The organism is Candidatus Chloroploca asiatica, assembly GCF_002532075.1.
In the GTDB taxonomy this organism is placed as follows: domain Bacteria; phylum Chloroflexota; class Chloroflexia; order Chloroflexales; family Chloroflexaceae; genus Chloroploca; species Chloroploca asiatica.
The window spans coordinates 1-57,671 of the sequence record NZ_LYXE01000059.1 but is presented as its reverse complement, the minus strand read 5'-3'; the positions used below and the strand labels follow the sequence as shown (position 1 = coordinate 57,671).

The following is a 57,671-nucleotide window of genomic DNA, read 5'->3' as shown; positions in this document are numbered from 1 at the left end:
ACGATGCAGCATCCCGATGTGCCCAAAGAATTGCGCGGTACTTACGCTGGCCTGGCGAGCAAACCGGCTATTGCGTATCTCAAAGATCTTGGGGTGACGGCAGTGGAGTTGCTGCCGATCCATCATTTCCTTAATGATCAGTTTCTCGTTGAGCGTGAACTGACCAATTACTGGGGCTATCAGAGCCTCGGTTTTTTTGCGCCTGATCCCCGGTATGCCCGCAAGAGTGGCCGTGGTGAACAGGTCGCCGAGTTCAAGCAGATGGTCAAGCAACTGCACGCTGCCGGGATCGAGGTGATCCTCGATGTGGTCTATAACCATACCGGTGAGGGCAATCAGCTTGGCCCAACGATTGCCTTCCGTGGGCTTGACAACGCCTCGTACTATCGCCTGGTGCCTGATGGTCCCCGGTACTATATGGATTACACCGGTACCGGCAATAGTCTCAATACAACCCATCCTCGTGTCTTGCAGCTCGTGATTGATAGCCTCCGCTATTGGGTCACAGAGATGCATGTCGATGGCTTTCGCTTTGATTTGGCGCGTACCCTCGTGCGTGGTGAGGGTGATCGGCCAAGTGCTTTTTTTGATGTAATCAAGCTCGATCCGGTGCTTTCACGGGTCAAATTGATTGCCGAGCCGTGGGACGTTGGTCCCGATGGGTACTGGGTCGGGCGCTTCCCCTCACCCTGGGCCGAGTGGAATGGCAAGTATCGCGATAATGTGCGCAAGTTCTGGAAAGGTGACGGCGCTCAGGCCGCCGAGTTTGCGTCGCGCATTATGGGTTCGATGGATCTCTACCGGCATAATGGGCGTCGCCCGTACCATAGCATCAATTTTGTGACTGCCCACGATGGCTTCACCCTCCGCGATCTCGTTAGCTATAACGAGAAACATAATAGCGCCAATGGCGAAGAGAACCGCGATGGCGATAACCACAATAACTCCTGGAATTGTGGGGTTGAGGGGCCAACCGAAGAGCCGGTCATTCGCGAGATGCGTTTGCGCCAGATGCGCAATTTCCTCGCGACACTCTTCCTGTCGCAGGGCACGCCGATGCTTGTCGCTGGTGATGAGCGCGGTCGTACCCAGGGTGGCAATAATAATGCCTATTGTCAGGATAATCCGATCTCGTGGCTCGATTGGACCCCCGATCCCGAAGCCGATCTTTTGCTGGCCTTTACGCGCCGTTTGATTGCGCTGCGCCGTAAGCATCCGTTGCTTCGCCGCCGGAATTTTTTCCAGGGGCCGTTGTATCCCGGTGGTGCCGAGTATGATGTTGAATGGCTCAGCCCCGATGGTCAAGAAATTGGCCCCGGGCTCTGGAATAATAGCGAGTTGCGCTGTATCGGTCTGTTGCTCAACGGGCGCGTGATGAAAGAGGTGGATGAGCAGGGTCAGCCGGTGCATGACGATGTCCTTTTGATCCTCTTCAATGCGGGACATGATCCGATTCCGTTCATTTTGCCCGATTGGCCTGATGATCCGTCGTGGGAAGTGCTGGTTGATACGGCACCCTCCGATGCCGATGGCACCGTCCAACCTACCAGCGAAGTCTATGTCGTTCAGCCTCGTTCCCTGGTGGTGCTGGCTGAACGGACACGCTTTCCTGAGTTGTCCGCTGCGTTGAAGGATGATGCCTGATGCGTGTGATCTTTATGGGTAGCCCTACGGTTGCCGTGCATCCCCTCGAAGCCCTGGTTGCCGCCGGGTACGAGGTGGTTGCGGTTGTCACTCAGCCCGACCGTCCCGCAGGCCGTGGCGGCAAGTTGACGCCCCCTCCGGTCAAGACGGCGGCGCTCGCCCTTGGTCTGCCGGTGTTGCAACCTGCAACCCTGCGTGATCCCGAGGTCGTGGCAACCATCGCGGCCTGTGCGCCTGATCTTGGCGTGGTGGCTGCCTATGGCGAGATCCTGCGCCGCAATGTGCTTGCCATCCCGCCGCTTGGCTTTCTCAACATCCATCCCTCGTTGCTGCCGCTCTACCGTGGGCCGACGCCGGTTACCGGCGCAATCCTCGCCGGTGACGAGTTCACCGGGGTGACCATTATCCGGCTTGACCCGGGAATGGATAGTGGCCCAATCTTGGCCCAGGCGGTGGTGCCGCTTCCTTCCGCAGTTCGGGCGGCTGCGCTTACCGATGAACTCTTTCGGCTTGGCGCACGCCTGCTGGTTGAAGCCATTCCGCCCTATGCCGCCGGCAGCCTTGTGCCGCGCCCCCAGGATCATACGCTCGCCACGGTGACCTCGATGCTCACGAAAGCCGATGGACACGTTGACTGGAGTAAACCGGCCCTGGTGATCGAGCGGATGATCCGTGCCTATGATCCCTGGCCTGGTACAGTGACCACCTGGCGAGGCCAGGATCTGCGTTTACGCAATGCGGTTGTCCATCCCGATGTGCGCGCTGAGGAACCCCCTGGCACCTTGCTTGGCCGTGCTGAGTCGGGGGCACCTCTGATCCTGACTGGCTCAGGTGCCCTTGAAGTGACTGAACTGCATCCCGCCGGACGCCGTCCGCTGACGGGAACAGCATGGCTCAATGGGTTGCGTGAACTGATTGGAAAAATGGGAACATAAAGACGCTTGCAGATCGGACAAAGTATGCTACAATTCTTCCGTAAGCCAACATCATACACTGTGCGATCACTGCATTTTCACTCTGATTCCACGGTGAGCCTTCGTCGCTCGAAGCATGTTGTTGTGTTCGCCGGAGCGAGCGTGCCAGGTACTCTCCAGGCCACCGGCTGTTCGAGTTCGATCGGTTCACTGTAGCGGAGGCAGCGCTGCTGTCGCCATCCCTGAATCCTGCGTACCTGCGCAGAGGAGTGTTGGAATGCAAGTCAAGTTGTTTGTTGGTAATTTGCCGTGGAGTGTTGGCGACGCCGAGCTGAACCAGATTTTTGGTGCCCACGGTGAGGTTCAGAGTGCTCGTGTCATCACCGACCGTGATACTGGCCGGTCGCGTGGCTTTGGTTTTGTTGAGATGGAAGCCGCCGATATCGGTGAGTTGATCCGGGCCACTGATGGTCACGAGGTTGATGGTCGCAATCTGCGCGTCAATCAGGCTGAAGATAAGCCCGCGCGTGGCCGTAGCTCAGGTGGCGGCGGCGGCGGTAGCCGGGGTGGGTATGGTGGCGGTAGTGGTGGTGGTGGTCGACGCGATCGCTACTAGCTGATCACTCGTCAGGCGCAAGTAGCCCGGAAGTGCAATGCACCTCCGGGCTTTCGCATATGAGGAGTCTATGCATGACCGAGCAACATGATCAAGCTTCCTGGCACCTCGAGACGAGCCTGGTGCATGCCGGCGACCGCACCGCTCCCCCGGTGGCGACGCCAACAGTGACGCCGATCTATACCTCAACGACCTATCTTTATCCGACGCTGGACGAGTTAGATGCCGCCTTTGTCTCCGGTGAGGGGTACTTCTATACGCGCTATGGCAATCCGACGGTGGCTGCGTTCGAGCAGGCCCTGGCCCAGGCCGAGGCGGCGCGTGGTGCGGTGGCTTATAGCTCGGGTATGGCGGCATTGCATGCGGCGCTGCTGGCAGCCTCGACGCCCCGAGGTGAGACGGCACCTCGCCCGACGTCAATCCTGGCCGCCCGCGATCTCTATGGCTCGACGACTGTCTTGCTCGAAGAGTTGTTTGCGGCGCGGGGTGCCCAGGTGAACTATGTTGATCTTTGTGATGCCGAGGCGACTGCGGCGGCGCTGCAAGCCTATGCCCCGGTGGTTGTCCTCGCCGAGTCGATCTCTAACCCGCTTTTGCATGTGCTTGACCTGGCGAAATTGGTAGAGCAGTGCCGGTCGTATGGTGCCCGTCTGGTGATTGATGCGACGCTGGCGACCCCAGTGTTGCAACGTCCACTGACCCTCGGGGTTGATCTGGTCGTGCATAGCGCAACCAAGTATCTTGGGGGGCACGGCGATGCTGCCGGCGGCATTGTTGCGGCCCGTACTGGCCTGCTCCACGTAACCTTGGTGCAGCAGTCACGGTTGTTGGGGGCGACCCTTGGCCCATACGAGGCCCAGCAACTGCAGCGCGGGATGAAGACGCTGGCCCTGCGGATGGAACGCCAGTGTGCCAATGCGGCCCAGGTCGCCGCCTATCTCACCACGCATCCAGCCGTGGCGCACGTCTATTACCCGGGGCTTGCCGAGCATCCCGGCCACACGTTGGCGGCGGCGGCTTTTGGCGGGCGCTTTGGTGGCCTCGTGAGTTTTGAACTTGCCGCTAGTACGGCGCTTCCTCGTTTTGTCGACGCGCTCCGACTCTTTTTGCCCGCGACAACCCTTGGTGATCTCTATAGCCTGGTGAGCGTGCCGGCGCTTGCTTCCCATCGCGAACTGACCCCGGAACAACGCGCTGAGCGTGGCATTAGCGCTGGCCTGGTGCGGCTCTCGCTGGGCATTGAGGCCATTGATGATCTCCTGGCCGATCTTCAGCAAGCCCTCGCTTGCTTAGAGGCTGCCTGAAAAGCGTGTCAGCATCGTACTCCACCACTTTTCATTCAGCCTCTTACAACAGGCCCAGCGATTCGATCCAGAAGCGAAAGGACGCCATCGTGCCCAGGATCAGCAAGGTTGGTACCAGCGCGATGGTTGCCGGTCGGGCCAACTGGGCAAGGTGGGTAACACGCCCTTCGTAGCCAAGTACCAGGCTGGTCAGCAACAGACTGACGAGATAGAGCACGCCCGTTAGCCCAAAAAAAGCGATAAAGGCGAGCGGCCAGAACAGCAAGCTCAGGTTGCTATAGATGCCAACCAGGGCAACAAAATTGACCCCGATAATGCCGACAAGCTCGAACCAGTTGGTCAGAATCGGCTGATTGCTGTCTACATCTTTGCGTAACGAATTGTTGAGAATCAGGTGCATCATCACCGCAATCGAGATGCCCATGCCCATGCCGGTGATCGTGCGCAGACGATTGTCAGGCGTGTAGAGGTTGGTACGACCGAGATCGAGCCAGAACGAGTTGAAGCCGTCGGCTGCCATGACGAGTACAAAGGCAACGAGCGTCAGGCTGATCAATAGCGGCGGCACGCCACCAGCACGCCCGCGCCCGATCGCATAGAGATAGCCCAGGGTGAGCAGAAAACTACTATAGATCCCGGCATTCCGCGCACAGATTGGGAATTGCAGATGGTCAAAAAAAATGTTGTGCTGCTGGGCACAAACCCCGTGGACCACGGCATACATCTTCCACTCAAGCGGTGCGGTGGGCCAGAAAAAGAGCGCGATCATCAGCGCTCCAAAAAAAGCCCCGAACAGCCAGACCCACGGACGTTCCGTGCGCAGTTCACCTGGCAGAGGTATGGCCGTGAGCGGATCATTCAGGTGATCAGGCGGAGAGTTCTTCATTCCAATGCCTGGATACGCTCGGCCAGCATGGTTTCAGAGAGCGCACCAATATGACGGGCGCGAATCGTCCCATCGCGATTAATAAAATAGGTCACGGGTAGGCTCGTGATGCTGTAGCGCTCACCAATCGTCCCGGTGACATCGGCAATCAGCGGGAAGCTCACCTCAACGGTGTTGGCAAAGCGCGCAATGGCTGCGGGCAGTTCGTTGCGGTTGACCGCCAGGACGACGAGATCGCCCTCGGCGGCCTGGTAGACCTGCTCGATGGCTGGCATTTCCTCGATGCACGGCAGGCACCACGAGGCCCAGAAATTGAGCACGACTGGGCGTCCTTGCAGATCGCTGAGGCGTTGCGTTGTTCCATCAGGTAGCGTAAAACTAAAATCAGGCGCACGATCCCCCTCAACGAGTTTGCCACTGCCCCGCTCAAGCAAGCGGCTCTCGACGGCAATAATCGCCGTACTCCCCTCAAGTAGATCAGCGGGCACCGCAGTGGTCTCGGCTCGCCCGCACCCCACCAGAAGAAGCGTAAAGATCAGCAAAAGCACGTAGTGTTTCATGTTTTCATTATACGCCATGCAAACGATGTTATACTACTTTTGTTGGCTTTTTTGCCAGCAAGGCGAAGATAATGCGGGGTGACACCCTGAGTAGATTAAAGGAAAAAAGACATATGGCACGTGCAATCTGGAATGGAGTTGTCATTGCAGAGAGTGAGGCAACCCGTACGGTTGAGGGCAATCACTACTTTCCGCCCGAGGCGGTGAAGCAAGAGTATCTGAGCGCGAGTTCACATCAAACGGTGTGTAGTTGGAAGGGTACGGCCAGTTATTATGATGTTGTCGTTGATGGGACGGCCAACAAAAATGCTGCCTGGTATTATCCGCAACCCAAAGATGCCGCCAAAGAGATCGCTGGGTACGTCGCCTTCTGGCGTGGGGTGCGTGTCGAAGCGTAAGACTAGACCTTGCTTGTCATCGCAACAAAGGCGTACGGCCAGCAGACGCTGGCCGTACGCTTTGCAATCATCATTCGCCCTGGCCTGTTGGCGTCCCGGCGGTCGCTTTGGCGGGTGGGGCTTTGCGCTCACGTGAACGGAGCCGCCCCCATCCCCAGCGCACGATCAGCAGCAGCGGCAACCAGAGCGGGCTCCAGACGAGCAGCACAATGCCAAAGTTCAGCAGGCCCTGGCCAAAGATGACGAGGTCGCGGAGGGCCGTCTGGGCGACGCGCAACGGTTGCCACTGGCCCGCTTCGACAATCGTTGGTGGCGGCGGAACAGGCCGCAGATCAACAAAGAGCGTTGACATCGCCGCACTCTGCTGCAGATACTTCATGCGGCCCATAATCTGCTCGATCTCGCTCTGAATATCGCGCAGGGCGTAGTTGACCTGCAGGGCTGCCTCGACATCTTCGGCGCGGGTGAGCAACTCGAGCAGACGCTCCTGAGTCGCTTCAAGGGTGCGTAAACGCGACTCGAGGTCAACAAACTCTTCGGTGACATCATCGCCACTGACACTACGCGAAAAGATTTTCAGGGCCAACCCCTCGATGGCCGTCAGCGTCTCATCAAAGCGATTTTCGGGAACCCGCAGGGTAATCGAAGACGCGAGATTTTCCTCACTTCCGCTTGTCGAAATACTCACGATATACCCACCCTGCTGTTCGGCAAGGGCGCGAATCTGTGCCTCGGTCGCCGAGACCTCTTCAACCTGGAGTGACAGCGACCCGTTCTTGATCACCAGACGCTCGCCAGAAGGAAGCGGCGCACCGACTTCCTGGGCCGTAGCTTCATCAGCCCAGCTACCTTCAGGGGCCGAGGGAGGCATCCCCATTGGAGCACTGCTATTTGGGCTACTTCCGGCAAGCCCTCGATCGATGGACTCAAACTCAGACGAAACAGTTTGCCCGCCACAACCAGCGAGGGCAAACATGATGATCAACATGGTGATGAACATGGACGGTCGCATAGTGATACTCCCCTGCTGAACTGAAACGTGCTGGTAGGCACGACGCCTCTTTATAGATCAGACGTGGAGAGAAGGGATCTAGTTCCAAGACCTTGCAAAGAAGGCCTTTTTTGACGCAAAGACGCAAAGGCGCAAAGTTTGTATGGTTTATTTCTACATGTGAGTCAACAGCATAATCAACAACGCCATGCGTTCGAGTGCCCCCGAGATACTGATCTGCTCGTGCTCGGCGTGAGCACCTTCGCCCGGGGCACCCAGTCCATCGAGCGTAGGAATGCCTAGGGCTGCGGTGAAGTTGCCATCGCTACCGCCGCCCGTTGCCCCTTCGCCGAGGTTCAAGCCCAGGTCGGCCCCCAGACGGCGTGCTTCGGCAAAGAGTTGGCGTGAGGCAGGGGTGCGTTCCATCGGTGGTCGGCTGAAACTCCCTGTGGCTTCGACTTGCACCCCAGGGGTCACAGGACGCAAATTCTGGAAGGCCTCCTCCAGACGACGTGCCTCAGCGCTTGTCCAGGCGCGGGCATCCACTTCCATACGGGCCTCGGCGGGCACCACATTGCGCCGTGTCCCGCCCTGTACAATGCCGACATTGGTTGTCGTTCCTGCAGCGTGATCAGCGAGCGCGTGGATCGCGAGAATCTGGTAGGCAAGTTCGCTGATCGCACTCGCCCCCTTTTCTGGCTCAACACCCGCATGCGCTGCCCGTCCCGTGATGGTCACATTGAACATCCCGATGCCCTTGCGGGCCGTCTTGAGCGCACCGTCAGGCTCGACGGGTGGCTCAAGCACCAGGACATGATTGCCCTCACGGGCCGTTGTCTCAATCAAGGCCCGCGAGGTCGGACTGCCAATCTCTTCGTCGGAGGTCAGCAGCAGGACGACCGGACGTGCCAGGGGCCACGCATGCTCTTTGATGCTATGCAGGGCAAGCTCCGCCATTGCGAGACTGACTTTCATATCATAGAGACCCGGCCCAAAGGCGCGGTCGCCTTCAACATACATCGGGCGTTGGGCAACGGTTCCGGCTGACCAGACGGTATCGTAGTGGCAGAGGATCAAGACCGGTTTCACCTCGTTGGTGACGCCAGGCGCGGCAACGCGGATGCGCAGGTGGTCGCCGCCCTGGGGGTTGTTCATGCGCTCAACGGTTCCCAGAGGGGCATACCTGGCGGCCAGTTCATCGGCCAGCGCATCACAACGCACTTTGTCATCACTCGGAGTATCATAGGTAACCAGCGTCTCGGCCAAGGTCAAGAGTTCATCACGACGCTTGAGTGCAGCCTCAAGTGCGTCAGAGGGCAGGATCGACATCACATCTCCGTCCTATTCACGATAGAATAGGGTGAGTATAGCATATGACTTCAGCGAGGTAGATCAATGCAGCGTTCTTCACTCCGCGACGGGATCCGCAGTGCTTTCAGTACGTGGTCAATCCTCAGCGCCTTTAGCGCCTGGTCAATTATCAGTGCGTTTAGTTCGTGGTCAATTTTGAGTGCTTTCAGCACTGGTTCGATCTTGAGCATCGGCAGTGCTGGTTCGATTTTGAGCATTGGCAGTGCTGGCTCGATTTTGAGCATCGGCAGTGCCGGTTCGATCCTCAGTGTCGGTGGTTCAGGCAAGATTCTCGGACGCCGCTGGCGGAGCAGTGAAGCATAATGCGCACCACCTGGCACTTGGTTGAGCCTGAGGCCACCACCTGGTCAACCCTGATCAACACACTCTATGCCGAGGCCGATCCATCTGCTGTTCAGTTGCCCCCCGACTATTTTGTCAAAACGACCTTTGCCAGGATGGGGGGCCGCTTGCTTCTCAACCGGGCGAACGATGCGTTTGCCCTGCTCTTCCCGCGAGGCCTGCACGAGGGTCAGCGTTTGTACACAGCACGGATGCCCGATCCGGGTGCGCTTGTGCGGGGGGAGATCGAGGCGCTGCTTGCCCCTGATCGTCTCATCTGGCATGATCCCACCCGCCCCCCACCTGGGGTGCCTTCGCACCATCTTGATGGCCCCTTTGATCTCGGCGCACCAGAACCTCACGAACTCGCCGCGATCCGCGGGTTGCACGAAGCAATCTGGGGTGGCTCAGCGGCAGCGCGTTACCCGGATGATCTGCACAGTGCCTCGTTTCAGCCCGCCACCTCGCTGGTGGCACGCTATCATGACCAGGTGGTTGGCTTCCTGCTTGGCTTTTACCGCTTTGGCCTGGCTGCCCTGAACGAGATTACTCTGCCATACCGTCACGATCTCGCGGTCGAATCACAAGTGATGGGCATTGCGCCCGAGGCACGGCGAATGGGCCTTGCCGTCATGCTCAAGCGGTACCAGGCCCGGCAGGTGCTGGCCCAGGGGCTGGATCTGATCCACTGGACCGTCGATCCCCTGCAATTTGGCAATGCCAGGCTCAACTTTGGACGCCTGCGAGCGGTAGCTGGGGCCTGTTATCCAGACTACTACCCCTTTCGGAACAGCTTAAATCGCGTACCCGCCTCGCGGCTCGGCCTCGTCTGGTTACCCCGCTCGGCCCATGGGCAAGGCGGCCTGGTTGAGCCCCCAGCGCGTTCAGCCGTCGCCGCGCTGACCGACTTCCCCGACCTTGCCATCCTCAACGATGGCTTCACCCCCATCGCCACCCCTGGCAATGCTGCGGCTATTGCCATCGAAATCCCCGCCGACTGGACAACCATGCAACACACCGATCTTGCCCTCGCCTTGCGCTGGCGCACCGTCACCGACACCATCTTGACGGAGCAGCTCGGCTTTACCGAGGGGCGCTACCTGCTCACCGACGTTGCCAGGGCAGGCGAGCGGTGTTATGTGATCGGGCGGCGTGCTGGTGGGGTTCTGGTGATTTGACGTAAAGGCGCGAAGGGTGTTTAGGTTACCTCTCCCCTTCATCCCCCCTCGGTGCCTTATGTTATACTGCATGCGGGTAGCGTGAGTAGCCCTGTATGCTTGTACAGCATCTACGATCGTCACAGACACGATCGGTAAGCAATGGAATAAGGAGGTAACAAGTGACCATCCTCGGGAAAGATGTAACGATTACCTGGGTCGGCCACGGTACATTTCACCTAAAGACGCCTGAAGGCAAAGGTATTTTGATTGACCCCTGGGTTGCCGCGAATCCGGTCTGCCCTGAAGTTACCAAGGCTCGGGTGACCGAGAATCTGGGTGCCATCCTGGTGACCCACGGCCATTTTGATCATATCGGCGATCTGGTCGAGATTGCGCAGCGTACTGGTGCTCCTATCGCTTGTCAGTATGATCTGCTTGATTATTTTGAGGGTCAGGGTATTACTGGTGAACAACTGATCGGTTTTAATAAGGGGGGCACGATCCGGGTCGCCGATGTGCATGTGACGATGACCAATGCCCACCATTCGAGCAGTGCCTTCGAGAATGGTCAGTTGATCAACCTTGGTACTCCGGCTGGCTTTGTGCTGCGCTTTAGCAATGGCTTCACGGTCTATCATACCGGCGATACAAGTGCCACGATGGATATGCAGATCATCGGCGATCTCTATAAGCCTGATCTGACGATCTTGCCGATTGGTGATCACTTTACGATGGATCCCCGCCAGGCTGGTTATGCCCTCAAGTTGATCCGTTCACCCTACGCCATTCCATGCCATTTTGGTACCTTCCCGATTCTTACCGGTACCCCCGAGGCCCTCGAGGCGGCCTGTGAAGAGTTCGGTGTGTCTACCCGTATCATTGCCCTTAAGCCCGGAGAAGCTGTCTCGTGACCGTTGAGGTTTTGTGCTGATGAAACTTATTCTTCCTGCCCAGATTCGGGATCTGCTCGTTCCTTTGCTTACTGATGATCTTACCGCTGTCTGGGTCAATGGCGATGGTGAATTCGACGGTGATCCCACCGGGGCGGTAGCGTATTTTCGCTGGTGGGGCGAGCAAGAAGCTTTTCTGAAGGTGATCCGGGTGGCGCATGACCTGCGCTGGGTGCATACGCCCAGCGCAGGGGTTGATCACCTGCTCGTTCCAGAGATTTTTGAACGGGATCTCATCCTTACCAATAGCGCTGGTGTCCATGCGATCCCGATGGCCGAGTTTGTCTTTGCGCTGCTGCTCAGTCGCGTCAAGCAGTTGCCTACCTATCAAGCCGCCCAGGCTGAGTCCCGTTGGGCTCGTGGGATCGATCTGCACGAGTTGTATGGCGCAACGATGCTCATCCTTGGGATCGGTGGCATCGGCGACGCTATTGCCCAACGTGCTGTCGCTTTTGGTATGCGGGTCTGGGGGAGCCGACGAACGAACCGCCCGTCACCCTATGCCGAGCGGGTGGTGACGGGCAATGCTTGGCACGCCCTCTTGCCCGAAGCGGATTATGTGGTCGTGGCCGCTCCGTTGACACCCGAGACTCGGGGGATGATCAATGCCGAGACGCTGGCGATGATGCGCCCGTCAGCGTTTCTGGTCAATGTAGCACGTGGCCAGCTTGTTGATGAGCAGGCATTGATCGAAGCGCTGCAACAGGGGCGCATTGCAGGCGCTGCCCTTGATACCTTTGCCCAGGAACCTCTGCCCCCCACAAGCCCGCTCTGGCACCTGCCCAATGTGATGATTACACCTCACGCCACGGCCAATTCACTGCGGATGCACGAACGCCAGGTGGCCCTCTTCCTTGATAATTTGCAGCGGTTTCAACGTGGACAACCATTGCTGAATCTGGTGGATAAGGCGGCTGGATATTAAGCGAGGTGTATGATGCGTCGTGGATTGATGATGCTCGTTCTTGTGGCGGCTCTGCTTGCGCTGTTGCCCGCTGGCAATACTCAGGCTCAGAGCGATGCTCGCTGTTTCCCCGAAACTGGCTTCTGTATCTCTGGGCCGATCCGTCAGTATTGGGAACGCAACGGTGGGTTGATGGTCTTTGGTTTTCCGATTACGCCGGTGCAGACCGAGACGGTTGAAAATTGGACCGGGCCAGTGCAGTGGTTCGAGCGTGATCGCCTCGAGGATCATTCTCGCGAACGTCAGGGTGTGCTCGCTGGTCGCCTCGGGGTTGAGCGTCTTGCTCAACAGGGCCGCCCCTGGCAGTTCCGCCCCCTCGGGCCGCCCCCGCAGCCGGGTTGTCGCGGGTTTGTCGAGACGGGTTACTATATGTGTGGGGGCTTCCTTACCTATTGGCAACGCAATGGTGGCCTCGAGCGCTTTGGCTATCCCGTGACTGATCTCATCGTCGAGAACCTTAATGGCCGCGATTATACGGTGCAGTATTTCGAGCGCCGTCGGATGGAGTACCATCCCGACAACCGCCCGCCCTTCGATATTCTCCTCGGTCTGCTTGGTCGCGAAGTGCGTGATAGTGCCATGGTCATTCCACCACCACCGCCGCCTCCACCACCAGTCAGCCAGCAGATTACGATCAGTGAACCGGCTGATAATGCCGTCATCAGTAGCCCGATTCGGGTGAGTGGTTCCACCACGCGGATGCCCGCAGGCAATACGTTGCGCTATCGCTTCTATGAGCCGAATGGCTTTGAATTGGCGCGAGGGACTATTCCGGTCATTGCCCAACCCAACGGTACGGGTAACTTCAGTACCCGCCTCGCGTATCGCGCCCCGAATGGCGAGCGCGTTTTGCTCGAACTGGCCGAAATTGACCCGAATACCGGTGCGATCATTGCCCGCACCGAGCGTTCGGTTCGCTATGCCCCCACCGGTGCTCAGCAGATCACGATTGATCGCCCGTCCAGTGGCTCGACGATTGGTACGCGGTTGCAGGTCGCCGGTCGTACCGCGATCTTCCCGTCAGAAGGCGATCTCTTCTTGAATGTGATTGATGGCAGTGGTCGTTTGATCGCCAATTTTGCTTTTACCGTTGGCGGCACACCCGATCAGCCCGCCAGTTTCTTTGTTGATGTGACGATCCCTGATCAGCGTGGACGCTTGGTGACGGTTGAGGTCGTTGATATCAATGCCCGTGGTGATGTCCTGGCGCGGGCACAGGTGAATGTCTTTGCGGGTACGCCCGGGCCGTATCCTGTACCCTGAGAAAAGGAGTTGAGCGCAATGCTGGAACATCTTCGCCAGGTCGATCCGGCCGTTGCCGCTGCGATTGAGCACGAGGCTCGCCGTCAGCGTGAAGGGCTTGAGTTGATCGCTAGTGAAAACTATACGAGTCTGGCCGTGATGGAGGCCCAGGGTTCGATTTTGACCAATAAGTATGCCGAGGGTTTGCCTGGCAAACGCTACTATGGTGGCTGTGAGTTTGTTGATCAGATCGAGCAACTGGCAATTGATCGGGCCCTTGAATTGTTTGGGGCCAAGGCCGCCAATGTGCAACCCCATAGTGGCGCTCAGGCTAATATCGCAGTCTTCAATGCGCTCCTGAAGCCCGGTGATACCATCCTCGGGATGCGCCTTGATCACGGCGGCCATCTGACCCACGGCAGCCCCGTCAATTTCTCGGGACGCTGGTACGATGTCCATTTCTATGGCGTTGATCTGGCCAGTGGCCAGATTGATTACGACGATCTGATGCAAAAAGCTCAGACGGTGCGACCCAAGTTGATCACCTCGGGGGCAAGTGCGTATCCTCGCCAGATTGATTTTGCCCGAATGCGCCAGATCGCCGATGAGGTCGGGGCCTTGTTGATGGCCGATATTGCCCATATCGCTGGCCTCGTCGCCGCTGGTGAGCATCCTTCGCCAGTTGGTCACGCTCAGGTGGTGACAACCACGACGCACAAGACGCTGCGTGGTCCGCGGGGTGGGTTGATCTTGATGGAAGAAGATCTGGCGAAGGTGATCAATTCAAGTGTCTTCCCCGGTACGCAGGGTGGCCCGCTTATGCACGTCATCGCTGGCAAAGCGGTTGCCTTTGGCGAGGCGCTGCGCCCTGATTTCAAAGCCTATGCCGCCCAGATCCGCCGCAATGCGCATGCCCTCGCGACGGGCTTGATGGACCATGGCTTGACCCTGATCAGCGGTGGTACCGATAACCACTTGATGCTGCTCGATCTCACGTCGCTTGGCATCACTGGTGCCCAGGCCCAAAAGGCCCTTGACCGTGCCCATATGACGGTCAATAAGAATGCCATCCCCGATGACCCACAGCCACCTGTGCGCACAAGCGGGATTCGGATCGGAACACCTGCTGTCACTACCCGGGGGATGCGTGAGGCCGAAATGACGCAGATCGCCGACTGGATTGCGCAGGTACTCCATCATTCCACCGATGAAGCCTTGATCACGCGCATTGCCGGTGAGGTCGAAAGCCTCTGTACGGGCTTCCCCGTACCTTCCGATAGCGTCCCGGTATAAAAGAGTGGTTCCACACCCCCTCTTCGCCCAGTTATGCTGGGCGAAGAGGGGAAATGATCACCAGATCTCGGCAGGTCGCCGAAAGGCCCAGCCAAGCAGACTCAGCACCACCCCGAAACTTCCGACGATCAGCAAGCCGAATCCGACCAGACGCTGTTGCGTTGCCAGGCTATCACGGAGCCGTTCGGCGTTATTCCGCCGTAGGGTATCACCGAGGGCCGCAAATTCGGCGGCAGCCCGGTCGGCTTGCAGATACGCCTGTGGGTAGTTGAAGCCGCGGGTCAACTCAATCGCCTGAGCCAGCACACTGGTGGCCTCTATTCCGCGTGTCGCTCGTTCAGCGTAGATCGCCAGTACCTCGGCTTGCCGTGCGTCGTTCAACTCGGCGTAGAGGTGTTGGGCATCAGCAACGAGCCGGATGGCACGCTCGTAGTCACCCTGTTGCAGCGCTTGCCGCGCACTCTCGGCCAGTTGTTCGGCCCGCATTCCTTGCGCACTGCGTGCAAGCAAGGCCTCGGCTTCGGCCAGTACCTCGGCTGGTTGGGTGTCGGCATGGTTCTTGAGCCACTCGACCGTTGTGCGCAACTCTTGCTCGGCAGCGGCATAACTGCCCTGGTTGACCAGCGTACGCACAAAACTCAGATCATACACAACCAGTGCGTTGCGCTGGTAGCCCCCCTCGAGATACTCGGGTAACCAGTCGCGCCAGGCTAGTTCCAGTTCACCTGCCGAACGCTGATAGGTTTGCGCCAGTGCCTCGCGATAGCTCGGTGTCCGTCCATTCACAATCAAAAACTCACGCAGACGAGTGAAGCCGTACTGTTCAATGAGAAACGCCACGACCGAGAGACTCTGGGGGTAGCCAATTTCAGGTTGCCCATAGATGCGCTCACGGTCGTCAAACGCACTCCATGGCATCAACAGGCCGCGTTCATAGGTCTGACGGAGTGCTCGGATGCGCTGTTCAAGCTCATCAGCAGGCCGTTCCATATACTGGGCAATGCCCTCGTGGAAGCCCGTATTGAGCTGATTATTGCTTAGATCGGCGGCAATAATATGCGTGAGTTCATGCCGAACATTATTCTTGACCCCCTCTTCACTCTGCGCGGCAGTCCGTTCGACAATCACGACCAGTTCGCGGAGGCGAAAGTCGGCGTGGGCGATCACGCCTGGCACGTTGCGTGCGCTCGGGTTGACCGCAAAGTAGTCGACACTCTCTGGATAGAGCCGCAATGTGAGCGGGGTAGTGGTGCGATAATTGAAGGCCGCAGCCAGGTCGTCATAGATGACATCGACCCATGCCTCATAACGGCGCGCTTCTTCTTCCCCGTCAGCATGGTACAGAATCCGAAAATAGTCGGTTTGTAGCTCGCGCCAGTCAAGACTCTGCTGCGCTTGCGTTGGCGTTGCCATGAACAGCATTGCCAGAAGCACCACGAGGCTGAGCAATCCGGCTCGTACCTTGAGACTCATTCCTGTCCTTTCACAGATGCGCGCCTTAGGCATGTTTCAGAAGGGCCGGATCAGCTTGAACCTCGCCGCAGAGTGCCGACTTCAGTCGGCTTCCGGCTCAGCCGACTGAAGTCGGCACTCCCTGCCGTCATTCTTACCAAGCCGCATCCCATAACCAAACATGCCATGCGAACCGCAGCTAGGCATCGCGGGCGCTACGCAAGCAACACCTACTCACCGAGCATCCATGCTGGAACTTGACTATCAACTGGTTGACCTTCACCAGGAGTTTGCCGTTCATAGGTTCCATTGGCGTGGAGCACATGGGCGCGTGTATTATCATGGAGATAGGTGTCGAGCATGGTCTTGCGCACATAGCGGGCGAGCGTCGGATCTTCCACGGGAAAGAGCTCCTCGACTCGTCGATCAAGGTTGCGTTCCATTAGATCAGCACTGCCCAGGTAGATCTCGGGTTCACCGCCATTGGCAAAATAGTAGATCCGGTGATGCTCAAGAAACGGGCCGATAATGCTGCGCACGCGGATGTTCTCACTCAAGTTTGGCACACCAGGGCGTAGCGCACACATGCCGCGGATAATCAGATCAATCTGGACACCCGCCTGCGAGGCGCGGTAGAGCGCATCGATCATCTGGCGATCAACCAGCGCATTGACTTTAATAATGATCCGCCCGTTGCCCGTGCGCTCCTGGCACTGCATTTCGCGTTCAATCATCTCTCGCAGGCGCCGGCGCATCGTAACCGGGGCAACCAGCAACTTGCGATAGTGCTCACGCCGCCCATAGGCAGTCAGCGAATTGAAGAGCTCGACAACATCAGCGGTAATATCCTCGCGGCAAGTAAAAAGCCCCAGGTCGGTATAGATGCGGGCTGTTGTCGCATTATAATTACCGGTGCCAAGATGGGCATAACAACGCAACCCGTCGGCTTCTTGCCGCACCACCAGCGCGAGCTTGGCATGAACTTTCAAGCCGACCAGACCATAGACCACGTGGACGCCGGCCCGCTCAAGCGCTCTCGCCCAGACAATATTATTCTCTTCATCAAAACGTGCCTTGAGTTCGACCACAGCCGTCACCTGCTTGCCCAGTTCGCGAGCGTGCATCAACGCACGCACAATCGGCGAGTTACTCCCGACGCGATACAGGGTCTGCTTGATCGCGAGGACATGGGGATCTTCGGCGGCGGCGTGAATGAAATCAATCACGGGTGAAAACGAGTGGTAGGGATGATGGAGCAGAATATCGCCGCCACGAATCGTCTCGAAGATATCGGGATTATTTTGCAAAACAAGGGGCACAACCGGCATATAGGGCGGATCCTTGAGGTCTGGCCGATCGAGGCGATAGAGACTGAAGAGATCAGCGAGCCCGAGGGGGCCGCGCACGGTATAAATATCATTGGGCTCGATCTTCAGATTGGTCGACAGGATCGTCGCAATGCGTTCAGGCATCGACGAGTCAATGGTCAGGCGAACCACCTCGCCAAACCGCCGCTGGCGCACCCCTTGCTCGATGGTTTCGAGCAGGTCGTTGGCTTCGTCCTCCTCGATCTCCATATCGGCATTGCGTACCACGCGAAACGGGTAATGCTCAACGATCTCAACCCCGGGAAAGAGCAGATCAAGATGAGCGGCAATCGCCTGCTCGATCCAGATAAAACAGGCCTGACGGCCTAACGGCTGGTCATGCGGCACGTCGCAGAGCTCCTGCGGCAAAGCGATAAGACGTGGCAGCACCTCGGGCACCTTCACGCGGGCAAAGAGTTCGCCCTTGTCGCGATCACGTATGACCACCGCGAGATTGAGACTCAGGTTAGAGATAAAAGGGAAGGGACGGCTACTATCAAAGGCCAGCGGGGTCAGTACCGGAAAGATCTGTTGCTGATAATATGTGCGCAACCAATCTTTTTGCTGAGGATTTAAGTTGTCATAATTATATAAATGGATATGTTGTTCACGGAGACTCGGCAGCAAATCATCGAGCAGCAGATCACGCTCTTGAGCGAGAAGGGGGAGCAAGGCCAGGCGAATATGATGGAGTTGTTCGGTCGGTGTTGCCCCATCGCGTGATAACTTCTGGACACCCGCACTAATTTGCTGCTTGATGCCACTCACGCGAATCATGAAAAACTCATCAAGATTCGAGGCCCAGATCGACAAAAACTTCACCCGTTCAAGCAAGGGATTCCGAACATCGAACGCCTCTTCGATCACGCGGCGGTTAAACTCGATCCAGCTCAATTCGCGATTGAAATAGCGCGAATTAGGATTCGTTAATAGCTCAACGGTCTCTTCGGATGGCAAATCCTGCGTTGTCATGTCATCCTCTGGCTGGATTAAGTGGGGGACACATTGCTCTTGTAGTATAACAAGCCCGTACGTTATCAGCAAGCATACCCTTGCGCTTTGTGCAGTACGGGCGTATAATTCAAACGACTGTTTCTGCTTCCTGTCCCATCTTCGGTAGAGTCTTTCACTGTGTACTCAAGGACGGCGCATGGAAGAATTGAAGGGGAACACTGCCGAGTCTGAGGCACAACCCACACCCGCACACGTTGAGAATGGCAACGACTTCGAGGCCGAGGATCTCGCTCTGATGGAGCAGTTCCTCAATGATCCGGCTCACGACTACCGTAATCTCAAATATGGTGATACGGTCGACGGTCTGATCATGCGTGTCGAACGTGATGAAATCCTCGTTGATATCGGTTCCAAAGCTGAAGGAATCGTTCCGTCACGCGAGATGCAATCGTTGGCGGCAGAAGATCGCGCTGCTTTGCAAGTCGGCGATCCTTTGCTGGTCTTTGTTGTCCAGTCTGAAGACAAAGAGGGGCGGGCAATCCTCTCGATTGATAAGGCGCGTCAGGAGCGGAGTTGGCGTTTGCTTCAGGCTGCCTATGAAAAGGGCGAGGTCATCTCGGCCCGGGTGGTGAATTACAATAAGGGCGGGTTGCTCGTCAATTTAGAGGGCGTCCGTGGTTTTGTTCCGGCTTCGCAGGTTTCGGGCATTAGTCGCGGCCCCGAGACCCAGAAGCAGTCTGATATGGCGCGGATGGTCAATACTGACCTGAGGCTGAAAGTAATTGAACTGAACCGTAATCGCAATCGCCTGATCCTCTCAGAGCGCCAGGCTATGCAAGAATCGCGTGAGAGCAAGAAAGATGAATTGCTTGCATCGCTGCGCGAAGGTGATGTGCGTGAGGGTACGATTAGCTCGGTCTGTGATTTCGGGGCATTTGTTGATATCGGTGGTGCTGATGGCCTTGTCCATATGTCCGAAATTTCGTGGAGCCGGGTGAAACATCCCGGTGAGGTGCTCAATGTTGGCGCTCACTTGCCGGTGATGGTCTTGAGCATTGATCACGAACGTAAACGTATTGCGCTGTCGATTAAACGGACACAGCACGAACCCTGGTCCCGTGTCGGTGAACGTTATCAACTGGGTCAGGTGGTTGAAGGGGTTATTACACAGCTTACGTCATTTGGCGCATTTGCCCGCATTGAAGATGGGGTCGAGGGTTTGATCCATATTTCAGAAATGGGCGATGAGCCGATGCAATCTCCTCGCGAGTTGCTCGCGGAAGGGGCTGTGGTGCAGGCACGCATTATTCGCATCGATCCAACCCGCAAGCGAATGGGCCTGAGCCTGCGTGTGAACCGTGAGTCTGGTGAAGACGATGATGAGATCGGTGAGCAAGGCGAGTGAGTCTCGGCAAGCTCGTGACTTGCCAGCGATAGCTAGTGGAGAATACCATGTCTGACCTCTATAGTAAGTTTACCAAGCGCGCCAAGCAGGTTCTCCAGCTTGCGCACGAAGAGGCCCGCTCGTTTAACCACCCGTATATCGGGACCGAGCATATCCTCCTCGGTTTGATTCGCGAGAGTGAGGGCATCGCCGCACGCGTTCTTGATGATCTGGGGGTCAAACTCGCCCAGGCCCGTAGCGCGGTTGAGTTTATTGTTGGGACAGGTGAGGGTACGCCCGTCACCGATCAGGAGTTGACCGCCCGCGCCCAAAAAGTGATTAAGTATGCGATTGAAGAGGCAGGCCGCCTCTATCATCACTATATTGGCACCGAACATTTGCTCCTTGGCCTCGTGCGCAATGGCGAAGGTGTGGCGACGGGGGTGCTCGATATTATGGGCGTGAGCCTTGAACAGGTGCGCAATCAGGTGATGCGCGTCCTGCGCCACGGTACCACTGGCACTGCGCCTGAGCAGCGCGGAGCCGGCGGGAGTCAGTCGGCAGCCCAGCGCCAGTCCAAGACGCCGTACCTCGATGCCCTCGGAACCGATTTGACCGAGATGGCCGAGGCTGGTCGCCTTGATCCGATTATTGGCCGTCAGCACGAGATTGAGCGCGTCATCCAGATTCTTTCGCGCCGTACCAAGAATAATCCGGCGTTGATTGGTGAGCCCGGTGTCGGCAAGACGGCCATTGTTGAAGGCCTCGCTCAGCGCATTATTCAAGGCGATGTCCCCGATAGTATTAAGGGCAAACGGGTGGTGACCCTCGATATGGGGGCCCTTGTCGCGGGGACGAAATATCGTGGTCAGTTTGAAGAACGCCTCAAACGGGTGATTGATGAGATTAAAGAGACCCGCTGCATTCTCTTTATTGATGAATTTCATACGATTATCGGTGCAGGTGGCGCTGAGGGGACGCTCGATGCCGCCAATATTCTCAAGCCCGCGCTTTCCCGTGGCGAGCTCCAGACCATTGGGGCAACGACGCTCGATGAGTACCGAAAGTATATCGAGCGTGATGCCGCCCTCGAACGCCGCTTTCAGCCCGTGATGGTTGATGAGCCGTCCCTCGAAGATACGGTGCAGATCCTCCGTGGGATCAAGTCGCGCTATGAGGATTTCCATCAGCTCCAGATTAGCGATGAGGCGATTAAGGCTGCGGCTGCGCTCTCGGCCCGCTATGTGCCCGACCGCCAGTTGCCCGATAAGGCCATCGATTTGATCGATGAGGCCGCGAGCCGGGTGCGCATGTATCGCTCGGCGACGCCTCCTCAGCTTCGCGATGCCCTCCGTGGCCTTGAGGCGCTCCGCAAGGAGAAAGAGGCAGCCCTCGAAGATAAGCAGTTTGATCTGGCCGCCGATCTTCGCGAGCGCGAAGAGCGGATGCAGAACCGGATTGTTCAGATTGAGGCTGACATCGGTGCCGCTGGCGGCGATGAGCGGGTCGCTGAACGCCCCTATGTCACCGATGAAGATATTGCTGAGGTGGTTGGGATGTGGACGGGCATTCCCGTGACGCGCCTCAAGGGCGATGAGACGATGCGCCTGATGCAGATGGAGAACTTCCTCCATAATCGGGTCGTTGGTCAGCAAGAGGCGATCGTGACGATCTCCAAGGCGGTGCGTCGTGCCCGCGCTGGCCTCAAGGATCCCAAGCGCCCCATCGGGAGCTTTATCTTCCTCGGGCCGACTGGGGTGGGCAAGACCGAACTTGCCAAGACGCTCGCTGAGTTTATGTTTGGCTCGGAAGAGAGTCTGATCAAGATTGATATGTCCGAGTTCCAGGAACGCCATACGACGTCGCGTCTGGTCGGTTCGCCTCCAGGGTATGTCGGGTATGGCGAGGGTGGTCAGTTGACCGATGCGGTGCGCCGCAAACCCTATAGCGTGGTGCTCTTTGATGAGATCGAGAAGGCCCATCCCGATGCCTTTAACCTGCTCCTTCAGGTGCTTGAGGATGGCAATCTGACTGATGGCAAGGGCCGCAAGGTTGACTTCCGCAATACGATTATCATCATGACTTCGAATGTTGGCACCGAGCATATCCGTCGGGCAAGCCGGATTGGCTTCGGGGGCAATGCCGATGAGATTGACCAGATGGATATGCGTCGCAAAGTTGATGATGCCCTCAAGGTGCTCTTCCGACCCGAGTTCCTGAACCGAATTGATGCGACGATCATCTTCCATCCGCTCACCACCGAAGAGATCCATCAGATTACGACGCTGATGCTTCGTCGGGTGCAGAACCAGCTTGATGAGCACCAGATGGTGCTTGAGGTACGTGAGGATGCGCTTGACTTGCTCGCCCGCCGTGGCTACGATCCCGCGTTTGGCGCACGACCACTCCGCCGCATTATTACGAACCTGATCGAAGATCCCCTTGCCGAGGGTGTGCTTGATGCACGCTTCACCGAAGGTGATACGATTATTGCTGATGTCCACGACGAGGAGTTGCGCCTTCGCTCGCAGCGCCAGATCGACGGGGAAAATGGTGCCACTGAAGCTCATCCCGAAGAGAGCCCGGCCCTGGTTGAGTAACTGTACCTCGGTAAACGACCTGGGGTGAGGCAAAACCTGCTAGCGTTGCTGGCAGGTTTTGTCTCATCTCAGGTCGTTTCCAACAAGATTTGAACTTTATTCAACACACGATAGTGCGTGGTATAATCGACCTATGGCAAAACCACGAACCATTTTTGTCTGTCAACAGTGTGGTGCGCAGCAGTCAAGGTGGATGGGGAAATGTCCTGATTGTGACACCTGGGATAGCCTCGTTGAGCAGACTGAAATTAGATCGACAAATCGTAGCGGTGGACGCGAGAGTGGCAGTGCCGGGGTGCGCCCTGTGCGCTTGTCTGATGTGCCGTCTGGAGGGTTCCAGCGTTTGCCGGTCTACGCCGAAGAGTTCTCACGGGTGCTCGGTGGCGGCCTGGTGCCTGGTTCGGTCGTCTTGATTGGCGGCGATCCGGGGGTTGGCAAGAGTACGTTGTTGACCCAGGTGGCGGCCCATTTTGCGGCTACCACCGGCTCGGCACTCTATGTCAGTGCCGAAGAGTCGGCCCAGCAGATTAAATTGCGTGCCGAACGCCTCGCGTTGCAGGGTGATGAGCTTTTTGTCTATTCGGAGACGTCGCTCGATGTCATTCTTGACCAGATCCGCAATCTGCGTCCCGGTCTGGTGATTGTTGACTCGATTCAGACAGTCTACCTCGAAGCGTTGACCAGTGCCGCCGGGAGTGTGAGCCAGGTTCGTGAGGGGGCGCTGCGCTTGATGCAGTTGGCGAAAGAGTTGGGGGTGCCCATCTTTCTCGTCGGCCATGTGACCAAAGAGGGGGCCATCGCTGGGCCTCGTGTGCTCGAACATATTGTTGATGTTGTGCTCTATCTTGAGGGTGATCGCTTTCATCAGTATCGCCTCCTCCGTGGGGTCAAAAACCGCTTTGGCTCGACAAATGAAGTCGGGGTCTTTGAAATGGGCGGCCAGGGCATGCAAGAGGTGCCGAATCCGTCGCTGATCTTTCTTGCCGAGCGTAGCCTCAATAGCCCTGGCTCGACCGTGGCCGTGATGATGGAGGGGACGCGCCCGCTGCTTGTCGAGATCCAGGCGTTAACGTCGACGACGGGGAGTGCGCAACCGCGCCGGACGACGAATGGGTTTGACCTGAATCGTCTCTTGATGCTTGCCGCCGTTTTGACCAAACGGGTGGGTTTGCCCCTTTTTAATCAGGATCTCTATGTCAATGTGGTCGGTGGGTTGCGGATTACCGAGCCTGCCGCCGATCTCGCCGTTGCGCTGGCAATTGCTTCATCGTATCGTAATCAGCGGATTGACCCCGATCTGGTGCTGGTGGGTGAAATAGGCTTGTCTGGCGAATTGCGCACCTCTAGTCAACTCGAACGTCGTCTCGTTGAGGCGGCCAAACTCGGGTTTACAAGGGCAATTGTTCCCGCTACGGCCCAACTTGGTCAGGTAAGTGGCCTGACCGTGACGCCTGCACGCTCGTTGACCGAGGTGGTTGATTTGCTTGCACACGCCTGATACGGGTGTAGAATCGCTCCAGATGAAAGTCAGTTTGAATTTCCTGGTACGCATTGTTGGCATGCTGGGGCTCGGATATTTCGGATGGTACGTGGGTACGTCGCTCTCTAGCCCAGTGCCCAATGAATCGGAGATCTTTGCCACCCAGTTGCTCACCCTTGCCGGGGCAGGCTTGGGCCTGCTAGTGACGCCACGCCTGACGATCGACCCCTTGCAGGATCTCTTGCGTCGGTTGCGCCATGTTCCGCTGCCCGATCTCCTTGCGGTTGGCACTGGGGTGATGCTCGGTCTCTTTATCGCGGCCCTGTTGACCTTTCCGCTTGCGAACTTGCCATCACCGTTTAATCAGATTTTGCCCGTGTTTTCAGCGGCGCTCCTGGCCTATCTTGGCGGGGCTGTCTTTGCGGCCCGTCGCCACGATCTGGGTGAGTTGCTCAAAGAGGGGTGGCGTCGTTCGATTGCGTCAACTGCATTGCCAACAACCCCTGAACCGCCTCCCCAGCGACGGCTCCTCCTTGATACCAGCGCGATTATTGATGGCCGGATTGATGCGGTGACGCGCACTGGTTTTCTTGATGGGACGCTGCTGGTGCCGATCTTTGTGCTCGCTGAATTGCAGCAACTGGCCGACTCGGCCGACGATCTGCGGCGCAGCAAGGGTCGTCGTGGGCTTGAGTTGCTCAATGAGATGCAACACCACGCGCCCTTGCCGATCGAGGTTGTCAATGTCGATGTTGAAGATCTGCAACGCGTTGATGATAAACTGGTCGCCCTTGCTCGTCAGTACAATTGTCCTATTATTACCAATGATTTCAATCTCAATAAGGTCGCTGCCCTCCAGGGGGTTAAGGTGCTCAGCCTCAATGTGTTGAGCGAAGCGGTTCGTTCGCTGGTGATCCAGGATCAGCGCCTGCGCGTGCTGATCCGCAATGAAGGCAATGCCCGGCAACAAGGGGTGGGCTATCTTGATGATGGAACCCCGGTGATCGTTGAAGATGCGCGCCATTTGATTGGACAGACGACGGAAGTGCTTGTGACCCGCTTGCATCAAACCCAGTCGGGACGGCTGGTCTTTGCGACGGTGGTTGAGGAGACAACCACAAGTTAGATGAGAAGAGGCTATGCGTGCGCTGATTCAACGAGTTTCAGAGGCTTCGGTGACGGTGGAAGGAAGTGTGGTTGGGGCGATTGGCCCCGGTTTGCTGGTCTTGCTTGGGGTTGGGCAGGGCGATGGCCCTGCCGAGGCGCAATTCCTTGCCGATAAGACGGCAGGTCTGCGGATCTTTAGTGATGCCGCTGGGAAGTTCAACTATTCGGTGCAGGAGAGCGGTGGGAGTGTGCTCGTCGTTTCGCAGTTTACCCTCTATGCTGATACGCGCAAGGGGCGTCGCCCCAGTTTTGTGCGGGCTGCCCCCCCTGAGGTAGCGCAACCACTCGTTGAGGTCTATGCCGAGGCGCTGCGTGCGCTTGGCCTGACGGTCGCGATGGGCCGTTTTGGCGCGATGATGCAGGTCGCCCTGCTGAACGATGGCCCCGTGACGATTATGCTTGAAGCGCCTGTTGCGGTATCTTGAAGCCCTAAGAATCTTGTATGTGCTGACGAAAACGACCAGCTTCGCTGGCCGTTTTCGTCAGCACATACAAGGGTTTTTAGCGCACCGCCGGCTATCGGCACTCGTCAAAGTGAGTGTTATAATGGCATAGAAAGCGAATTGTGTGCTGCGCTGGGATGCGTTGGCAAGGAAGATGTGCATGCAAGTGGATTGGGGCGCTGCGCTGCGCCCAAAGCTTGGTCAGAGCGTGAGTGGTGATACGTATGTGCTTGAAACCTTTGAGCCTCACGGTTTGCAGGTTGCGGTGATTGATGGTCTGGGCGGTGGTGTGCATGCTTCTGCTGCGTCGCTTGGCGCGGCAGCAGTGCTCCGCGCTAAGCCTGGAAATGATCCGCTCACGCTCTTCAAACAGGTGCATACGGCTATTCACGGAACCCGTGGGGCTGTGATGGCCCTGTTGACCTTTGACTTGCTGGCGCGTCATGTGAGCTTTGTGGGGGTTGGCAATATCGGTGTGCAGGTGGATAGTCAGGCCCCCATCAAGCCGATCTCTAAAAATGGCATTGTTGGTCATCGCCTCCCTACCTTGCTCAGGCTCGATTATACCTACAATTTCGGCAACACCTTCGTTCTGTATAGTGATGGGGTCGAGAACAATTTTCAGCTTGATGCCTATGTTGAGCGCCACCGCCCGTCGCAGCAGTTGGCTGATCTGATTCTTGCGAAGTATGGCAAAGCGAATGACGATGTAACCGTGGTTGTCATTCGTATTACCGAGTAAGTTGACATGGATGGTAACCTCGCAACCTGGCTTGAGCAAGAGCGTGATACCCTGTTACCACGCTGGTATGAGGTGTTGGCGCATCTGGTGCCACCTGAAGACACAGGGGCACCTGATCAGCATCCGGTTACTGGGGCTGCGTCCTTCCCTCCACAGCTTGATCTGGCGACGTTCTACACGACCGCTGTGCTTGCCGCCACTGGTGACCGCGAGCCCTTTGCGGTGCAATTGGGTGCCTTCTTTACGCAGAACGAGGCGTCGTTTGATCTGACGACGGTGCTTCAGTTTGTCCAGCAGGTGCGCCGGATCACGTCTGCGCGGGTGCGGGCCACCGTAGCAGACCTACAGGCTGCCTTTGCGCTCTTTGCGGCGCTCGATGCGCTCTTTGACGATGTGTTGCTCTGTGCGACTGAGCACTGGTCAGCGGCCAAGCGCGAGTTGATCCGTGAGCACGAATTTATTGCTGAACGCCTTGATGCAGCCTCGGCATCTGCTGATCGGCAGACGCTGCAACTCCAGGCGCTGAATGTTATTTCACGTCAACTCTCACTGACGCTTGAAGAGCATCAGTTGATTGATCTGTTGATTCAAAATCTTCAGCACTTGACGGCAATTGCCCATATTGCCTTGTGGCAGCCTGTGACTGAGGCCCATGGGACGATGCTTGTGTTGCGGCAGCAGTCCGAACCCCTAGCCGAGAGCGGAGTGGATCAGCAGGTTGCCGTAACGCAAGCAGATGATCTGATCGTCCGGGCCTGGCAGACACGGCAGAATCAGTTTCTGCCCGTACCCGAGGAGGGTTGCCCAAGCCGCTGGTTATACCCGGCTTGTGGCGTCTTGGTTTTGCCCATGATTGCCAACGAACACGTTGTGGCACTGGTGGTGCTGCAAGATCCCGATCCATTCAATCAGATCCGGATGCAACAGGATCTGATCCAGAGCATTGTCAGCCAGACGGCGATTGCCTTGCAAAACGCGATGCTCTATAGCGAACTACGGATCCTGAACAAAGATCTCGAGCGACGGGTAGCTGACCGTACCCGTGAACTGGAAGACGAGAAGAATCGCCTCGCGACGATCTATCAAATCTCGACCGAAGTGAGTCGTACCCTCGACCTCGATGCGCTGCTGGCAACGTCGTTGCAACTGCTTGCCGAGTTGACGCATGCCGAGCATGGGTCGATTATGCTGGTGGAACCCGACGATAGTAGTTTGATGGTGACGCGGGCCGTGCTTGGGGTTGTTGCTGACCCCAAAAACTATTTGCGTTTCCCGATTGGGGTTGGCATTGCAGGTTGGGTCGCCGAACATTGTGTTGGCGTCGTGATTGATGATATTAGCCAGGATGCACGCTGGGTTTCGGTTCCAGGGTTGTTTACCCGGCGACGTGAAGGTGCGATGATTGCTGTCCCGCTGGTGGTTCAGGACGAGGTGCTGGGTGTGCTGAGTCTGTCGCACCGTCAGGTGGGCTTTTTCCAGGAAGATCATTTGCGGATGCTCAATGCAACCGCTGGTTCGATTGCGGTCGCCGTCAAGAATGCCAATCTCTTTGCGCTGATTAGTGAGGAAGCCGCTCATCGCTTTGAGTTGCTTGATCGCCAGGAGAAGGAAGCGACTCAGATTCAGGCGATCCTGCAGAGTCTCAGTGATGGCGTGATTGTCTGTGACCTGTCTGGCCGGATCCTGGTCGCGAATCCGGCGGCGGCGGCGATGTTGCACCGGAGTATTGAAGAACTGCTGCTCTGGAATCTGCACGAGATCTTGATGCGCTATATGGGCGAACGAACCCACGAATTGCCGCTGGTTGAGTTGCTCGAACATCCGCTGCTGGATGATGTGCAGCCGCGTCGATGTATGGCGAGTATCAAACTCGGGGTACGTACGCTGCACCTGTTGCTCGGGCCGGTGTTGACCGAGATGAACACGTTGATCGGGGCGCTGCTGGTGCTGCGTGATGTCACGCGTGAGGTCGAGTCCGATCAGATGAAAAATGAGTTCATTGGTACGATGTCACACGAGTTGCGTACCCCGATGACCGCGATCAAGGGGTTTACGCAGCTGCTCGCGATGGATGAAATCGGGGCCCTCAATGCGACCCAGCGCGAGTTTGTCACCACGATTGATAAACATACGCAGCATATGATCAATCTGATCAACGATGTGCTCGATCTGACCCGGATTGAAGCAGGGAGCGTTGAGCTCGAGTGGCGTTTGTTGCATCTGGCCCAGGTCTTGAGTGGAGTAATGGCCGAGTTGAAGGGGGCACTCCGTGAGCGCGGGCATAGCCTGACGATTACGCTTGCCCCGCACTTGCCGCTGGTGCGTGCTGATGCGCATTGCTTGCACCAGGTGTTGTACCACCTCTTGAACAATGCGATCAAATACACGCCCAATGGCGGGCAGATCCATGTCGAAGCCCTCGAAGCCACGCTTGCCGAACTTCCTGCCCAGGTGCGTGATCGCGTGCCCCAAGCGCAACCGTATAATCTCTTGCGTATTACCGATACCGGAGTGGGCATAGCACCCACCGATCTTCCGCGGATCTTTGATCGGTTTTACCGTGCCGAAAATCCGCTGAAAGTCGAGGGAGGTGGCGCGGGTCTCGGTCTTGCGCTGGCGCGCCCCCTGGTTGAATTGCTCGGGGGGCAGATCTGGGTGACGAGTGAGGTCGGGGTTGGCTCAACGTTTAGCTTGATCCTGCCTGCCGTTGCTGCTGTGCATAAAATGGTATAATAAGCAGATATTGATCTATTCCGCCCTGTGGGGCAGCGTGATCTGCTGTGGCAGATGGAGGAGGAACAAGCAGTATGCAGCCTCTCATTGGCATCTCGTGTGGCACGTTTCACGACCGGGCCTGGTGCCCGCCGTCATTCGGCCATCGTCAGACCTATGTTGATGCGGTGCTTAAGGCGGGTGGCGCTCCGCTGCTGATTCCGCCCGTGCAAGACGAGCACGTCTTGCGCACCCTGTACGATCAGTTAGATGGATTGCTTCTGGCTGGTGGGGGCGATCTTTCCCCTGCCTTGTATGGTGCCGAGCCACATGAAAAATTGGGCTTGCTTGATCCGCTCCGTGATGGGGCCGAGATGCCTCTGGCTCGCTGGGCGCTCGCCGAAGGCAAGCCGGTGTTCGGGATCTGCCGGGGTATTCAGGTGCTCAATGTCGCCCGTGGGGGGACGCTCTACCAGGATATTCCGTCAGAGTTGATCACGGATTTGCAGCACGATATCTCGTATGCGCGCGAAGATTGGACGCATATGGCCCACGAGTTGCACCTGGCTCCTGATTCGCAACTGGCTTACTTGCTTGGTACCGAGCAATTGGCGATCAATTCGTTGCATCATCAGGCGGTGCGCACCATTGGTGCGGGCTTGCGTCCAGTTGGTTGGGCACCCGATGGGGTGGTCGAGGCGTTGGAGGGTACCGGGGAGGCCTTTGTCCTTGGCGTGCAGTGTCACCCCGAGGCGCTACAGGCACACGCTGATCCGCGTTGGCAGGCAGTTTTTGCGGCGTTTGTCGCTCGTTGTCGTGCTACGCGTCAGGTGCCGGCGCTTGCTGCCTGAACATAAGGATTGCATTGTATGAGACGACCAATCATTGGCGTCACATGTATGAATGATATGGCTGCCAGTGGGGGCCCGCTGATGGCCGTGCGCCCACAGTATCTCCGTTCGGTGGAGGCTGCTGGGGCCGTGCCGTTGCTGATTCATCTGACCGATAATCTTGATCTGGTGCGGATACTATACGAGCAGTGTATCGGCATTCTGTTGCCGGGTGGGGAGGATGTCGCCCCCATGCGCTACGGTGAGGCACCGCTCCCCGAGCTTGGCCCGGTCGATGTGCAGCGCGATGCGGTGGAACTGGCGCTCGCCGGGTGGTGCCGCGAAGATGGCAAACCGCTGTTGGGGATCTGCCGGGGCATTCAGGTCTTGAACGTGGCCTTTGGCGGCTCGCTCTACCAGGATATCCCGAGCCAGTTGCCCGATACGCTTGACCATCGCTACAATACGCACCTGCGCACCTATGATGTCGCTGGACATCCGTTGCACCTTGCTGCCGATAGCTGGTTGGCCCGGCAATTGCAAACGACCGAGGTGCTGGCAAATACGATGCATCATCAGGCGTTGAAGGTCGTGCCGCCTGCTCTGCGGGTTGTTGGCCATGCGCCTGATGGGGTGATCGAAGCGGTCGAAGGGGTCGGCGAGCCTTTTGTGGTTGGGGTGCAGTGCCATCCCGAGCATCTCTGGCAGCAGGCCGAGCCACGCTGGTTGCGTCTCTTTGAAGGTTTTGTGGCTGCCTGTCAGAACTGATGGCAATGATTGGTCTCTTTGACTCGGGTCTGGGTGGCCTGTCGGTGGCCCGTGCGGTGCGTGCGGTGCTGCCGCGGCACGATCTCATCTATCTCGCCGATAGTGCCTATTGCCCGTATGGTCCGCTTGCCACCGCGCAGGTGCGTGAACGGGCCTTGTTTTGTGCCCGCTGGCTTGTCGCTCACGGGGCGGCAGTCATCGTTGTGGCCTGCAATACGGCAAGTTCGGCGGCCCTCGACGTATTGCGCACGACCCTTGAGGTGCCGGTTGTGGGCATGGAACCGGGGATCAAACCGGCGGTTGCGGCTACCCGGACGGGCAAGGTGGCTGTGCTGGCGACGAGTGGCACCCTCCAGGGCGACCGTTTTGGCCGCCTCGTCGAGCAATTTGCGCATGGGGTAACGGTGCGTACCGTCGCGTGTCCGGCGATGGTTGATCTGGTCGAGGCAGGGTTATTACGCGGCGATGATGCCGAGGCAGTTGTGCGCGGCTATGTGGCCCCCTTGCTCGCTGATGGGGTGGATACGTTTGTCCTCGGATGTACCCACTTTCCGCCGCTGGCCCCGGTGATCGCGACGGTGGCCCCTGAGGCGACGCTGATTGATACTGGCCCGGCCGTGGCAGCCCAGACGGCCCGTGTGGTGGCAAAGCTCGAGCTTGCGCCTGGTTCGGGGCGGGTGCAGGCCTTTACCACTGGTGACCCCGCCTTGATTCGCCCGGCCCTGTGGCGTGTCTGGGGCGAAACGATTGATGTTGCGCAGGCTCTGCAGGGCACTATCACCTGATTGTTGGCTTGCCTTCAGCATGGATCTGCTACAATAGCACCTATGAGCAAGCAAACAACAGTGTTACCTGAACGCCAGCAACGTGCCGCTCAGCCGGCTCAGTCGCGTCCACCTCGTCCTACCTTCTGGTCGCGTGTGCGGCTGTGGCTCGGTCTGGGGCTTGGGTTGGTGCTGCTGGTGGTCGGGGTGATCTATTGGCAGATTTTCAGCCTGTCGCAGGCGATCACGGTGGCCGATGCCCGCCCCAATGCGCCGCTTGCCTCGCCGCTGATGGGGGCGAATCTGCTGATCATTGGCACCGACGAGCGCCCTGGCTTCCCGCAAGAGGGTGTTCGTAGCGATACGTTGATGCTGGCCCGGCTTGATCCGGCGGGGCGCTGGGTATCGTTGCTCTCGATTCCCCGTGATAGCCAGGTTGCTCTTCCGGCGGTGGGCCTCGATGTCACCAAGATCAATGCCGCTTATGGTCAGGGGTACGCGGGGGCGTCCCGTCTCTATGGTGATGCTACAACTTCTCACCAGGGCGGGATGGCGCTGGCCGCCGAGACAGTCGAGGCGTTGTTGCAGTTGCGTGAGCGCAACATGCGGGTTGATTTTGTGGCGACGGTCAACTTTGCTGGCTTTGCCCAGATCATTGATGCGCTCGGTGGGGTCACGATTGATGTGCCTGCGCGCCTGGTTGATGAGGCGTACCCAACTGATGATTTTGGGGTGATGCGCGTCGAATTTGCCCCTGGGCCGCAAACGATGGATGGAGCCACGGCGCTGATCTATGCGCGTACGCGCCATCAGGATAGTGACTTTGGTCGGGCACAGCGCCAACAGCAGGTTGTGCAGGCGATCCTGCAGGAAGTACGTGAGCGCGGTGTGCTTGGGCAGGTCGTGACGTTGCCAGCCCTGGTGCGTGCGGTTGAGGGTAGCGGTGATGGGATCCCGCCTGTGGTGACAACGTTGCCCGTGGCGCGTTTCGATGTGTTGTTTGCGCTGGCGAGTCTGGCGGCGACGGTTGAGCCGGGCGCAATTGGGCAGTTTGGGCTTGGCCCCGCGCACCTTGCCGCAACCAATGGGACGAACCTGATCTGGGATCAGGCGGCGGTTCAAGGTTTGCTTGATGCCTGGCAGCAACGCCCGGTTGAAGTGGTCGAAGAAGTCGATGTGCAGGTCTTCAACGGCACTGATGTGCCTGGCCTCGCTCGTCTGGTCAGCCTCGATCTCGAGCAAGTCGGCTTCCGTATGCTTCCCGCAGCAAATGCCCCCCTTGTTGGTGAACAGACCCGCGTGTACCATACCGGTGGTGCGCCGACAACGAGCCGTCGTGTGGCTCAGACGCTCGAGGCGCGTCTGGTGAATGGGCCATTGCCCGAAGGTGTGGCGAGCACTGCGCCGGTCGTGGTGGTGCTAGGAACCGATGCGGTGCGCTAGGGCAACGTAGAAGCCTGTGTTACAATACAATAATCCTGGCACCGCTTTTTTTCGAGTAGCCATATGGAACTGATTATTGATGCACAGGCGCTCGGGGCTGATCTTGAGGCGCTGGCGGCCTATTCAGATGATGAACCTCCGGGTGTGACCCGTCTGGTCTATGGCCCGGCTGATCTGCGTGCGCGGGCCTATCTGCGTCAGCAGTGTGACGAGGCCGGTCTGGTTGTGCGCGAAGATGGCCTGGGCAATCTGTTTGCCCGCTGGCCCGGGAGTGAACCCGACTTGCCTGCGGTCGCGAGTGGTTCGCATATTGATGCGCTGCCCCATGCAGGCCGTTTTGATGGTACCGTGGGCGTCGTTGGGGCGCTTGAAGCTTTGCGGGCGCTGCGGCGGGCCGGCTTTCAGCCTCGGCGCTCGCTGGAAATGATCCTCTTTACGAGTGAAGAACCGACCAGGTTTGGCTTGGGATGTCTGGGCAGTCGGGCGATGATCGGGGCGCTTACGCCTGACCAGTTGCGCCAGTTGCGTGATGGGCAGGGACGAAGCCTCGATGAATGGCGAACAAGCGCCGACTTTACGGCACCGCTTGAAGCGGTTGCGCTGGCACCCGGGGCCTATGGTGCGTTTGTTGAATTGCATATTGAGCAAGGCCCTTTGTTGGAAGTTGAGGGCCTGCCGATCGGGGTGGTACGGGCGATCGCCGCACCAGCCGCGCTGCGCGTCGTGATTAGAGGGCAGAGTGGTCATGCCGGATCGGTGCTGATGCTCGAGCGGCGCGATGCGCTGCTGGCCGGGGCTGAACTGGCGCTGGCGGTTGAAGCTGCTGCGCTTGGCACGGGAAGCCGCGATACGGTTGCAACCACCGGCATTTTTACGATTGGTCCCGGCGCGGTCAATGCCATCCCGAATGTGGCGACCCTTGAGATTGATGTGCGCGATATTGACCTTGAACGCCGCGACCAGGTATTGCAGGCGATCAAGGCTTCGACCGAAGCAATCTGTGCCCGTCGTCACGTCACGTATGATCTGATTGAACTCAATGCCGACCCGCCTGCTACCTGTGATCCGGCGGTGGTCGAGACGATCATCAAGGTGTGTGATCGCATCGGTCTCCCCCGGCTGATCATGATCAGTCGTGCCTATCATGATAGCCTCTTTATGGCTCGCATCTGCCCAACGGCGATGATCTTTATTCCGAGTCGGGGCGGTATTAGCCATCGTGCTGATGAGTATAGCGATCTTGATCAGATTGGCCAGGGCGTGGCGGTGCTTGCCCATAGCCTGGCTGCCCTTAGCCATGCGTAGAGACGAAGCCTATGTGGAAGACCTATTATCAGCCGCACACGCTTGACGAGGCGCTGGCCCTGGTCGCCTCGCTGCCCGAGGCACGGGTGATTGCCGGTGGTACCGATGTCCTGGTTGAACTGGATCACGGGTTGCGCCCGACGGCAACCTTGGTTGATCTGACCCGGATCGAGGCCCTGCGCTATGTGCGCGAAGAGGCGGGCCAGGTGCGGATCGGTGCCCTGGCGACGCACAACGATATCGTGGCTTCGGCGCTTTGTGTGCACAGGGCGTTGCCGCTGGCGCAGGCGTGTCTTGAGGTTGGTGCGCCGCAGATCCGGGCGCGTGGGACGGTTGTCGGCAATCTGGTCACGGCTTCGCCGGCCAATGATACCATTACGGCGCTGACCGCCCTTGGGGCTGAGTTGGTGGTATGTGGACGTGATGGCGAGCGTCTGATCCCAATCGAGGCGTTTTATACCGGTGTCCGACGCACCGTGTTGCGTCCCGGTGAACTGCTGCGCGAAGTGCGCGTGCCGATGCTCGCACCGCATCAGCGGGGCATGTTTCTCAAGCTTGGGCTGCGGCGCGCGCAAGCGATAGCTGTGGTCAATGTAGCCGTCGTCCTTGACCTGGTGAACCCGCTTGACGAGGAAGCGCCAGTTGTTGCTGGCGCGAAGATCGCGCTTGGCTGTGTCGCCCCGACGATTGTCCGGGCCACTGCCGCCGAAGCAGCGCTTGCGGGTCACCCGTTGCAGCGTGCCCAGATGCCAAATGTGGCCCGCTTGACCTTGCAGGCGATGGCACCGATTGACGATGTACGTGGTTCGGCTGAGTATCGCCGCACCGTGGTGGTTGGCCTCGTTGAGCGTGCGCTGGAGCGGTTGGCGACGGGTACGCATGCGGCTGACTGGCCTGCCTCGCCGGTCTTGTTGAGCACCGTGGACCCGGAACCCGTGGCGACCAGGGGGGGCCCGCTGGTTCCGCTTGCGCAGGTCGAGGCGATCGTGAACGGACGAGTGGTGCGCTTCTCGCCCCACAAAACCCTGCTTGACGCCTTGCGAGAAGATGTGCAACAAACAGGCACCAAAGAGGGGTGTGCCGAAGGTGAGTGCGGTGCATGTACCGTCTGGCTTGACGGGCAAGCGGTGATGAGTTGCCTGGTGCCAGCTGGTCAGGCGCATGGGCGTCACGTCACGACGATCGAAGGGTTGGCGGCGACGGCACCTGACGGCCAGCCTTTACATCCCTTGCAAGCGAGCTTTATTGCTGAGGGTGCGGTTCAGTGTGGCTACTGTATCCCGGGGATGCTGATGGCCGGGGCGAAACTCCTCAACGAACATGCCTCCCCAGATCTGGCGCAGATCCAGGCCGCGTTGAGTGGCAATCTGTGTCGCTGCACCGGGTACCGCAAGATCATTGCCGCCGTCCAGGCGGCGGTCTCGACTTGAGCAGGGCTACTGCAGATCACAGATGTTCAGAGCACAGAAGGACAGCTCTGCTGTCCTTCTGTGCTCTGAACCGCCATAGCTTATACGAGGTGCGAATAATCAGCCTGATCCTCGGGGGCGTGGTCAATAGCGGCGAGCGAGCCAGTGATCGCATCTTCGAGGAGGGTTGAAGCAATCGGCAGGATCGGCACCAGGGCCAGATTGTAGACCTCGGCGGCCTGACCCTGCAGGCGCAGAACCTTTTGTCCAAAGAAGAGCAAGAGAGGGAGTGAAGCGGGGATCAACCCGAGCACAATTGCGCGTGGGAGCCACCGCTCGCGTGGCATCTGGCCGATCAGGGCTTCGCCTGCGGTAACGATTGTGGTAGTATGCAAGAGGAGGCGCATATGCTCGGGGGTACCCTCGTTTCGCAGGCTGAGGTAGGGGATTTTTGGCCAGAACTGCTTGCTATTGCCATGCAAAATAACCATGACCACCATATTTGCCAGGACATAGCCAGCTTTGCGAAGGAAACTGTGCATCGTTGCAACTCCTGATCATCTGTTATGCCGCACACTACGGCACGTAAAAATATGATGTCGTAACACGTTCGGTAGGCGACACATTGCCAATGATTATACGACCTACAGAGCGTTGTTTGGTAAAGATCTGCTTACGTTGAATGAATGTCTACGAACCTGATGGATGATACGGACACCTTGCGTTTCCTTGGAGAAGGGTGAACACGTACGATCAGGCATCACGGTAATAGTAGGTCTGGTTGCGCCCGGCGTTTTTGGCTTCATAGAGGGCTTTATCGGCCTGGTCAAGCAAGAGTTCAATCGTTCCGGTGTTACCAATGTCAAACGAAGCGACCCCAACACTAATACTCGTTGGCACTGGCCCGGCTTCGGTCAGAATGGGCTGGCTGGCGATAACCTGGCGCAAGCGGTCACCGGCGATACCAGCATGGGCGAGATCTGTCTCGGGCATCAGCACGAGAAACTCTTCGCCGCCATAGCGCCCAAAGATGTCAACTTCGCGTAGGTCTGCTTTGCAGCGTGCCGCAATCTGTTGCAAGACCTCGTCGCCGATACTATGGCCATAGGTGTCGTTGATCTGCTTGAAATAATCGGCGTCAAGCATCAGCAGGCTCACCGGGCGCTTGTAGCGCATTGCGCGTTCAAGTTCGTAGCGGGCCTGTTCAAAAAAGTAACGTCGATTCGCGATCCCGGTCAATTCATCAATGGTGGCGAGTGCTTGTACCTGGTTGAAGAGATAGGCTTTTTGCATCGCGATGGCGGCAGTGGCGGCCAGGGTTTCGATCGTGGTCAGGTCACTCGCATCATACATATTGGGCTCGCGTGAACGAATACTCAGCGCACCAATGGTTGTTTCCCCAACCTGCAAGGCCACCGCAAGCAACGAACCCGAAGGATGCTCAACGACTGTCATTGGCTCGGTCAGCGGTACCTGCTCGGTCATCACGGCATTGCTGGTTATGCGCAGGGCCATGCCGGTTTGCACAATATAGCTGAGCAGACTCTGGTCGAGCGCTTGGCGAAAGACCGGTTTTCGTTGCTCTTGATAGATAAGATAGACATACTCTAGTTCGCGTGTCGCCTGATCAAAGCGCACGATCGTACAGATATCACAGGCAACCAGTTCGGTAATCGCTTCGTGAATCGCCCCATAGAGGTGTTCGAGATCGGAGGCTGCCCCGAAACTGAGACTTGCCTTGTAGAGCAGGGCACGCCGCTCGGACTCGCGCACGACGGCATGGTAGCGGCGTGCATTCTGTAGCGCAACCCCTGCCTGTCGACTAATAATTTCGAGCAGTTCGATATCACGTTCGTTGAAGGGTGTTTTATTGCTGATCCGATAGAGGTTCAGCGTGCCCATGATCTGATTGCTGGCCATAATCGGGACGGCCAGAACGCTCCACACCCCCTGGGCTAGCAGTTCAGGAATGGCTCGTGGCTCTGCGCTATAGTTATTTGTGAGGAAGGATCGACCCGTATCGATCATCTGCCAGATGATCCCAGTGCCACGATACACCGGTTGTTTGAGAATGGGTGCCGTGATCCCAAAGACATAGCTTGGCAGCAACCGATCGCGCTGGCGATCATACATCGGCATCGAGCCGGCATCAGCTTTGAGCAGATCAATTGAGAGTTGAACCACCTGTTCGAGGATCTGGTCGATATCGAGGGCGCTACTGATAATGAGGGCGACTTCACGGAGGTTATGCTCACGGGCATAGACGGCTTGCTCGATGAGCCATCCCTTGAGGATCAGCAGGGTTCCACTGAAAGCCCCTTGCGCATCATAGAGTGGTACCGGCTGGAGCGTTAATTCACAGTCGCAATCACCAAATGAAAAAGTAGTGGTTCCGCTCAGGGGGGCTTGGGCAGGCAACCCGAGGATCTGACGTACGGGGTTACCAGGCAACATGCTGTCAGGTTCGAGTGCTGTCTGGATCACACTACTTGCCGTGACCAGGCAATCCTCAGCATCAAGCAGCAGCGCAGCCTCGGAGAGTTGTGCGACAATGGGAGCCCAGATCTGGGCGGAACCTGTCATGGTCATCAATCTATACCCTGGGTTACGGCTTGAGCACGGCACGAACAGCGTTGATCGCTGTGTGTATATCTTCCTCGCCAATACCATAATGGGTGACGGCACGAATGGTGGTACCACCCATACTGATCATCAACACCCCATGGCTACGCAGGCTCTTCAGGAAGCTACTCGCATCCATCGCCGTCACTTCAAAGCGCACAATTGCGGTCTGAAGCAGACTGCGATCAAGGGTTAGCCCGGGGAGATTGGCCAGACCTTCGGCCAGGAGGCGGGCATTGGCATGATCTTCGGCAAGGCGATCGACCATCGCGGTCAACGCAACGAGACCGGCGGCGGCAATGACCCCTGCTTGGCGCATACCGCCTCCCAGCATTTTGCGTACCCGGCGTGCCTTGTTGATGAATGAGGTTGTTCCCGCAAGGACTGAGCCAACCGGTGCCGCAAGACCTTTTGAAAGGCAGAATTGTACGCTATCAGTATAGCGGGTAAGGGTACGAACTTCAACACCTAGCGCAATAGCGGCATTAAAGATACGGGCACCATCAAGATGCAACGGGACTTCAGCAGCGTGTGCGGCCTGATAAGCGGCTTCCATATAGCTTACCGGCAGGACGGTACCACCACAGCGATTGTGAGTATTTTCCAGGCAAAAGACACCGGGCGGGGCACGGTGGGGATCGTTGAGGGTGATCAGGGCGTTCTGGACAGCGTTGAGCGGTAGAGTGCCGTCGGGTGCTGTGGGCAGGGTATGATACATCAGCCCGCCGAGTGCTGAGGCACCGCCAGCTTCGTAGTAGTAAATATGGCTCTCATCGCCACAGATCACCCGCTGGCCGCGCTCTGCATGCGCAAGCAGTGCGGCCAGGTTGCCCATTGTGCCGCTGGGTACCAGCATGGCCGCTTCTTTGCCAACCATCTCGGCCGCCAGCGCCTCAAGTTGGTTCACTGTCGGGTCTTCACCATAGACATCATCACCAAGCTCGGCGTCATTCATCGCGGCACGCATCGCAGGACTAGGCAAGGTGACGGTATCACTCCGCAGGTCGATCATGGGGTTCTCTTCTCTTCTTTCTTGGGCTACCTAAAGAACGCAGCCCCTCGGCATGCGTTCTTCACAGGGCGACTATTCACTAGGAGGGGTAATTGGTTCTCCAGCCGCAAGCTGAGCCAGGGCGGGTTCCAGTTCGGCAAACGTGAGGCCCCCTTCATACCGGGCCTGAATAATGCCATTGGCATCAACCAGGAACGTCCACGGCTCAGTACGGAGCTTCCAGTCGCGCATTGATTGAACAAACCGTTGGGCCTGGAAGTTTTCGCCAAACGGATAGGCGTACACTTCGACATGAATGAAATTGATGCTGCCTTTATACTGGTCTTTCAGTTGTTTGAGTACCATCTGATTGGGCGCACAGACGGCTGTCTGGCAATAACCAGGGGTCGAAAAGGTGACGACAAAAGGTTGTCCGGCTGCAATGGCTTCACTGATCGTCATCTGATAGAGATCGGCATCAGGCCGCGCATCTGATGTCAAGCGGGTCAGATCGGGTTGATCGCGGATCGTCAAGTTGTTGGTCGGGATAGCTGCCATGCCGACCGCAGGTACCTGTGGTTGGGCGAGCACATCGAGCCGTAACCGTGAAACAACCGGCTCGCCTTCAGCCTGAGGTAGCGTAATCTCGACGCCCCATGCCCCGGGCTGATCAAAGCTCGCGTAGCCGACATAGAGACCAAAGGGCAGTCCCTCACCACGATAGACAGCGGTTGACTCGCTGCGCACCTCTGCCGTGTTGCCGTCATCGAGGTAGAAAAAGCGCATCGGGAGGCTCAGTTCGGGATCGTTGATCGGGCTGCCATCCTGCAACACGCCCACCGCGATACGGTTTGGCCCGGGGGCTAGTTCTGACAGCGCCAGGACGGGCACCATCGCCCCCTGACCTCGCGAAGGGGTTGTTGGGTTGCTCGTTGGCGTTGACGTCTGCCCACAGCCTGTGAGCAGACCCAGCACAAGCAATGTCAGCACGAACATACGGATGGTGGTGGATGTGGTCATACGTTCTGCTCCAACTAAGACCGGCCTTTTTAGGGCGGCAGCCCTTCAACCGGGTTGTCACGTTGGTGCTATTGGCCAGCGAAACTGGCCAACAGCACCAACGTACAAGCAATCCTTGGGGGCCGTAGGCCCACCCTGCATTATAGCAGGGTGGGCCAGACTTGCTACTCTTCACGGAGGGCGAGAGCCGGATTGGTACGACTCATTTTATGTGCGGGGTAGATCCCGGCCAGGATGGCAGCGATCAGTGAGACGAAGAGGGCCTGGAGAAATAAGGCCGGCTCGACCGTGAGATCGAGCGTCCAGCCGAAGGAACGCAGGTTGATGACATAGACGAGGATCAACGCCAGGACAAACCCAAGCGGGGCGGCAAAGAGGCCGGCGGTGAGGCCCATCAGGCTGGTTTGCCCCACAACGACCCCCCAGAGTTGCCCTGGAGTCAGGCCGTTGGCGCGCAAGACGGCCAGTTCACGAGCGCGTTCGAGTTGCAAGGCCATCAGCGAGCTCAAAATGCCAATAAAGGCGACAATGGTGGCGAGGACTTGCAGTACGGCGGTGATCGCGAAGGTGCGGTCGAAAATGGCGAGCGTGCCTTCGCGCAGGCTCACGTTTGAGCCAATGTTGAGTAAGGGCGGTGCCGTCCCATCGGGATTGGGTGTGGCGACGGCAGCGCGCAGCCGGGTGACCAGTTCATCAACTGGTACGCCTGGTGCGGCGTAGAGCGCAAGCGACGAGATGGTCGTATCGTCCCAGTTGGCTTGATAGGTTGCATAGTGCATCCGAATCACACCACGATCCGAGGTGTAGTCATAGTAGATACCGGCAATCGGAAAGTCGCGTAGCCCACGATCCGTGCGGAGGCTCAGTTGATCGCCGATACCGAGGCCCGTCCGAAAGGCGAGGGGCTCAGAAATCAGGATGGCCCCGTTTTCCCAGGCGAACCAGGTTGCGGCATCGCCCCCGACTTTGAAGCGCAGGTAGTCGCGTCCGCGCTCACCTTCAGCATCAATCGCGATCACCGTCGTCGGCCCGGTTGGGGTGTCAATTTGCACACTACGCATCCGCGTCGCTGCTCCGACCCCTTCGACGCTAGTCAGCAAGGCAATCTGGGCTGGCTCAAGCGCCGTATCAACCCGATTGGCTGTTGCCCCCGGGGCGGCCACGTAGATATCCGCCCCAAGGCTCTGCTCGAGCCAGACGATGACGGTTTGGCGAAAACTGCCGACCATCAGGCCAACCCCGATGGTTACGCTGACGGCAATCATCAACGCTGCCACGGCCACTGCGGTACGCGAGAGCGTTGCCTCTACATCGCGGGCAGCCATCCGCCCGAGCAAGCCAAAGACCCTGCCGAGCGCAGGACGCACGAGCCGCATCATTGCTACGGTCAGTAAGGGGGTCAACAGGGCCGTGCCAATGATGATCGTAAAGAGGGCGGCAAAGGCGAGGTAGAGCCCGCCGAGTTGCTGATTGATCCCGGCAGGCCAGAAGAGCAGGGCCGTCCCAAGGGCAAGCATCACCAGGCCAACGAGGGCGAGCAGGGGCACCATGCGACGGGCGCGCTCTTCGACGCTCGAGCGACGCAAGACGGTGCGTGGCGGCGTTAGCATCGCCTCGAAGGCAGGCACCGCCGCCGACGCAAGCGTCGCAACGACGCCGAGTACAAACCCCTTGAGCAGTACCAGCGGATCAAGGCTGAGGCTGCGTACCGTGACCACAAAATAGAGATCATTGATCGTCTGGGTCACCAAGCCCACCAGACCACGCCCCAGGATTGTGCCCAGCACCAGCCCGGCGAGCGAGCCGATGATGCTGATCACAAACGCCTCGCCGAGCACCAGGGTCGCGACCTGGCCCCGTGTGACGCCGACGCACCGTAGCGTGCCCAACAGCATCCGGCGCTGGACAACACTAAAGGTGATCGTATTGTAGATCAGGAACATCCCAACAATCAGGGCCAGCAGACTCAACGCCGTCAGGTTGAGTTCAAAAGCGCGGGTCATCTGTTCGAGGGCGTTGGTTCGGGAGGCTGCGGGGACCAGATCGGCCCCTGGTGGCAGGATAGCTTCGATCCGCGCGAAGGCCGGATCTTCTTGGCCCAGAATCAGATCAATTCGACTGAGTTGACCCACCAGAGCGAGCAATTCCTGAGCCGTCGCAAGATCGGCCACGACAAGACTCTCGAGTGCCCGGCGGCTCAAGTCATCGGAAGGTTCAAGGACACCGACCAGTTGAAGATCGACCGTACGCGACCCAATGCGCATGACCAACGTGTCACCGGGGGAAACGCCGGCGCGTTGGGCTGTTTCTGTCGCGAGCAGGACACCGTTGGGCGTCGCAAGCAAGCCCACCAGTGCGCCCCCATCGCCCGCCGTCCCCCCTTCAGGGGCCAGATACGACCGAAAGGGGGCCTCGGCTAGCGGATCGACCCCGAGCAGTTGCACCGTCTGATTGTCTAAAGCAGGTAACTGGGCATAGCCCTCGACGACCGGTGCCGAGGTGCGGACGCCCAGTTCAACCCTGATCTGTCGATAGAGTTCATCGTCAAGCCCTGAGGGGCCACCGATAATTTGATGCGTAGCCTGCCCGGTGACACTCTCGGTGCTTAACGCAAAAGCGCGTGAAGCACTGGCATTGGCCAGATCGATGGCAACCACCACCGCGACGCCAAGGGCTACCCCAAGCAGGCAGAGCCCGAACTGCCACGGATGGCGGAGCAAATAGCGCAGCGATGTGCGCCACAAGAGAGGTGACATAGAGTAGGTGTTATCTAGGCTGGCGCAAACAGCCAGCATCCAGCATAGGTGTGTATCGCCCCAGGCTCCGAGCAAGAGGCCATATATGCAGCATACCACTATTTCTACATGCGTTGTTGTGCTACAATGGCATATTAGATAGTTCTCGGAGCAAGCGACTTCGGGCCGTACCTTCGCTGATGACAGTTGTGATTGATCGCATCACCACGGTCAAGAAAGATTTTGTGTGCAAGGCCAGATGATGAAACAGGGAACCCCTGCTCGCCCACGAGCACCGGGGGCGTTGATGCGTGCCATCCGCTTTCTTGGTGGACATAAACGGACAACAGCCATTGCCTATAGTGCCTTGATTGTTGCAACGCTGGCGCAACTTGTGGTGCCTGTGCTGGTTCAAAACATGATCGATACGGTGACTCTGGCAAGCCAGACGGGAGGCGATATTCGTACGGCTGAGGGTCTCGTCTTTAATGCAGCGGGCTTGATCTTGCTCTTTGCCCTCTTGCGCGGGGCTTTTTCATTTGTGCAGGCGTTTATGGCTGAGACAACGTCGCAGGGACTGGCTTTTGATCTGCGCAACGCGATCTTTGCCAAGATCCAGCGCCTTTCATTTAGCTACTATGATCGCAATCAGACTGGTCAGTTGATGATCCGGGCGACTGATGATGTCGAACGTCTCCGTACCTTCATTGCCCAGGGTCTTGTGCTGGCCGCTTCGTCGTTTCTGTTGCTCACCGGGGCGTTGATCATCCTGGCCTTTACCAATCTGCGCTTGACCTTTGTCGTGATGCCCTTGCTACCGATTGCCCTGGCCCTCTTTATCTTTTTTGGGCGGGTGAGCCAGCCACTCTTTGCGGTCGTGCAAGAGCGGTTATCGGCCCTCAATACGATCCTGCAAGAGAATCTCGCGGGCTTGAAGGTGGTCAGGGCCTTTGCCCGTGAGCCGTATGAAGAGCAGCGCTTTGATGTTGCAGCCACGAATTTGATGGCACAGCAGTTGCGGATTAACCAGGTCTTTTCTTTTCTCTTTCCAGTTATTTTTTTGGTGGCGCAACTTGGGCAGGTGGCGATTCTCTACTTTGGAGGGCGTCAGATTCTGGGAGGAACGCTTGAACTGGGGGGGTATCAGAAGTTCAGCCTCTACCTGACCTACGTCTTTGTCCCGCTCGGTCAGCTTGGGTTCATTATTACGCTTGTTGCGCAGGCGAGTGCCTCGGCGAGGCGCATTTTCGAAGTGCTTGATGCGCAGAGCGAGATTGAAGATAAACCAGGTGCCCTGCCGTTGCCGCTGCTCAACGGGCGGGTGGAGTTTCGCAACGTGACCTTTCGTTATCTTGGCACGGGTGATCCGGTGCTCAAGGAGGTCAGTTTTGTGGCGGAACCTGGGCAGACGATTGCGCTGCTTGGGGCAACGGGCAGCGGCAAGACGACGATTATCAACCTGTTGCCGCGTTTTTACGATGCCTCTGAGGGGGCGGTGCTCATTGACGGCCACGATGTGCGTGACGTAACGCTTGATAGTCTGCGTTCGCAGATTGGCATTGTGCTGCAAGAGACGAACCTTTTCAGTGGCACGGTGCGCGATAACATCGCCTTTGGACGGCCTGAGGCGACTGAGGCCGAAGTTGAAGCGGCAGCGCGTGCAGCGGCGGCGCATAGCTTTATTGCGGCGATGCCTGAAGGGTATCAAACGAAGGTTGGCGAGCGGGGCGTGACGCTTTCGGGTGGTCAGAAGCAACGCATTGCGATTGCGCGTGCGCTGTTGCTCGATCCGCGCCTCTTGATTCTGGATGACTCGACGAGCAGTGTCGATCTCCAAACCGAGGCAACGATCCAGCAGGCGCTGGATACGCTGATGGAAGGTCGCACGAGCGTTGTGATTGCCCAGCGCATCAGCACGGTCTTGCGTGCCGATCAGATCCTGGTGCTTGACCAGGGGCGCATTGCTGCGGCTGGCACGCATGCCGAATTAATGGAACATAGCCCGATCTACGCTGAGATTTATCATTCGCAGCTGGTCAAGGAAACAAACCTATGATGATGGGTGGACCAGGTGGCCCTGGACGGATGCTCAATACCGAAACCGAGAGACCAAAACGGGTTGGCGTCACCCTGGCACGTTTCTGGGTCTATTTTCGGCCCTGGTGGTATGCGGTGGTTTTGACCATGATTCTGCTGGTGCTCAGCACGGTGATGCAGGTGTTGACGCCTGGCCTGATTGGGCAGGCGGTTGATTGCTATTTGCTGCCCAATGCAACCGCGTGTTGGTATGGCACCGTCGATCCGGCGGCGACATTCGAAGACCGTGCGGCAGGGTTGGGCGTGATCGTGTTGTTGCTGACCGGGCTCTTTGTCGGTGGTTCGTTGCTACAGGGCTTGGCCTTCTACTCGATGAACTGGGCGGGGCAGCGCGCCCTGCGCCGCTTGCGTGAGGACACATTTGCCCAGATTCACCGGCTCTCCCTTGGCTTCTACACGCGCAACGAAGCGGGCAATATCATGAGCCGGATCACAAGCGATACCGACACGATCCAGCAGGTGCTCGGCTTTGCCCTCTTGAGCGTGGTGAGCGGCATCATGGGCATTGTCTTTACGATGAGCGCAATGCTGTTCGCAAATGTGCCGTATGCGCTGGTCAGCCTGAGCATTGTGCCGTTGATGGCCTGGGCGACCTTCTACTTCTCGGGTGAGGCGCGCAAGGCGTTTCGGAAGAGCCGCCGCGAGATGGGCAGTGTCAATGCCGGGCTGCAAGAGAGCATTTCGGGGGCACGTGAGGTACAGGCGTTCAGTCGTGAAGCCGAGAGCATCGAGGCGTTTCGGCGGGCCAACGCGGCCAACCGTGATGCCAATGTTCGTGCCGCGAGTTTCACCAGCGCCCTCAACCCGGTACTTGAGGCCCTCGGCTATGTCGCGATTGCGATTGTTGTTGTTGTCGGCAGCCTCAGTTTGCTCCGCAACCAACCCCTCTTTGGCACGACCGTCATCTCGGTGGGCCTGATCTTTGCTTTTATCCAGTATGTGCAACGCTTCAACCAGCCCATCCAGCAGATTGCCGTGCTCTGGACAAATATCCAGAGTGCGATTGCCGGTGGTGAGCGCATCTTTGGCCTGCTTGATGAACAACCTGAGATTGTTGATGCTCCTGATGCCGTCGTATTGCCACAGATCAAGGGCCAGGTCGTCTTTGAAGAGGTGCAGGTTGCCTATCAAACAGGTACGCTGGTGCTCAAAGGGGTCAGTTTTGTGACCAAACCGGGGCAGATGGTCGCGATTGTCGGACCAACAGGCGCTGGCAAAACGACGATCATCAATCTCATCCCGCGTTTCTATGATGTGCTGAAGGGGCGGGTGACGATTGATGGGTACGATGTGCGCAACGTGACCGCGGCGAGTCTGCGTTCGCAGATTGGCATTGTTTTGCAGGATGCCTTTCTCTTCTCGGACACAGTGATGAATAATATTCGTTACGGGCGTCTTGAGGCGACTGATGAAGAAGTGATTGCGGCGGCACAACTTGCCTCGGCCCACGCCTTTATCGAGCGCCTGCCCGATGGTTATCAGACCGTGCTTGGCGAGCGAGGGGGCGGCTTGAGTCAAGGGCAGCGCCAGTTGATTGCGATTGCCCGTGCGGCGCTTGCGAACCCGCGCATCCTCATTCTGGACGAAGCGACGAGCAGTGTTGATACCCGCACCGAGCGGATGATCCAGCAGGCCTTTGACCAGTTGTTGGAAGGTCGCACAAGCTTTGTCATCGCGCACCGCCTCAGCACGATCCGCAACGCCGACCTCGTCTTGATGGTCAAAGACGGCCAGATTGTGGAACGAGGCACCCACGAACAACTGCTTGCCTTGCGTGGTGACTACTATGCGCTCTATATGAGTCAGTTCCACGGGGAAGAAGAGCCACAGGCCGCATGATGTGCGGGTCGTGAGGGTATGCTATAATCGGGCAGGCAAGGCAACGTTCTTGCCATCGTTGATAATGGAGGAGGCACAAAAGACCATGCGTAAATCGTTTGTTTCGATGCTGGCAGTGCTGTTCTTGATCATTCCCTTGCTCGCTGCATGTGGTGGTCAGACGGCCACGCAACCCACGGACGTTCCCTCGGCTCCGACCGAAGTGACGGCTCCTGAGCCCCCAGCAGATTCTCTACGGATTGCTCTCGTCACTGACCTGGGCAAAGTCAACGACGGTACCTTCAACGAGTTTGCCCACAAGGGCGCTGAGCAAGCCGCTCAGGAGTTTGGGCTTGAGTATCGCTTTATCGAGACTCAGGCGCAGGCCGACTACGAAGCCAACATCCAGACCTTTGTGGATGAGGGCTTTGATGTTATCATCACCGTTGGTTTCTTGATTGCCGATGCAACCCAGGCGGCGGCAGCGGCTCATCCCGAGATTGTCTTCATCGGGGTTGACCAGTTCTATGTCCCTGGGAGCGTGACGGACAACCTGGTTGGTCTGCAGTTCCGTGAAGACCAGGCCGGCTTCCTGGCCGGTGCCCTGGCGGCGATGGTGAGCGCGAGTGGCACGATCGGCATCGTGGCTGGCCAGGAGATTCCTCCGGTCAAGAAGTTCCGCCACGGGTTTGACAATGGTGCCCGCTATGTCCGCCCCGACATCAACCTGTTGGGTGTTTACCTGCCCACCTTCATTGATCCGGCGCTTGGCGCTTCGACGGCCGAGCAGATGATCAGTGATGACGCCGACGTCATCTTTGGTGCCGGTGGCCCGACGGGAACTGGTGCTATCAAGGCTGCGGCTGAGCGTGGCGCATATGTGATCGGCGTTGACCAGGACGAGTTTGTGACCACGTTTGCCAACGGCGCGTCGCCTGGGGCTGACCGCATCCTCTCGAGTGCGATCAAGCGTGTGGACGTAGCAGTCTACAATGAAGTCAAGGCGGTGGTTGAGGGCACGTTCGAGGGTAACGGTATCGCGCTCTTCGATGCCGCTGGCGATGGTGTGGGCCTGGCCGATTTCCACATGGCAGCTGAGTCGGTGACCCCGGCGATGCAGGCCAAGCTCGACGAGATCTTTGCGGCCCTGGCCGATGGCAGCCTGAATACGGGGGTTGATCCGGCGAGCGGCGATCTGATCAGTGAGCAGATCCCTGAGTCCAATCCCTTCACTCCCTAACGCTATCGACGACAAACAATCGTGCTGATGGTGCGCAAACGACCAGCAACGCTGGTCGTTTGCGCACCATCAGCACACTATCAACGGAGGTTGTATGCAGCACCGCCTCGAACGTGTGCGGGTGATGGTTATGGAACGGAAGCTGCCAGCGTTGCTCATCAGCGCACCAACGAATCGGCGCTATCTCAGTGGCTTCACGGGGACGTACGGCTGGTTGCTCGTCACACCGACCACAGCTCTCTTATTTACCGATAGCCGGTATCTTTTGCAAGCTGGGCAGCAGGCCCCGTCCTTTGAGGTACGTCAAGTTGTTAATCCTGGCAACCCGTTTCCGACGCTGTTACGTGATGCCGTTGTTGAGCTTGGCTTGACACAACTCGGCATCGAGGCGGCGCACATGCAAGTGGCTGAATACCGGAGTCTGCAGAAAGAAGTCGGGGCTGCGTGTGAACTGGTGCCCGTTGAAGGAATAGTCGAGACGCTGCGCGAGATCAAAGATAGCGCCGAGATCAACACGTTGAAGCGGGCGATTGCGTTGACTGATGCGGCCATTACGGCTGTGATCGAGCGGCTAACGCCTGATACCACCGAGCGTCAGGCAGCGTGGATGCTCGAGATGGCGATGCGGGTGGGCGGTGCCGAGGCGGTCTCGTTCCCGATCATTGTCGCCGCTGGCCCCAACGCCGCCCTGCCCCATGCAACGCCCGGTGACGCCCCGTTGGGCACTGGTCAGCCGATTGTGATTGATATGGGGGCACGGATCGATGGCTACCACGCTGATCTGACCCGGACGATTGTGCTTGGTGAGCCTGATGCGCGCTTCTGGACGATCTACGAGACGGTACTGAAAGCACAGGAAGCGGCCCTTCTGAGCCTTCGTCCAGGGCTTTTGACCCACAAGGCCGATGCCCTTGCGCGGGATCTTATTGTGGAAGCCGGCTATGGTGATCATTTTGGCCATGGCCTCGGCCATGGGGTTGGCCTGGATATTCACGAAGGTCCGGGCTTGCGCCGTGAGAACCCGTTGGTACCTAGCCAACCGCTGCGTTCGGGGATGGTCACGAGCATTGAACCAGGTATCTATCTGGAAGGTTGGGGTGGTGTGCGGATCGAGGATCTGGTACTGATTACCGATGGAGGATGCGAGGTTTTGTCGCAGGCTCCCAAACTACGTCGGTAAACATTGGGCTCACCGAAAAGCGGCCCCGGGCGTACGCCCGGGGCCGCTTTTCGTGGCTCATCACGATCAAGCCAGATCTAATCGTCGTGTTGGGGACGGAAGACAAACACCGGCGCGGGACAGACCTGCACAACCTTCTGGGTCACGCTGCCAAAGACCCAGCGGCTAAGCCCACTGCGGCCATGGGTCGCAATGGTAATCAGATCGACGTGTCGATTCTCGACATAGTCAAGGATCGCCTCGGCGGCGGGCAGTGAGCTAAGCTCGATCTGTACCGCATAGCCCTCGGCGCGAAACTGAGCGGCAATGCGTTCGAGGTAATCGCGGGCCTCGTTCTCCATTGTTTCAAGGGTATCGGTGGTGGTCGTCGCGAGCATGCCGCTATAATCAACGCTGGTGGTAAAGATAGGTGGAACAGCCCGCAGCAGGGTGATCCTGGTTGCGCCAGTGTTGGCGGCCAGTTCGTGAACATGCGGAAGTACCTGTTCGGCCAGGGGTGAGCCATCAAGTGGAACGAGAATGTGATTATACATCATAGACCTCTTTACACCAACCTCATCGTCATCGGCGAGGATGGCGCAGCATAGACGATTTAGTCACGTCCATGCGACTTCGGAGTCAGCGGTGGCGTATCGCAATCTTCTTCGGAGTTGACCATCCATCGCAGCAGATCTGACACCGTAATGACCCCAATCACCCGTTTGCCAAGCACCACGGGAACGCCATGGATATGGTGCGTAATCATCAATTGCGCAGCATCACGTAAACAGGTATCGGGCGTCACGGTCAACACCGGGCGGCGCATAAACTCACGTACCGGTAGATCTTTGACCCGGTAGTAGATACTGTACTCGGCGAGATCGCCCTCAGCCGAGTCGGAAATACGGTTAACATCCCCTTCTGTCACAATCCCCAGCAGATCACCCTCGCTATCAACGACGGGAAGTCGCCGAATATTGAGTTCCGTCAACAACTGCCGTGCTTCCGGCAGGGTCATGGTATCACGGGCAAGTACCGGGGGCGCACTCATCCAGACGCGAACGCTGTCCATATGTACCTTCTCCGATCACGCGGTCCACTGCACACCGCTGCGTAAGACTTCCACCAGATTGCCCTCGCGATCAAGGAGCATCCGCAGCGAGTGACGCAAACTACAATCAAGTACCGGGCAGGGATGTTGATGTTCAACACCGAAGGGACAAGGGCCTTCGCGCTCGCAAGCACCAACGTAGACAGCATAGCGTGGCGCACCAGGGGGGCCGTCAAGCATCCGCAAGTGGATAGGTTCATCACGTAGCTCGCCGTCGAGCTTGTCGAGATGGTCACGTGCCACTTTGAGCATTGGGTGTGGCGGTCGTTTCGGGCGGGCCATGAAACTGCCTTTCCGTCCAGAGTAGCTCTCACACTCTGAGATTGTGAAACTATGCTCATAATACCAGAAGCAGACCTCTTCTGGTGAAAACTGCCCACAACCAGGCGTTAAGATTTGTTCGCTATGTGTTTGCTTGCTTGTGAGATAGGGCGTATGATACGCATTGGGCTTGCCGCCCATGGGTATGATATAGTCTGTAACGTACGGTTTCTAGGGTCTTGTCACCCTGAGCACAGCGAAGGGTATCAGGCGTTCAGATGGCAGAGATGCTTCGCTGCGCTCAGCATGACAAGGCTGCGAGCCTGGGAGCGCGGGCGGCCCGCCCGCTTCGAGAGCACCAGCGGGCGGGCCGCCCGTGCTGCCAGGAATACAGGCCACTCAGGGACGTTAGGGTACTCGGTGCCTCGCTGGTCGCACAAGCCAGCGAAGCGAAGCTGTCTGGGAGGATGATACGCTATGTGGCAGGGATTTCGGAATTTTCTGTTGCGGGGCAATGTCGTTGATCTGGCGGTGGCGGTGATCATCGGGGCGGCATTTAACAGTGTGGTGGATGGGTTCATTGTTGCGTTTGTTGATCCCTTGCTGGCGATCATCCTGGGGAGTGCAGGGGATGATCTTGCGTTAATCCAGTTTGGGGTTTTTCCTGTGGGTGTCTTTCTGTCGGCGGTGGTGACGTTTATCTTGAAAGCGGCGGTGATCTATTTTGTGATTGTCCGTCCCTTCTCAGCGCTGGCTGCGCGGGCTGCTGCGGCCCCGCCTCCGCCGGCCCCAACTCCGGCCGACGTGGTGCTCTTGACGGAAATTCGTGATCTGCAAAAGCAGCAGCTCGAGGCGCTCAAACGGTAGGGTTGACGCAAAGGCTCAGAGGCGCAAAGCTGCGTCTGCAGATCCATCAAACCTTTGGGTCTCTGCGCCTTTGCGTCAAATATCCGTCTTAGAGGCGTCCCTGGGCTTTTAGGCGCAGGTAAGTGTTGATAACCCCGGCGCTGAGACGATCAGCAGGGACATCAACAGTCAGCACGCCACCGCGTTGGAGGCGATCAAGGAGGGCGCGCCGTTCGTCGAGCAAACCCTCGGCCACGGCACGCTCGTACAGGGCGCTGCTGTCGTTGGCTGGTCGCCCGGCTGCCCCGGTGATGAAGGGGTCACTGATGGTGACACAGAGGGGCAGGTGGTGTCGCGCCAGGCGGGTTAGGTGCGTCACCAGTGCCCCGGTCGCTTCGGGGGTCGCAAGGTCGGTGAAGAGCACGATCAGGGCGCGGCGCCGCTGCCGCCGTGCCAGGTAGTTCAAGGCAACTCCGTGATCGGCCTCGACTGGTTCAGGCTGGAGGTTGTAGAGCGCTTCGAGGATCTGCTGAAAGTGGGGTTTGCCCCGTCGTGGGGCCACGTACCGGCGTACCTGGTCAGCAAAGGCAAGCAGGCCGACGTGATCCCCGCGGAGCCCCGCGACATAACTCAACATCAGCGCGGTGTTGACCGCATAGTCGAGGCGCATCAGTTCGCCAACAGGCGGGGCCATGAGTCGTCCACAATCGATCACACAGACAACGTGTTGACTGCGTTCAACTTCATATTCGGCGGCGATCAGTTTGCCCCTTCGTGCGCTGGCTTTCCAGTTGATTCGCCGAAATTCGTCGTCGGTCGTGTAATCACGCAGCCGCTCGAATTCGCCCCCTTGCCCGCGTACCCGCGAGACCCGTAAACCGAGTTCGTGCAACAGCCCTTTGCGGGCCAGCAAGTCATATTTTTTGAGTTCAAGGACGTTCGGGTAGACGCGCACGGTTGCAGTGAGCGGATAGCGAATCTGGCGCACGAGCATCCCCATTGGCCCGGTGATCCGCATCACTGCCGCCCCGAACTGGTAGTCACCACGCCGCAGGGGACGCACATGGTAGCGTGCCTCGTAGATATCGTAGGGCGGGATCACTCCGCTGAGAAATGGTTGATCCACAGGAAACTCGTGCGGACTTTCATCCCGTAAGGTAAAGACAATTGGTCGCGGTGTGGCATTGGCGAGCAGGAGGGTGATCAGATTTTCGGCCCCTAGTGAGAGCTGCGGATCGTGCAGGCGTTCCACCTCAATCTGTTGTGGCCGCGCCATGAGCACCAGATCGCTGATCGCGACGACCCCAACGACCCCCAGATAGAGCATCGCAATCCAGAGCAACGCTGGCGCAAATGCGCTAAGCGCAATCGGCAGGGCGGCGAGCAAGAGCAAGGTAAGAAGGCGTGGTGTTGGCAACATAGGCCCTATTGTACCGTGAATTTCTCGCTCTTGAAACGATCGTCTTGACGTGCCATAATGCAGGTGAAGTGTGCCTGGCAAAAGAACAAGGAGGTCTGCGATGGTTCGCCCTGAGCTTGCTCCTGATGCACCTGTTCGTGGTGGGATGCTGTTACCCCGCGATCCTAACATGTTGCCTGTCCCCCTTGAGCATACGACGATCATGATTGATGTGGTTGGCCCTCTGGCTGAGACGAAGGTGGTGCAACGCTTTCGTAATCGTCACGCGGCGCCTCTTGATGCACTCTATGTCTTTCCTCTGCCCACCGAGGCTGCGGTGAGCAGCTTTGAGTTGCGCATTGGTGAGCGCATTCTGCGGAGTATGGTGCGTGAACGGGCCGATGCCGAGGCTGCGTATCGTGCGGCGGCAATACGGGGGGACGATGCGGCGCTCGTGACTCAGGAGCGGCCAAATCTCTTTACGATTGAACTAGCGAATCTCCAGCCGGGTGAGCTTGTCGAGGCTTGCCTTGTTTTTTTTAGCCAGGTGCCTTTTGATGATGGCTGGTTTAGCCTGGCGATGCCAACGGTCGTCTTGCCCCGCTATGTGCCGACGGGTCACATGGCCCGACCACAGGATGGGGTCTTGCCGCTTTTGCCTGAAGGTGGGGCCGATCATACGCTTGATCTGCGCATCAGCCTTGATGTTGGCCGTCTGGTTGAGGTTGAGACCCAGGGGGCCAAGTTTGAACTGACGCATGAGCCTGGTGGCCGGGTGACGGCGAGCTTGCGGGCCGCTACGGCGGTGCCTGATCGCGATCTGGTGATCCGCTATCGGCCCGCAGGTGAGCAGTACCGTGCGGCAGCTTTTGCCTATCGTGAGGCTGGGCATCCAGGGGCCGCGTTGATCATGTTGACGCCCCAGGTTGCTCCGGCCACCCATGAGGTCTTGCCCCGTGAAGTCCTCTTTGTCTTTGATCGGAGTGGCTCGATGGGGGGCGATAGCATTGTGCAGGCGCGCAATGCGTTGCGGGCCTGTTTGCGTGCCCTCAATGCTGGTGATACGTTCAACATCTTTCCCTTTGATGATCATGTCGAACGGCTTGCCCCCGTGCCTCTGCCGTTTACCCAGGCTTCGGTTGATGCCGCCGATGCCTTCATTGCGGGTATCCAGGCGCGTGGTGGTACCGAGATTGTGGCCGCGCTTACTGCGGCACTCGATCAGCCACGTGATCCGTTACGCCTGCGCATCGTTGTTTTTCTCACCGATGGCGCCGTGGGGAACGAGGATCAGGTGGTACGCACGCTCACCAGTCGGCTTAATGAGGCGCGGGTCTTTGCGTTTGGTGTGGGCAGTGCCGTCAATCGTTTCCTCCTTGATGAACTGGCGTCCGTGGGGCGGGGCAGTGTTGAGTATATTGTGCCTGGTGAGGCGATTGAGCCAGCCGTGCAGCGGTTTCAGCGCCGTGCGGCTCTGCCACTGATCTGTGATCTGAGCATTGATTGGGGTGGTGCCCAAATCGACGATCTTCTTCCCGATCCGTTACCCGATCTGTATGCCGGGCAGCCACTGATCTTGATGCTCCGCTACCATGGTCCACGCACACAGTATGTGACCGTGACTGTACGCGGGCGTACGCCCCGTGGGCTCTTTAGTGAGCGTCTTGAGCTTGATCTTTCGGCGGCGACCCCCGAGCGTACGGGTGTCTGGCGGGCCTTGCCGCGCCTCTGGGCACGCGCCTATCTCGCCCGCCTCGCGAGCCAGGCCCGGCTCGATCCACGGCGGGCACCTGCGCTCGACGCCCAGGCACGTGCGCTGGCGGTAGAGTATGGCTTGCTTTCTGCCCATACGGCCTTTCTCGCCGAAGAAGAGGCACCCCCTGATGCCGAAGGTCGCCGGGCTACGGCGCGTGTCCTGGTGCCGGTACACCTCCCGGCGGGTACCCGGCGTGAAGCCTTTGAACCAGTTGATGCGATGCTCGGCGGGGCCCATACCTTTGGGGGATTGTCAGTGGGCATACAGCCATTGTTGTCGGGAGCGCCACCGTATTCCCAGATGAAGATGCCCCCCCCTCGGCCTAGCCGTACCGTGCAGCAGGCCGGTGGGCATGCGACCTCGACGGGCCAACCCTCACCGTCGCTCAGCCCGGCCATGCGTCGTGAGGCAGCGTTGCGTTTCCTTGCCCGTACGCAGGAGGTCAACGGGGCCTGGGCAGGCGACGAGGTGGTGACGGCGCTGGCGGTGCTGGCCTTTGTTTTGGCCGGGCATACGCCACGTAGCGGAGATTTTCGGCCCCAGTTGACGCGCACGCTCGCCTGGTTGACGGCCCGTAGCGAACCAGGTGAGGCTGTGGTTCTTGCGTTGCAGGTTCTCGCGGGCAAGCCTTGCGATCACAATGATGCTGCGGCGCTCGCCCGTGATGTCACCCTGGCCGCCGGCATCCGCGGCGAAGATCTGCCTGGGCGCCAGACAATTGGTGGTGATACCGATGGGGCTGTGGTGAGTGGGGCGGGCTCGCCTCTGCGCCCAACGCGCGAGACCTTCGCGCTGACCGCTGCCCTCGCGATCCTGATTGGGCCGTAGGGCGTCGTCCCTTCTTCGTCCCTCCCTGCAAATTGAGGAGTCCGTTTTGAAAACGCAGTCCGTGGTCGAAGCTGTCCGTGCTGAAGCTCGCAAAGTGCTGGTTGGCCAGGAAGAACCCTTTACGCTGTTGATTGTTGCCTTGCTCGCCGGCGGGCATGTCTTGATCGAGGGTGTGCCGGGCACGGCCAAGACCCTGATGGCGAAAACGCTGGCCCTTCTCGTACGGGCCGAGTATAAGCGGGTGCAGTTTACCCCCGATTTGATGCCCTCGGATGTGATTGGGACGCAGATCTTCGAGCCGTCGACCGGTCAATTTCGCCTGCGTCGTGGCCCGGTCTTTACCCAGGTGCTGCTCGGCGACGAGATCAACCGTGCCCCGGCCAAAACCCAGAGTGCGTTGCTTGAGGCGATGGAAGAGCGCCAGGTGACGATTGAGGGTGAACGGCTGGCCTTGCCCGATCCCTTCTTTGTGATTGCCACGCAGAACCCGATTGAATACGAGGGCACCTACCCGCTGCCCGAGGCGCAGCTTGACCGCTTTCTCTTCAAGCTGGTGATTGACTATCCGCCGGGCGAGCAAGAGTTGGAGATCCTACGGCGCTACCATCGTGGCTTTGATGCCCGGCGGCTCGAAGCAGCCCATCTGCAACCCGTGATCGCCCCGGCGGATCTTGCCTCGTGCCGCGAAGAGATCGGGGCGATCACGGTGGAAGACGGCATTATTAGCTATATTGGGGCCATCACGCTGGAGAGTCGGCGCAGCCCGGATCTAATCATGGGTGGTTCGACGCGGGCGAGCATTGCGCTCTTGCTCACCGCCAAAGCCTATGCTGCTGCGCAAGGGCGCAATTACGTCACCCCCGACGATATCAAAGCCCTGGTGCGGCCTGTCTATCGCCACCGTATTATCCTGCGCCCCGAAGCCGAAATCGAAGGCATGAGCCCCGACACCGCGCTCGGGCGCATCCTCGCCCGTGTCGAGGTGCCTCGCTAGCCGATTGCTCGTCCTGACGAAAACGACCAGTTCTTCTGGTCGTTTTCGTCAGGACAGTTCAATCCTCTTGTGAGGGTGCACCCATCACGTGGAAGCCGCCGTCGACATAAATAATGTCGCCGGTCACGGCAGAGCTCAAATCACTGCAGAGCCAGAGAGCCGTATTGCCGACCTCTTCGATCGTGATATGGCGGCGCATTGGTGAAACTTCGGCGAAGGCTTTGTGCAACTGACGAAACCCAGTGATGCCACTTGCGGCAAGGGTACGAATGGGGCCTGCGCTAATCGCGTTGACCTTGATGCCACGCGGCCCGAGGTCGGCAGCCAGATAGCGTACACTTGCTTCGAGGGCCGCCTTGGCTACCCCCATCACATTGTAATTAGACATCACCTTTTGCGCGCCGTGGTAGCTCAAGGTGATAATCGAAGCCCCCGGATTGAGCAGCGGATCGGCGGCTTTGACCAGTGCCGTCAACGAATAGGCACTCACCTCCATCGCCAGGAGGAACCCCGCCCGCGTCGTATTGAGATAAGGGCCACTCAACTCTTCTTTATTAGCAAAAGCAATCGCGTGGATCAAGAAATCAAGCTTGCCAAACACCTCGGCCGCTTTGGCCATCAGGGCCTCGATGTCTTCATCACGATTGACATCGCATGACTCGATCAGCGGTGCCCCCAGGCTCTCGGCAAGAGGGCGTACTCGTTTTTCCAGGGTCTCACCAACATAGGTGATCCCGAGCTCGGCCCCTTCGCGGTGGAGTGCTTGCGCAATGCCCCACGCAATTGAACGCTCGTTCGCCACGCCGAGAATGAGCCCCCGTTTACCATCCATCAAACCCATTACGGTCTCCCATCCATTAGGCAGAGAAATTGGGGCTATCTTACCACTTTTCTGGGTCTGTGCATGACGTAGGGGCCGGGCCTGGTTCAGGGGCCCCACCCTGGTGGGCACCCGCCAGGGGTGCCCCTACGGGGGCGGGGGTTGGGCCTGGTGCAGGGGCCCCACCCTGGTGGGCACCCGCCAGGGGTGCCCCTACGGGGGCGGGGGCCGGGCCTGGTTCAGGGGCCCCACCCTGGTGGGCACCCGCCAGGGGTGCCCCTTCAAAGGGTTTCACTAAGTAGGGTCAAACGACCGCTTTTCGTGAGACACAGCCCCGGTTTAACTCGTCCCAATGCGGTATATATGTTGGCACGCACCCATGAGGCGTTTTACTGCATTGGGAAGCCCTTCCCAGAACAGGTGAAACCCTTTGAGGGGGTGCCCCTACGGGGGCGGGGGCCGGCTTTCACGTATAGAGTTTTTGAGACATTTCGAGCCATGTGTAAAGGGTTTTGCAGGCGGGTCGGCCTTCTGGTACGA

At 58.3% G+C, this 57,671-nt stretch carries 47 protein-coding genes (1 of these 47 running past the window's edge); 31 read left to right on the top strand and 16 right to left on the bottom strand.

All coding sequences use genetic code 11. The features are described from left to right. The 4 genes from glgX to A9Q02_RS05215 all read left to right on the top strand — a co-directional run. On the top strand, positions 1-1,644 hold the 3' portion of the coding sequence (gene glgX, locus A9Q02_RS05230) for a glycogen debranching protein GlgX (protein ID WP_097651296.1). 513 nt of this gene lie to the left of the window's left edge; only the last 1,644 of its 2,157 coding nucleotides appear in the window; its start codon lies off the left edge, out of view; the stop codon is at positions 1,642-1,644. Next, the gene (fmt, locus tag A9Q02_RS05225) at positions 1,644-2,579 is read left to right on the top strand and encodes a methionyl-tRNA formyltransferase (RefSeq protein ID WP_097651295.1); all 936 of its coding nucleotides are present in this window, start codon (positions 1,644-1,646) and stop codon (positions 2,577-2,579) included. Before glgX ends, fmt begins: the two co-directional genes overlap by 1 nt. A 256-nt stretch (positions 2,580-2,835) precedes the next feature. Continuing rightward, positions 2,836-3,174 carry an RNA recognition motif domain-containing protein gene (locus tag A9Q02_RS05220; protein WP_097651294.1) on the top strand — a complete coding sequence of 113 codons (339 nt, stop codon included), beginning with the start codon at positions 2,836-2,838 and terminating at the stop codon, positions 3,172-3,174. 74 nt (positions 3,175-3,248) lie between these two features. Then, entirely contained in the window at positions 3,249-4,478 is a 1,230-nt protein-coding gene (locus A9Q02_RS05215; RefSeq protein ID WP_097651293.1) for a trans-sulfuration enzyme family protein, read from the top strand. Between the two features lie 43 nt (positions 4,479-4,521). Here the strand turns inward: A9Q02_RS05215 and A9Q02_RS05210 are convergent, their stop codons facing one another. Further along, a complete protein-coding gene (locus A9Q02_RS05210) occupies positions 4,522-5,364 on the bottom strand; it encodes a DUF2085 domain-containing protein (RefSeq protein ID WP_097651292.1) in 843 nt (280 codons plus the stop codon). After that, positions 5,361-5,924: a TlpA family protein disulfide reductase gene (locus tag A9Q02_RS05205; RefSeq protein WP_097651322.1), complete on the bottom strand. Its 564-nt coding sequence runs from the start codon at positions 5,922-5,924 to the stop codon at positions 5,361-5,363. The genes A9Q02_RS05210 and A9Q02_RS05205 overlap by 4 nt, the downstream gene beginning before the upstream one ends. A gap of 113 nt (positions 5,925-6,037) precedes the next feature. Here A9Q02_RS05205 and A9Q02_RS05200 point away from each other — a divergent pair, with 113 nt between their 5' ends. Next, entirely contained in the window at positions 6,038-6,322 is a 285-nt protein-coding gene (locus A9Q02_RS05200; RefSeq protein WP_097651291.1) for a DUF427 domain-containing protein, read from the top strand. 70 nt (positions 6,323-6,392) lie between these two features. Here the strand turns inward: A9Q02_RS05200 and A9Q02_RS05195 are convergent, their stop codons facing one another. Together A9Q02_RS05195 and A9Q02_RS05190 are read right to left on the bottom strand one after the other, a co-directional pair. Then, positions 6,393-7,334 carry a DUF4349 domain-containing protein gene (locus tag A9Q02_RS05195; protein WP_097651290.1) on the bottom strand — a complete coding sequence of 314 codons (942 nt, stop codon included), beginning with the start codon at positions 7,332-7,334 and terminating at the stop codon, positions 6,393-6,395. A 153-nt stretch (positions 7,335-7,487) separates the two neighbouring features. Beyond that, entirely contained in the window at positions 7,488-8,642 is a 1,155-nt protein-coding gene (locus A9Q02_RS05190) for a M20 family metallopeptidase (RefSeq protein WP_097651289.1), read from the bottom strand. Positions 8,643-8,708: 66 nt separating this feature from the next. Here A9Q02_RS05190 and A9Q02_RS05185 point away from each other — a divergent pair, with 66 nt between their 5' ends. The 6 genes from A9Q02_RS05185 to A9Q02_RS05160 all read left to right on the top strand — a co-directional run bounded on the left by A9Q02_RS05185 (position 8,709) and on the right by A9Q02_RS05160 (position 14,614). Beyond that, a complete protein-coding gene (locus A9Q02_RS05185; RefSeq protein WP_216361448.1) occupies positions 8,709-8,987 on the top strand; it encodes a hypothetical protein in 279 nt (92 codons plus the stop codon). Next, positions 8,987-10,183: a GNAT family N-acetyltransferase gene (locus tag A9Q02_RS05180; protein ID WP_097651288.1), complete on the top strand. Its 1,197-nt coding sequence runs from the start codon at positions 8,987-8,989 to the stop codon at positions 10,181-10,183. Before A9Q02_RS05185 ends, A9Q02_RS05180 begins: the two co-directional genes overlap by 1 nt. A gap of 161 nt (positions 10,184-10,344) precedes the next feature. Continuing rightward, positions 10,345-11,076 carry a metal-dependent hydrolase gene (locus A9Q02_RS05175; RefSeq protein ID WP_097651287.1) on the top strand — a complete coding sequence of 244 codons (732 nt, stop codon included), beginning with the start codon at positions 10,345-10,347 and terminating at the stop codon, positions 11,074-11,076. Between the two features lie 19 nt (positions 11,077-11,095). Continuing rightward, positions 11,096-12,040 (top strand): D-2-hydroxyacid dehydrogenase, encoded by a 945-nt coding sequence (locus tag A9Q02_RS05170; protein ID WP_097651286.1) that lies wholly within the window; start codon positions 11,096-11,098, stop codon positions 12,038-12,040. Positions 12,041-12,049: 9 nt separating this feature from the next. Then, positions 12,050-13,342 (top strand): Gmad2 immunoglobulin-like domain-containing protein, encoded by a 1,293-nt coding sequence (locus A9Q02_RS05165; protein ID WP_097651285.1) that lies wholly within the window; start codon positions 12,050-12,052, stop codon positions 13,340-13,342. Between the two features lie 18 nt (positions 13,343-13,360). Continuing rightward, the gene (locus A9Q02_RS05160) at positions 13,361-14,614 is read left to right on the top strand and encodes a serine hydroxymethyltransferase (RefSeq protein WP_097651284.1); all 1,254 of its coding nucleotides are present in this window, start codon (positions 13,361-13,363) and stop codon (positions 14,612-14,614) included. Positions 14,615-14,671: 57 nt separating this feature from the next. Here A9Q02_RS05160 and A9Q02_RS05155 read toward each other — a convergent pair whose 3' ends face one another. Further along, entirely contained in the window at positions 14,672-16,087 is a 1,416-nt protein-coding gene (locus tag A9Q02_RS05155) for a peptidase MA family metallohydrolase (RefSeq protein WP_097651283.1), read from the bottom strand. Positions 16,088-16,296: 209 nt separating this feature from the next. Continuing rightward, complete coding sequence (gene ppk1, locus A9Q02_RS05150) at positions 16,297-18,405, bottom strand: polyphosphate kinase 1 (RefSeq protein ID WP_097651282.1); 2,109 nt, start codon at positions 18,403-18,405, stop codon at positions 16,297-16,299. Between the two features lie 178 nt (positions 18,406-18,583). Between ppk1 and rpsA the strand changes: the two genes are divergently transcribed. The 13 genes from rpsA (at position 18,584) to A9Q02_RS05085 (ending at position 35,455) form a co-directional block, all read left to right on the top strand. Next, entirely contained in the window at positions 18,584-19,792 is a 1,209-nt protein-coding gene (gene rpsA, locus A9Q02_RS05145) for a 30S ribosomal protein S1 (RefSeq protein ID WP_097651281.1), read from the top strand. Between the two features lie 47 nt (positions 19,793-19,839). Further along, positions 19,840-22,371, top strand: a complete 2,532-nt coding sequence (locus A9Q02_RS05140) for an ATP-dependent Clp protease ATP-binding subunit (protein WP_097651280.1) — start codon at positions 19,840-19,842, stop codon at positions 22,369-22,371. Positions 22,372-22,504: 133 nt separating this feature from the next. After that, entirely contained in the window at positions 22,505-23,869 is a 1,365-nt protein-coding gene (radA, locus tag A9Q02_RS05135) for a DNA repair protein RadA (RefSeq protein WP_097651279.1), read from the top strand. 22 nt (positions 23,870-23,891) lie between these two features. Next, the gene (locus A9Q02_RS05130; protein WP_097651320.1) at positions 23,892-24,977 is read left to right on the top strand and encodes a PIN/TRAM domain-containing protein; all 1,086 of its coding nucleotides are present in this window, start codon (positions 23,892-23,894) and stop codon (positions 24,975-24,977) included. A 13-nt stretch (positions 24,978-24,990) separates the two neighbouring features. After that, positions 24,991-25,443: a D-aminoacyl-tRNA deacylase gene (gene dtd, locus A9Q02_RS05125; protein WP_097651278.1), complete on the top strand. Its 453-nt coding sequence runs from the start codon at positions 24,991-24,993 to the stop codon at positions 25,441-25,443. 178 nt (positions 25,444-25,621) lie between these two features. After that, positions 25,622-26,203, top strand: coding sequence for a SpoIIE family protein phosphatase (locus tag A9Q02_RS05120; RefSeq protein WP_097651277.1), 582 nt, complete (start codon positions 25,622-25,624; stop codon positions 26,201-26,203). A gap of 6 nt (positions 26,204-26,209) precedes the next feature. Further along, positions 26,210-28,936: a GAF domain-containing protein gene (locus tag A9Q02_RS05115; protein WP_097651276.1), complete on the top strand. Its 2,727-nt coding sequence runs from the start codon at positions 26,210-26,212 to the stop codon at positions 28,934-28,936. Positions 28,937-29,010: 74 nt separating this feature from the next. Then, on the top strand, positions 29,011-29,766 hold the full coding sequence (locus tag A9Q02_RS05110) for a gamma-glutamyl-gamma-aminobutyrate hydrolase family protein (RefSeq protein WP_097651275.1): 756 nt from the start codon (positions 29,011-29,013) through the stop codon (positions 29,764-29,766). A gap of 18 nt (positions 29,767-29,784) precedes the next feature. Continuing rightward, positions 29,785-30,513, top strand: coding sequence for a gamma-glutamyl-gamma-aminobutyrate hydrolase family protein (locus tag A9Q02_RS05105; protein ID WP_097651274.1), 729 nt, complete (start codon positions 29,785-29,787; stop codon positions 30,511-30,513). A 5-nt stretch (positions 30,514-30,518) separates the two neighbouring features. After that, on the top strand, positions 30,519-31,298 hold the full coding sequence (gene murI, locus A9Q02_RS05100; RefSeq protein ID WP_097651319.1) for a glutamate racemase: 780 nt from the start codon (positions 30,519-30,521) through the stop codon (positions 31,296-31,298). A 42-nt stretch (positions 31,299-31,340) separates the two neighbouring features. After that, a complete protein-coding gene (locus tag A9Q02_RS05095) occupies positions 31,341-32,720 on the top strand; it encodes an LCP family protein (RefSeq protein ID WP_097651273.1) in 1,380 nt (459 codons plus the stop codon). A gap of 63 nt (positions 32,721-32,783) precedes the next feature. Next, positions 32,784-34,025 (top strand): M20 family metallo-hydrolase, encoded by a 1,242-nt coding sequence (locus tag A9Q02_RS05090; protein ID WP_097651272.1) that lies wholly within the window; start codon positions 32,784-32,786, stop codon positions 34,023-34,025. 11 nt (positions 34,026-34,036) lie between these two features. Then, the gene (locus tag A9Q02_RS05085; RefSeq protein ID WP_097651271.1) at positions 34,037-35,455 is read left to right on the top strand and encodes an FAD binding domain-containing protein; all 1,419 of its coding nucleotides are present in this window, start codon (positions 34,037-34,039) and stop codon (positions 35,453-35,455) included. Between the two features lie 80 nt (positions 35,456-35,535). On the opposite strand, the gene A9Q02_RS05080 is transcribed toward A9Q02_RS05085, so the two are convergent. The 5 genes from A9Q02_RS05080 to A9Q02_RS05060 form a co-directional block, all read right to left on the bottom strand. Next, complete coding sequence (locus tag A9Q02_RS05080; protein WP_097651270.1) at positions 35,536-35,976, bottom strand: hypothetical protein; 441 nt, start codon at positions 35,974-35,976, stop codon at positions 35,536-35,538. A 211-nt stretch (positions 35,977-36,187) separates the two neighbouring features. Further along, positions 36,188-38,023 carry a sensor domain-containing diguanylate cyclase gene (locus A9Q02_RS05075; RefSeq protein WP_172450646.1) on the bottom strand — a complete coding sequence of 612 codons (1,836 nt, stop codon included), beginning with the start codon at positions 38,021-38,023 and terminating at the stop codon, positions 36,188-36,190. 16 nt (positions 38,024-38,039) lie between these two features. Then, entirely contained in the window at positions 38,040-39,068 is a 1,029-nt protein-coding gene (gene ltaE / locus A9Q02_RS05070) for a low-specificity L-threonine aldolase (RefSeq protein ID WP_097651268.1), read from the bottom strand. A 72-nt stretch (positions 39,069-39,140) separates the two neighbouring features. Further along, positions 39,141-40,067 carry a TlpA family protein disulfide reductase gene (locus A9Q02_RS05065; protein WP_097651267.1) on the bottom strand — a complete coding sequence of 309 codons (927 nt, stop codon included), beginning with the start codon at positions 40,065-40,067 and terminating at the stop codon, positions 39,141-39,143. A 164-nt stretch (positions 40,068-40,231) separates the two neighbouring features. Then, a complete protein-coding gene (locus tag A9Q02_RS05060; protein ID WP_097651266.1) occupies positions 40,232-42,823 on the bottom strand; it encodes an ABC transporter permease in 2,592 nt (863 codons plus the stop codon). A gap of 238 nt (positions 42,824-43,061) precedes the next feature. Here A9Q02_RS05060 and A9Q02_RS05055 point away from each other — a divergent pair, with 238 nt between their 5' ends. From A9Q02_RS05055 to A9Q02_RS05040, 4 genes are all read left to right on the top strand, one after another. Then, positions 43,062-44,858: an ABC transporter ATP-binding protein gene (locus A9Q02_RS05055; protein ID WP_097651318.1), complete on the top strand. Its 1,797-nt coding sequence runs from the start codon at positions 43,062-43,064 to the stop codon at positions 44,856-44,858. Next, positions 44,855-46,738, top strand: coding sequence for an ABC transporter ATP-binding protein (locus A9Q02_RS05050; protein WP_245860362.1), 1,884 nt, complete (start codon positions 44,855-44,857; stop codon positions 46,736-46,738). The genes A9Q02_RS05055 and A9Q02_RS05050 overlap by 4 nt, the downstream gene beginning before the upstream one ends. 85 nt (positions 46,739-46,823) lie before the next feature. After that, entirely contained in the window at positions 46,824-47,957 is a 1,134-nt protein-coding gene (locus A9Q02_RS05045; RefSeq protein ID WP_097651265.1) for a BMP family lipoprotein, read from the top strand. 94 nt (positions 47,958-48,051) lie between these two features. Continuing rightward, the gene (locus A9Q02_RS05040) at positions 48,052-49,137 is read left to right on the top strand and encodes a M24 family metallopeptidase (RefSeq protein WP_097651264.1); all 1,086 of its coding nucleotides are present in this window, start codon (positions 48,052-48,054) and stop codon (positions 49,135-49,137) included. 77 nt (positions 49,138-49,214) lie between these two features. On the opposite strand, the gene A9Q02_RS05035 is transcribed toward A9Q02_RS05040, so the two are convergent. The 3 genes from A9Q02_RS05035 to A9Q02_RS05025 are packed head-to-tail and all read right to left on the bottom strand — an operon-like array spanning position 49,215 to position 50,509. After that, complete coding sequence (locus tag A9Q02_RS05035) at positions 49,215-49,673, bottom strand: universal stress protein (RefSeq protein ID WP_245860360.1); 459 nt, start codon at positions 49,671-49,673, stop codon at positions 49,215-49,217. Between the two features lie 56 nt (positions 49,674-49,729). Then, positions 49,730-50,188 (bottom strand): CBS domain-containing protein, encoded by a 459-nt coding sequence (locus A9Q02_RS05030; protein ID WP_245860359.1) that lies wholly within the window; start codon positions 50,186-50,188, stop codon positions 49,730-49,732. A gap of 15 nt (positions 50,189-50,203) precedes the next feature. Next, positions 50,204-50,509, bottom strand: coding sequence for a hypothetical protein (locus A9Q02_RS05025; protein ID WP_097651315.1), 306 nt, complete (start codon positions 50,507-50,509; stop codon positions 50,204-50,206). A gap of 456 nt (positions 50,510-50,965) precedes the next feature. On the opposite strand from A9Q02_RS05025, the gene mscL reads away from it, so the two are divergent. Beyond that, positions 50,966-51,355, top strand: a complete 390-nt coding sequence (gene mscL, locus A9Q02_RS05020; RefSeq protein WP_097651262.1) for a large conductance mechanosensitive channel protein MscL — start codon at positions 50,966-50,968, stop codon at positions 51,353-51,355. Between the two features lie 88 nt (positions 51,356-51,443). Here the strand turns inward: mscL and A9Q02_RS05015 are convergent, their stop codons facing one another. Beyond that, on the bottom strand, positions 51,444-52,754 hold the full coding sequence (locus A9Q02_RS05015; RefSeq protein WP_097651261.1) for a DUF58 domain-containing protein: 1,311 nt from the start codon (positions 52,752-52,754) through the stop codon (positions 51,444-51,446). 100 nt (positions 52,755-52,854) lie between these two features. Between A9Q02_RS05015 and A9Q02_RS05010 the strand changes: the two genes are divergently transcribed. Continuing rightward, on the top strand, positions 52,855-55,317 hold the full coding sequence (locus tag A9Q02_RS05010; protein WP_097651260.1) for a VIT domain-containing protein: 2,463 nt from the start codon (positions 52,855-52,857) through the stop codon (positions 55,315-55,317). A 46-nt stretch (positions 55,318-55,363) separates the two neighbouring features. Further along, the gene (locus A9Q02_RS05005) at positions 55,364-56,311 is read left to right on the top strand and encodes an AAA family ATPase (RefSeq protein WP_097651259.1); all 948 of its coding nucleotides are present in this window, start codon (positions 55,364-55,366) and stop codon (positions 56,309-56,311) included. A 58-nt stretch (positions 56,312-56,369) separates the two neighbouring features. Here the strand turns inward: A9Q02_RS05005 and A9Q02_RS05000 are convergent, their stop codons facing one another. After that, positions 56,370-57,152 (bottom strand): enoyl-ACP reductase FabI, encoded by a 783-nt coding sequence (locus tag A9Q02_RS05000; RefSeq protein ID WP_097651258.1) that lies wholly within the window; start codon positions 57,150-57,152, stop codon positions 56,370-56,372. Positions 57,153-57,671: the final 519 nt, after the last annotated feature.

What these genes read in the sequence shown, in the direction of transcription:
- A9Q02_RS05045 (WP_097651265.1), top strand. Translation starts at nt 46,824, where the DNA reads ATGCGTAAATCGTTTGTTTCGATGCTGGCAGTGCTGTTCTTGATCATT.
- A9Q02_RS05040 (WP_097651264.1), top strand. Translation starts at nt 48,052, where the DNA reads ATGCAGCACCGCCTCGAACGTGTGCGGGTGATGGTTATGGAACGGAAG.
- A9Q02_RS05190 (WP_097651289.1), bottom strand. Translation starts at nt 8,642, where the DNA reads ATGTCGATCCTGCCCTCTGACGCACTTGAGGCTGCACTCAAGCGTCGT.
- A9Q02_RS05030 (WP_245860359.1), bottom strand. Translation starts at nt 50,188, where the DNA reads ATGGACAGCGTTCGCGTCTGGATGAGTGCGCCCCCGGTACTTGCCCGT.
- A9Q02_RS05160 (WP_097651284.1), top strand. Translation starts at nt 13,361, where the DNA reads ATGCTGGAACATCTTCGCCAGGTCGATCCGGCCGTTGCCGCTGCGATT.
- A9Q02_RS05195 (WP_097651290.1), bottom strand. Translation starts at nt 7,334, where the DNA reads ATGCGACCGTCCATGTTCATCACCATGTTGATCATCATGTTTGCCCTC.
- A9Q02_RS05140 (WP_097651280.1), top strand. Translation starts at nt 19,840, where the DNA reads ATGTCTGACCTCTATAGTAAGTTTACCAAGCGCGCCAAGCAGGTTCTC.
- A9Q02_RS05130 (WP_097651320.1), top strand. Translation starts at nt 23,892, where the DNA reads ATGAAAGTCAGTTTGAATTTCCTGGTACGCATTGTTGGCATGCTGGGG.
- ppk1 (WP_097651282.1), bottom strand. Translation starts at nt 18,405, where the DNA reads ATGACAACGCAGGATTTGCCATCCGAAGAGACCGTTGAGCTATTAACG.
- A9Q02_RS05200 (WP_097651291.1), top strand. Translation starts at nt 6,038, where the DNA reads ATGGCACGTGCAATCTGGAATGGAGTTGTCATTGCAGAGAGTGAGGCA.
- A9Q02_RS05105 (WP_097651274.1), top strand. Translation starts at nt 29,785, where the DNA reads ATGAGACGACCAATCATTGGCGTCACATGTATGAATGATATGGCTGCC.
- A9Q02_RS05180 (WP_097651288.1), top strand. Translation starts at nt 8,987, where the DNA reads ATGCGCACCACCTGGCACTTGGTTGAGCCTGAGGCCACCACCTGGTCA.
- A9Q02_RS05205 (WP_097651322.1), bottom strand. Translation starts at nt 5,924, where the DNA reads ATGAAACACTACGTGCTTTTGCTGATCTTTACGCTTCTTCTGGTGGGG.
- A9Q02_RS05015 (WP_097651261.1), bottom strand. Translation starts at nt 52,754, where the DNA reads ATGTTGCCAACACCACGCCTTCTTACCTTGCTCTTGCTCGCCGCCCTG.
- A9Q02_RS05215 (WP_097651293.1), top strand. Translation starts at nt 3,249, where the DNA reads ATGACCGAGCAACATGATCAAGCTTCCTGGCACCTCGAGACGAGCCTG.
- A9Q02_RS05185 (WP_216361448.1), top strand. Translation starts at nt 8,709, where the DNA reads ATGCAGCGTTCTTCACTCCGCGACGGGATCCGCAGTGCTTTCAGTACG.
- A9Q02_RS05110 (WP_097651275.1), top strand. Translation starts at nt 29,011, where the DNA reads ATGCAGCCTCTCATTGGCATCTCGTGTGGCACGTTTCACGACCGGGCC.
- fmt (WP_097651295.1), top strand. Translation starts at nt 1,644, where the DNA reads ATGCGTGTGATCTTTATGGGTAGCCCTACGGTTGCCGTGCATCCCCTC.
- A9Q02_RS05010 (WP_097651260.1), top strand. Translation starts at nt 52,855, where the DNA reads ATGGTTCGCCCTGAGCTTGCTCCTGATGCACCTGTTCGTGGTGGGATG.
- A9Q02_RS05050 (WP_245860362.1), top strand. Translation starts at nt 44,855, where the DNA reads ATGATGATGGGTGGACCAGGTGGCCCTGGACGGATGCTCAATACCGAA.
- A9Q02_RS05120 (WP_097651277.1), top strand. Translation starts at nt 25,622, where the DNA reads ATGCAAGTGGATTGGGGCGCTGCGCTGCGCCCAAAGCTTGGTCAGAGC.
- mscL (WP_097651262.1), top strand. Translation starts at nt 50,966, where the DNA reads ATGTGGCAGGGATTTCGGAATTTTCTGTTGCGGGGCAATGTCGTTGAT.
- A9Q02_RS05025 (WP_097651315.1), bottom strand. Translation starts at nt 50,509, where the DNA reads ATGGCCCGCCCGAAACGACCGCCACACCCAATGCTCAAAGTGGCACGT.
- A9Q02_RS05065 (WP_097651267.1), bottom strand. Translation starts at nt 40,067, where the DNA reads ATGACCACATCCACCACCATCCGTATGTTCGTGCTGACATTGCTTGTG.
- A9Q02_RS05090 (WP_097651272.1), top strand. Translation starts at nt 32,784, where the DNA reads ATGGAACTGATTATTGATGCACAGGCGCTCGGGGCTGATCTTGAGGCG.
- A9Q02_RS05075 (WP_172450646.1), bottom strand. Translation starts at nt 38,023, where the DNA reads ATGACCATGACAGGTTCCGCCCAGATCTGGGCTCCCATTGTCGCACAA.
- A9Q02_RS05095 (WP_097651273.1), top strand. Translation starts at nt 31,341, where the DNA reads ATGAGCAAGCAAACAACAGTGTTACCTGAACGCCAGCAACGTGCCGCT.
- radA (WP_097651279.1), top strand. Translation starts at nt 22,505, where the DNA reads ATGGCAAAACCACGAACCATTTTTGTCTGTCAACAGTGTGGTGCGCAG.
- A9Q02_RS05060 (WP_097651266.1), bottom strand. Translation starts at nt 42,823, where the DNA reads ATGTCACCTCTCTTGTGGCGCACATCGCTGCGCTATTTGCTCCGCCAT.
- rpsA (WP_097651281.1), top strand. Translation starts at nt 18,584, where the DNA reads ATGGAAGAATTGAAGGGGAACACTGCCGAGTCTGAGGCACAACCCACA.
- dtd (WP_097651278.1), top strand. Translation starts at nt 24,991, where the DNA reads ATGCGTGCGCTGATTCAACGAGTTTCAGAGGCTTCGGTGACGGTGGAA.
- A9Q02_RS05170 (WP_097651286.1), top strand. Translation starts at nt 11,096, where the DNA reads ATGAAACTTATTCTTCCTGCCCAGATTCGGGATCTGCTCGTTCCTTTG.
- A9Q02_RS05055 (WP_097651318.1), top strand. Translation starts at nt 43,062, where the DNA reads ATGATGAAACAGGGAACCCCTGCTCGCCCACGAGCACCGGGGGCGTTG.
- murI (WP_097651319.1), top strand. Translation starts at nt 30,519, where the DNA reads ATGATTGGTCTCTTTGACTCGGGTCTGGGTGGCCTGTCGGTGGCCCGT.
- A9Q02_RS05210 (WP_097651292.1), bottom strand. Translation starts at nt 5,364, where the DNA reads ATGAAGAACTCTCCGCCTGATCACCTGAATGATCCGCTCACGGCCATA.
- A9Q02_RS05115 (WP_097651276.1), top strand. Translation starts at nt 26,210, where the DNA reads ATGGATGGTAACCTCGCAACCTGGCTTGAGCAAGAGCGTGATACCCTG.
- A9Q02_RS05155 (WP_097651283.1), bottom strand. Translation starts at nt 16,087, where the DNA reads ATGAGTCTCAAGGTACGAGCCGGATTGCTCAGCCTCGTGGTGCTTCTG.
- ltaE (WP_097651268.1), bottom strand. Translation starts at nt 39,068, where the DNA reads ATGATCGACCTGCGGAGTGATACCGTCACCTTGCCTAGTCCTGCGATG.
- A9Q02_RS05035 (WP_245860360.1), bottom strand. Translation starts at nt 49,673, where the DNA reads ATGATGTATAATCACATTCTCGTTCCACTTGATGGCTCACCCCTGGCC.
- A9Q02_RS05085 (WP_097651271.1), top strand. Translation starts at nt 34,037, where the DNA reads ATGTGGAAGACCTATTATCAGCCGCACACGCTTGACGAGGCGCTGGCC.
- A9Q02_RS05165 (WP_097651285.1), top strand. Translation starts at nt 12,050, where the DNA reads ATGATGCGTCGTGGATTGATGATGCTCGTTCTTGTGGCGGCTCTGCTT.
- A9Q02_RS05080 (WP_097651270.1), bottom strand. Translation starts at nt 35,976, where the DNA reads ATGCACAGTTTCCTTCGCAAAGCTGGCTATGTCCTGGCAAATATGGTG.
- A9Q02_RS05220 (WP_097651294.1), top strand. Translation starts at nt 2,836, where the DNA reads ATGCAAGTCAAGTTGTTTGTTGGTAATTTGCCGTGGAGTGTTGGCGAC.
- A9Q02_RS05000 (WP_097651258.1), bottom strand. Translation starts at nt 57,152, where the DNA reads ATGGGTTTGATGGATGGTAAACGGGGGCTCATTCTCGGCGTGGCGAAC.